We start from the raw sequence: 57,671 nt of genomic DNA on the forward strand, positions 1-57,671 counted from the left end.
TTTTTTTGCTGTCATAAAGACTCTTGTATCCGCGCCGTCACTGTATTTCCTGCGGAATTGCAGAGAATCGAAAATTGTACACTTCGGCAATACAGCTATTCGCAAACTCTATTCTATTCAGCCTGGCTCTTCCCGTGGCAAGATGGCTTCAGCGACGACGCCGCACACCAATCGATACAAAGGACGGAGGAGATCCTAACGTGGCCAACCGGCTGTACAAGGAATGGAAGCTGATAATTAAAAATCGGGAGCTGCTAGCACTCTCCTTGCCCGGCATTCTATATAAGCTCGTAATCGCTTATATCCCGATGGTCGGACTCATTCTCGCCTTCAAGTACTTCAGGTACGACCAAGGCATCTTTGGAAGCAAGTGGGTCGGACTAGACAACTTCGAGTTTCTGTTCAAAGCCCAGGACGCCTTCCGCATTATTCGCAACACCTTGCTGTATAACGTGACGTATATCATTCTCGGAACCGTTGCCGCCTTGCTGCTGGCCTTGCTCCTGAACGAGTTGCACGGGAAGCTGGTCAAAATTTATCAAACTGCGTTGTTTCTGCCCTACTTCATCTCGTTCGTACTCGTCGGATATATTACCTCCGCATTCCTCGATCATAAGGCAGGCTACCTTAACACCATACTTGCCTGGTTCGGGATGGATCCGCACAAGTGGTATCTGGAGACGACGCCATGGATATTTATCCTGCCGATCGTCGCCTTATGGAAGGGAATCGGCTTTTCGACTCTCGTGTATTATGCCGGCATTACCGGCATCAGCACCGAATATTACGAAGCCGCGAGGCTTGACGGCGCTTCCCGCATTCAGATGATGTGGCGCATCACCCTGCCGCTTCTAAAGCCGCTTATCATTATTTTGTTTATCCTGGGGCTCGGCAACATCTTTAGAGGCGACTTTGGCTTGCATTACTTCGTGCCGAACAACGTCGGGCCGAACTTCCCGACTACGGATATTATCGACACCTACGTCTATCGGGCGCTCACGAAGCTCGGAGACATTAACTCCGCGGCAGCCGTCGGCTTCCTGCAATCGGTTGTCGGATTCGTTACCGTCATCACGGCCAACTTCATCGTGCGCCGGATCGACCGGGACAGCGCACTATTCTAAGAAAGGAGCTACACAGCGATGCCTACCGACAAACGATTCAACATCATGAACGGCTGCATCAATCTATTTTTGACGATTCTGTGCTTGATGGTCGCCCTGCCGTTCGTCCTGGTCGTTGTCATCTCCTTGACCTCGGAGAACAGCCTTGTGCAAAACGGCTACCAGTTCATTCCTAAGGAATGGTCGCTGGAAGCGTATCGCATCACGTTCGCACAGCCAGATCTGCTGATCCGCGGTTACCTGGTCACCATTATGATAACCGTCATCGGAACGGTTACTTCGCTCCTGCTGACGGCGATGACCGCCTATCCCATCTCGCGCCGCGACTTCCGTTACAACCGGCCGATTACGTTTTATATCTTTTTTACGATGCTGTTCAACGGCGGCCTGATTCCATTCTACATTTTAATGACGCAATATCTGCATCTAAAGAACTCGCTTATGGCCCTTATTATCCCGGCCCTTCTAAGTCCGTTCAATATCATGATCATGAAGGGGTTCCTCGACAAGATCGGCAAGGAGATCATCGAATCCGCCAAAGTGGACGGCGCCAGGGAAATCCGGATCTTCTTTACGATCATTCTTCCCTTGTCCACGCCGGCTCTGGCCACATTAGGGCTATTCATTTCCTTCGGCTATTGGAATGAATGGTACAACGCGCTGCTGTTCATCGACAATGACCGGTTCGTGCCGTTGCAGCTTCTGCTCGTTCGCATCCTGACGCAGATCGAGTTTCTTGCGAACTCGCCGCTGGCCCAGGTGGCCGACAAGCTGGCCTTCGCGAACTTCCCGACCATGTCCGTCCGAATGGCTATGGCTATTCTCGCCGGCGGTCCCATGCTTGTCATCTTTCCTTTCTTCCAGAAATATTTCGTGAAGGGTATTACAGTAGGTTCCTTGAAAGGATAAGGGACGACTATTGTGCCAAATATAGAAAACATACATTGGAGGGTTCAACGTGAAAAAAGAAAAAACGACCGTCTGGAGCAAATGGGTTCCTCTCGTCCTCAGCTTAGGCTTGCTGGCCGCCTGCTCCAATACGAACAACGCTCCCGCAGCAACGAATGCGCCAAGCGCCGGCACCGATCCCACCTCAGCTGCTTCGGAGATTCCGTCCCTGCCTGATGCGAAGCTGACTTTCATCTATCCCGTAGCCTCGAATCCGGGTCCGGATCAGAAGCTGGTCAATGATGAAATCAACAAATATTTGAAAGAAAAAATCAACGCCACCGTCGACTTGAGACCGCTTACGTTCGACGAGTACGAGCCGAAGCTCAACGCCATGCTCGCCGCGGGCGAAAACTTCGACATCGCTTGGAGTTCCAAGGGCTGGCTCGGCAACTATCAACCATACATCGACCGCGGCGCCTATCTCGAGATTACCGAAGATATGATCAACACGTTTGCCAAGGAAGCCCGCGCCAATATACCCGACAAATTCTGGCCGGACATGAACGCCGTCGACGGCAAGGTATACGGCTTCCCGATCTATCAGGTCGCCGCCAAAACCAAAAGCTTGGTCATTCAGAAACGTTTCGTCGACAAATACAGCCTGGACCTGGCTTCCATTCAAACCTACAAGGATATCGAGCCGTTCCTGAAGCAGCTCAAGGAGAACGAACCGGACATTATCCCGCTTGGTCTTGCACAGAACTCGTGGGGACTGTACGCTAACCGCGACGAGGTTGGCGAGGGCATGTCCGTGACGTACAAAAAAGACGATCCAATGTTAAAGATGGTGAGCGGTCTGGAAGCGCTTGACAGCAAAACGGATTATTATAATACGATGCGCGCCTGGTATCAAGCGGGTTATATTAATGAAGATGCGCCTATCATCCAGAACATTAACGATCTCAAGGCTAAAGGCAACGTAGCCGTCGGCCTTGAATTCACCTCCAAGCCAGGCGGCGAGGTTGGCGAAATGGCCGTAAATGGCGGCAACGAAGTCGTCTACGCGCCGATCGCGGACAGCTACTTCACGGGAATAGCCAGCGCCATGCATGTCATTAACAAAGGTTCCAAAAACGCGGAACGCGCCCTTATGCTCATTAACCTGCTCAACACGGATCCCTACTTGTACAATCTGATCTGCAACGGCATCGAAGGCAAACATTATACGAAAATCGACGACAAGTTCATCGAGCCGATCAAGGATTCCGGTTATGCGCCTAACGGCGACTGGGTATTCGGCAACCAGTTCAATGCTTACTTAAAGCCGGGTCAAGCACCCGACACTTGGGAAAAAACGATCGAGCTCAACGATAGCGCCATCGTCCCTGCATCCAGCGGCTTCGGCGTCAACGAAGAAAACATGAAGGCGGAAGTGGCCAATATTACGGCCATCAACAACGAATATCGTGTCGCGCTGGAATCCGGATCCGTCGATCCAGCCAAAGTATTGCCGGAATATCGGGCCAAGCTGGTCGCATCCGGTCAAGAGAAGTTCGACAACGAAATCAATGCGCAATGGGAGCAATTCAAAAAGGATAAAGGGATCGGACAATAATGTTTTAAGCCTTCCCGCCCGCTCATGGAAAACCGTCGATCAGCCTGGGCTGACGGCGGTTTTCTTTCATGAAACGGGTCAAATATGAACAATGTTTGACAAATTAAAAAACCTTATTCCCTGGCTGTGTATAGTCCGTGCTGCTTCTTGAAAAAATAGCTAATAAGTGCTAGAATCTGAATTTAGGTGAGCCTGTCAGGGAAGGAGGTTATGGGGCATGCATAAGTGGATTATGGCAACATTGCTCGGAGTAGCTGGCCTGTTGGCCGTATACCTGCTCACGTTTAATCTCCCGGAGAAAGAGGAGCACGTAGCTGAGGAGCAGTTTACCGTTCCCGATACGCCTGTGGATGCTGCAACTGCCGAAGCGTTTTACAAGAGCAACTGCATGGGATGTCACGGCGATCAGTACCAAGGCGCTATGGGTCCTGCGCTTGCGAATATCGGCAGCTTGAGAAGCAAAGAAGAGATCTACAAGACCGTACTAAAAGGCAAAAGCGGCGGAATGCCATCTTTCGAAGGCAAGATTACGGAAGAAGAACTGATTAATCTTACGAATTGGCTGGCGGAGATGAAGTAACAACCTCCACGGCCGTAAGCCCCGCCCGGCGTTAGCGCCAGGCGGGGCTTATTATATTTCACAGATCGTCTAGGATGGCGCCTTGCTATGATCCTCTCAGAGGCTCCAAGCTTTGTAGAGCTGCTTCATATAGGTTGTCATCCAGTCGTTCACTTCCTGCAGATCGGCGACGGGAGCGCCCGTTTCATGATGGATCGGCATATAACCCGGAGGACCGAACTCCGCGGTAAATGTCGCGAATGCTTCCCCCCGCTCTTTGCGTAGCAGCAGCATACGGCGCCACCAGCCGGTAAACAGCTCCAGCTCCCCCTGGAACGCGTCTGCTGCAGGATGTGGCACCTGCGGGCCTTGTGGGTATCCGATCCTTCCGTGGATATGAACCGTTCTCTCAATCGCGAGAGACAGATTCTCCTCCTGATCCTGCAGATGCGACTCGCAGACGTTTACCCAATGGCTGAAATCCGCTGTAATTTTCAGCTCGGGGAATTGGCGGAGCAACCTGGCCGTCGTCCATGGAGTGAACAAAGGTCTGCTGCGATGCGTCTCATGACCGACCGGTATGCCGAATTGCTTCTCGATCCTTAACGCGCCTTCGTAAAAGGCATCTTGCCCGGACTCGCTCATGCTGTCTCTTGCGCTTTGGGCGTTGATGAGAACGGGACGGAAATCAGCTGCCCGCTCTACCAGCTCGCCGAAACTAGCGAGATGATCGCCGATTGTATGGATTTGCGCTATAAACCGCAGATCGAGCCGTTCCAGCGTTTCTTTAAATAGCGTTGCCTCGTCCGCGGACGGCAGCACCGTCTCGACGCCGTCATGACCGGCTGCTTTGGCCGCTTCCAGCTTCTCCGTCAGCGTTCCTTCCATACCCCACAGCGATTGATAAGTGAGCAATCTCACTGTAAGTCCTCCTTGTTCGCAACCGTACGATTAGTGCGGATAAGCTTTGTCGAATTCCACGCCGCAAGGTCCGCCGTCTTCGTTTAACTCAAGATCGACGGAAGTGCCGTCCTCGCGGAACAACGGACGGTAAAAGCCGCTTATACGGGACGCGGATGCATTGGCGTAATGGCAGATAAACGCTCTGCGGAATCTGTCCTTCGTCTTGTTCCGGTAGGAACCGTGTATCAAGTTGCCATTAAAAAATAGAACATCGCCCGGATCCATGACCGCCGGCACGACAGCCCGGTCCTTGGGCGGCTTTACATAATGGGTTGTAAACGACTCCGCAGAATCCGCGAGCTCCGGACAGCTGATCTCGTGCTCCCCCGTACGCGGCACAACCAGCAGTCCGCCGTTCTCCATATCCGCAGCGTCCACTGCGGTCCATGCGGCTATGCAATTGCCCGGCTCCACTTGCAGGTAGAAGTTGTCTTGATGCAGCGCCTGACCTCTCGAACCTGGCGGCTTGTAGTAGAACATGCTTTGCGCGGCTAACGCTTCCTCGCCGTATAGCTCTCGCAGCACCGCCATAACAGGCGCATGAAGCATATACTTCTTCGCGGTATCGTTGAACCGGTGCGGTTGCATGACGCGCGGGTATCGCTTCAGCGGATCTTCCGTCCCTGCCTCCATATCGGGTTCAAAGAATCCAGGCACTGGATTCTGGCCGATTCTCTCAAATGTATCCGATATTTCGGCGAGCTCTTCCGGCTGGAACAGCCCTTTCACAATAATAAAACCTTCCTCTACAAATTGCTTCATTTGCTCTTCGCTTAATATACGAACCTGCTTCTCCATATCTCTTCCCCTCCGTTTGCGGATCCATGATTGTCAATTCAATATTGCTTTCTTCATGGTTTCATTATAGAATTTCGAACCAAGAGGGGGAATAACGATAATGGCCGATAACCATAACAATCCTGCTGCAACGACTTTCACTCCTCCGCCCGGCGTCCTGGTCTCCGGCCACTTCCAAGAGACGTATGGATACGAGGTCATCCGTCCGGAAGGGACTCGCGATTGGCTGCTGACGTTGACGTTAGACGGCGTGGGCGAATACCGGCTGGGAGATGAGGTCATTATGCCTGCGGATGGAGATATTATACTGATTCCGCCGGGAACGCCCCATCATTACTACGCGCCTGAGCATGGTTATTGGGATTTTGTTTGGGTTCATTTTATCCCGGAGCTTCGCTGGCTTGAGCTTCTGCGCATGCCGCAGAACGGGAGTCGCATCATGACTTTCTCCTTGGGCACATCTTCAACCTTCATGCGAATGAAAAACGCTTTTCTTCGACTGGTTCGCGAAAACCGGCATACGGGACGCCATGCCGAGCTGCTTTCCCTTAACGCGCTGGAGGAAGTGCTTATTCATCTGGCCCAGCACGCGGTTACGACGGATCAACGGCTGGATGAACGGATCGCCGATACGCTGAATTATATGATCGACAACCTGAACGTTGCTCACACCATTCCGGCTTTAGCCAGCCGCGTGGCGCTTTCGCCGTCCCGCTTCTCGCATTTGTTCAAGGAACAGACGGGGGACTCCGTTTTGGAGACGCTGCTTAAGCTGCGGCTCAAGCATGCCGCTAGGCTGCTGAAGCATACCCCTTCGCTAGTGTCCGAGATTGCCGGCCAGGTCGGCTTTCAGAGCCCTTTCTATTTCACGAAGCAATTTACCGCGATGTTTGGCCTTAGTCCTTCCGATTATCGGCGGAAGGAGTAGTTTCATCATTACCTATAAAACGAAAAAACCTCTCTTTCGCAGTTTCGCGTAAGAGAGGTTTGACAATAAATAGTATGCGTTAGACGTCGCGGACGACCCTGAAGCCGCAATTGCCCGTCGAGCTGTCGGGCGTATTGGAGCTTCGAGCTGCCAACCTGTAGCGGTTGCAGTAAGAACGATGGCAGAGATAGGAGCCGCCGCGCATGGATCGGCTGGCGGTCTGCTTGCTGTATAGCGGATTAACGGCTGATGTCGTCCTGTGATAATCCGGAGAGAACCAATCCGCGCACCATTCCCATACGTTGCCGGACATCTGGTACAGACCATACCCATTGGGCTTGTACGCATTGACTGGTGCAGTACCGACATAACCGTCGCTTGCGTTGTTTTTTACAGGAAACTTCCCCTGCCAAATGTTGCATTGATGCTGATCGTCCTGCTTCAGCAGATCGCCCCAAGGATACGTCTTTCCCTCGAGACCGCCTCTTGCCGCATATTCCCATTCCGCCTCGCTGGGCAGACGGACTCCGGCAAAGCGGCAATAGGCATTGGCATCGTTCCATGAGATATGAACGACGGGATGATCCATCCGGTCCGCGATCGACGAATCAGGACCTTCAGGCGCCGCCCAGTATGCTCCCTCCACAACAAGCCACCACGGCACTCCTTGCGGCACCGTCTTCACCTTCCTGCCTGTCTCCTCAGACACCAGTAGATGGAACACGAATGACCAGCCGAAAACCTCGGCTTCCGTGCGATACCCCGTAGCTTCTACGAATTGGCTGAACTGGGCATTTGTAACGGCATACGGCGACATGCGGAACGATTTTACCTCCACCTGTCGTACCGGGCCCTCCCCGTCATTAGGGAAACCCTCCCTTGTGTCCGTTCCCATCAGAAAGCTGCCTTCCGGAATGAGGACCAGATCGTCATGCAGCAGGACGGGGTTATCCGACTCCTTTTTCCACCGTTCCAGCTTGATGAGACCGCTTGCTGCCGACGGCTTCGTCTCTATATGGATCCCATCGCGCGAAGCCGCGCAGCAGGATGGCAGTTTGTCTTCATTCAAGATTCTAATCCCCCTTGCTTGCTTCAAGATTTAGCTATATAACGCAATACCGATTAATCCGGATATAATAAGAATCGTTAACGGATGCTTGCGAAGCAGCAGCAACGCCGCAAGCGAACCCGCGAAGATCAGGAGCTGGCTAAGCGTAAACCATGATACCGACGTCACAAGCTCGTTACGCACCGCAAATACAACCGCTGCATATAGAATAAGTCCTGTAATAACGGAACGCAACCCGTATAGCGACGATTGGACCCACTTGTTCTGATGAATCCGGAAAAATATCGTTCCTACCGCCACGATAATGACCAAAGATGGCAGCACCATACCAATTGCGGCAACGATCGCTCCAACAATACCCGCCTGCTGCATGCCGACGAATATGGCAATATTTGTAGCGATCGGTCCAGGCGACATCCCCGCCACTCCGATCATATCGGTAAACTCTGTCACGTTCATCCAGCCATGCCGTTCGACGACTTCTTGCTGGATAATCGGAATCATGGCATATCCGCCACCGAAAGCTATGAAACCGACCAGTAAGAACGTCAGAAACAGCTCCAGCAGAATCATCCTCATCGCCTCTCCCATGTTAGTGCATGTTCCTAACCTATATTGCCTAGATCATATAATCAAATATTTGCTCCTGCACTTTGCCGCTTCGCTCCTGCCGCAACTCTTTGCTTCGCTCTTGTCCCAGCTTCGCTTTAATGGCCTGAATCACGATTCCCGCGGCAGCACCGCCAGCTATGATCAGAAGCGGATGGATCAAGGAACCACCTACGAACAGCAGCAGCACGGTGACCCCGATAAGTACGGCCGATGCTTTGTCGACGAGCGCCTTTTTACCGTATTTGATGGCTGCATACGCGATTAGCGCCACGATCGTCGCCCTGATCGACAGAAATGCCGCTTCAATCTTGGGATTGTCTTTCACCTGCAGAAATACATAAGACAGCACAACGATAATACAGAACGTTGGCAGCAGCATCCCTATCATAGCGGCTAACGCTCCACGAATACCGGCGATCCGGTATCCGATAAAAGTAGCGGAATTAATCGCAACCGCGCCTGGTATGGATTGCGCAACAGCGAATACATCTCCAATATCCTCGCTGTCCATCCATTTGCGTTTCTCCACAACTTCCTTCTCCATCGCCGGCATGACCGCAAAGCCGCCTCCGAAGGTCGCCGGAGCTATTCTCAGAAACGTTGTGAACAGCTGCCAGATTGTTTTCCCGGTCTCCGTCATCTTCTCCCGTCCCCCCATGATGTCATCTGAAAATCAATGCCGTTTATGCAATCAAGCTTTCCGTTCCAAACTCTATAGAACTAGTATAGCATCTTTTTTTCATTTTGGAATTAAGTTTTTATGAAAAGGGCTATAAGTATTTGTGATATGGTCAAATATATGAAAAATCGTTGATTTCTCGTCATTATCCAGAGAGGAATACTGAGGATTCGTTGGAGTTTTTATCATTTTGCAAATAAGTGGATATACTTGTAGAGATTCTAGCAACCACCCTTCTTTTAAGCTATGATGAATATTAAAGGTGTATAAAGGAATAGGAGAAGTTGGGATGAGGACAGATGGACAAACCGCAAAACAATCCGTGAAACAAACGGTGTATCAACATATTGCGCATCAGGGCATCGTCTCCAAAGCCGATTTGCTTCCAAGCTATTCGTTGACTTCGAGCACGATGAATCGTCTGCTGGAAGAGCTGCTGGGCGACGGTTTGATCGCGGAATCCGGATTCGGCCCTTCCAGCGGCGGAAGGAAGCCCATACTCTATAAAATTAACGAAACCTACGGTTACGTTTTTGGACTGGAAATTTCGCGTTTTTACTCCACGCTTGGTTTGTTCGACATGGACATGAATCCCAAGTCTTTCGTCCGCTGGCGAATGGATGAGGATATGACGCCGGAACAATTCGTAAAGTATGTCGCGGGGCGAATCCGGGTGCTGCTGGCCGATCATGGCTTGACGGAGTCCCGGATCATCGGTATCGGCATCGGCGCCGTCGGACCGTTGAACCGCGAGGAAGGCATCATACTGAACCCGCTGTACTTCCCTGCAAAGGGCTGGAGCAACGTGCCCATCTGCAGCTTGATCGAACAAGCGACTGGGATTGCCGCCATGCTGGATAACGGAGCGAACACCGCGCTGATCGGCGAGCACTGGGCGCTGCGGCACGAAGGCATCGAGCACATGGTCTATGTGCATGCAGGAATAAGTATGCGCTCCGCGATGATGTCCTACGGCCGCATCGTCTACGGCTCCGTGGATATGGAGGGCTCCATCGGACAGATGATTATTCAGACCGACGGGCCGCGCCTTAACGAAGAAGGCAACTACGGGGCGCTGGAGGCATTTGTCTCCGTCCAGGCGCTGGAGAAGCAGGCACGCTCGGATGCCAAGATGGGCCGCGGCGACCTGACGAATATGTACCATCTCCCTGCCGAGCGTATCGGCTACGATACGCTGCTCAGGGAGCTGGCGAGAGACAGCGCCTACGTATCGGAGCTGTTCCTTCGCTCGGCGAGATATTTTGGGATCGGCTTGTCCAATGTGATCAACCTGTTCCACCCTCAGACGATTGTCCTCGGCGGCACGCTGGTAACCTCGCATGAGCGCTTCTTCCAGACAGCGACGGAGGTTGCCCGAAGCAACGCCTATCATAATCCGGAATACGTGCCCGTGTTTTCCAAGGGCGTGCTCAAGGAAGACGCCGTCGCGACCGGCGCGGCTCTGATGGTCTGGAAGGCGATGCCGGTATAATAACCCGGCCTTTCGGTTCAAACGACGATCGGCTGTCCTATCAGGATAAAAGAAAAATCACGTTGTATGCTCCCGTCTACCTGGTGCAGGAGAGCAACAACGTGATTTTTTAATGTATAGGAATCGAAGCGCTCCGATAGCCGTTTTTCGCTACTTCAAATAAACGAATCGCTCGCCCGGCGCGAACATATGGAAGCTCGAACTTGGATAATGTTTGTACATATAATCGACGAAATAAGCCGGATTCTCGTCATTATGAGCGAACAATCCGTAATGCATCGGCACGGTCAGCCTTGCGCCGATCGCGACGCTGAGCTCGGCAGCCTCCCTGTAGTTCATGTTGCCGACGATGCCTTTGCGGGCCCGGACATAATCGCGACCGTTGATCGGCAGCAGCGCGACGTCGATCTCTTGCGGCTTCAGCCAATCCTCCAGCTCCGTAAAGCCAATGGTATCCCCGGCATGCAGCAGCTTGATCTCCCCCAGCGTAGCGACATAACTTAAGTAGAAATGCTCACCTGCCCCATCCGTTTCAAAATCCTCGTGTTTCGCTGCGTGTGCGGCAATTGATACGCCCTCCGCCAGTTGCAGGTTATCTCCATGCGAAATCCCGATCAACTGCTCCTCGGCGACTCCCCATTCCATCATTAGGCCCAGGTGAGCTTTGGGGACGATGAACTTCGTTTTGTTCGATCGGGCTATTTCTTGCAAGGTAAGCTTGTCCATATGATCCTCATGGTGATGCGAGCAGACGACATAGTCCACGTCTAGACACTCCGAGGGCAACAACGGCGTCCTGAAAGCTCTCTGCCAAGGGTCGCCGGCAAGTTCGTAAACCCAATCGGATAGGTACGGATCAAAGAGGACGGTGGTTTCCTTCCATTTGACCAGAAATCCTTCCTGTCCCAATGACCAGATGGCAATCGCTTCTTGCGGAAGTGTCGTGGAATGCATTTGATTGAATACGGTTGCAGAATACTTGTTTGGTTTCATATGCTCGCTCTCCTCAAATGAAATGATATAATAGATGTAGTTCAAAAAGTCCAATTTTGATTACGAGGTAACTCGGGAAGTATATCGACATCGAATCTTGCATTCAGCCGGACCTTCCGGTGCTCACGTAGCTTCCACTACGCTCCGCTCCTCAGTCCCTACTCTTCATACAACCTTCTCGGTACTGAAAATCGGACTTTTTAAACTCGAACTAATAGGGTAGAATCTATGAAACGATCGGAAGGATGGATCACACGATGACTACAAAACAGCAACGCCAGCAGCAGCTTAGAAAGCTGATAGCGGATCGTGCCTGTGCCACGCCCCTGCTTCCCAGCGGACTGTGGTTCCATGGAGACATCCGCGACAACTTCTATTATGCTTCTTATCTGTACACTGCTGCAAGCGAAGGCCAAGCCCTCGCGCTCGAGCAATCGTCTGCCCTTGATCTGGCTACTTCCGTACTGACGAAAGTCTTGCGTCTGCAAGACCGCGATCCGGACAGCGCTACTTACGGACATTGGCCGCTGAACCTAGGAGACAATCCTGCGCAAGCGCCGATCAACAAGCTGCCTGTCGAGATCATGTGTTGTCTCCTTACTTTCTTCCACGAAAAGCATAAAATGGATTTGACGCCGGAGCTTCGCTCCGAGCTTTCGTTATCCACCCAGCATATGTATCGTTCTCGTTACTATGCCGCGCCGCTAAGAACGTATAACCATCATGAAGCGAAACATACTGCTGCTGCTCTTCTACTAGGCACCGTACTTGAGGATTCGGAATTGCTTCGAGAAGGAGCGGCCCGCGTACGATCCACTTTGACGCAGCTGAAGACCTACGGCATGTCGGAATACGGCATCCTGCCATGGTTCTGGCACTGGACGCAAGCTTATGCGGCCGCTTGGGAGATAGTCCGTGACGATGTTGTCAAAGCTGACATCCAGTCTCTGCTGGAATGGCTGTGGCAGGAACGTGCCGATTATTATTTCCACGGGGCATGGGCGGGACCGCATTCGCGTTCGTTGCCGCCTGACGCGCCTGCTGACCGCTGCGCTGCGTTCGATTATGTGCAATTCGGCGATTTCCCGCTGCCGGAAACGGTTCATCGTCCGGAATATGCCGGGCTGCTGGGTTACGAGATCCCGGATTACATCAGGCAATCCGCGTTGAAGCGTTCCTATCCCTATCAATTGCGACGCGACTATCCCGCTTCCGCGCTTGAACCGTCCGGCGAACGCCGACATAGCATCCTCTATATGGACGAAACGTTTGCGCTTGGCGGTATGCTGGAGCGAGCGGTCGAATTCGACAACGAGCAGCATCGCTGGGATGTGACGTTTCCTGTGACCGATGGTACCGTCAACCAAGCTTACTTCGTCCTGCCTGCTGCCAAAGCTGGCGACAAGCTGCGCCATAGCGGCGAAGCAGAGGAGATCGCGCTGGACCGCAATGTGCTTATTGCCTTGTACCAGCCTACCTCTCCGGAAGAAGCCCGTCAATCTCTAGTAGGCGTGTTGCCGCCGGGAGAATGGATTGCGGATGCTCGCGCCGTGTATGGCATCGTCGGACAAGCGATGCTCGCCATTCACTTGATGAAGCCGTTCCGCCTGACGTCCAGACCTGATCGCTGCGAGATCGAGTCGATCGAAAGCGGCAGCAATGGCGTCGTCGTCGAAGCGATCTCCATCCGGGAAGCCGGGGCGAACGGCTTGACGACGCTTAGCGCATTTGTAGAGAACAGGCAAGCGAATGCTCCCGTATTTTCCGAGCAACCACTGTCCGCCTCATATGTAAGCGTGACCGGCGCAACGCTGACACTTAAGCATAGCCGGTAAGATGCGAAGGTTGGAGCTAACGGCCTAGCCGCACAAGTGGCATTCGCGAAGGGTCGGCCAACAAGCCGCCCCTTTACGCTAGCGTCGGCTTCCGCCTCCTGATCGCGACTATTTTTGCAGCGGCAGCTCCTTCGCGAACCGTTCCTGGTACATGCGGGGGAGATGCTTAATTTTGTAATTGATCGTCTTCAGACTGTTCTGGAGCTCCACCAGCTGCGATTCGACCATCTCCCTGTGCTTAAGCAAAATTTCCATCCCCTTCTCGAGCACTGCGTCATTGTCGGTGCAATGCTGGATCAGGCTGCGCAAATCCTTGATAGGCATACGCGTCTGCTTAAGGCAACAGATGAGATCGATCCAGTCGATGTCCTGCTCGCTGAAAATGCGTGTCCCATTGCGGCGGTCGATGAATGGCAGCAGACCTTCTTTGTCATAATATCGAATGGTATGGATGGACAGCCCCGTTTTTTCGGCCGCCTGAGATATCGAATACGTCATGATTCATACCTGCTTTCCAAGGCAATACATATATACTAAATGTCTAGAGGTTACGCCAACCTCCGCGGATTGTCAATGCTTGCAAGGAACAAACATCAGATTGCGGCTCTGCATAACAGCGCCAGTTTTTTTGTCCAATATATTCTGGACGTATTGACCTAGAGTCCACTCTATCTTGTATGTTGTTGTAGAACCTATTCTCGAGAGGAGCCAACCTTACTATGAAAATGATTCCAATAGCAGGCACGGATCTAACCGCCTCCAATATTGTCCTCGGCTGCATGCGCATTAAGGGCATGTCCCTGCAAGACACCGAAACGCTAATTCGCACCTCGATGGAAGAGGGCGTCAATTTCTTCGACCATGCGGATATCTATGGCGGCGGCGAATGCGAGACACATTTCTCCAAGGCGATTGGCATGAACGCAAACCTTCGCGAAAAGATGATCATCCAGAGCAAATGCGGCATTCGCGGCGGATATTTCGACTTCTCCAAGGAGCATATCCTCGCTTCCGTCGATGGTATTCTTGGGCGTCTAAACACGGATTATTTGGATATTTTGCTGCTGCACCGTCCCGACGCGCTCGTGGAGCCGGAAGAAGTCGCCGAAGCCTTCGACAGCCTGCAAGCGAGCGGCAAGGTCCGTCATTTCGGCGTCTCCAACCATTCGCCGTTGCAGATCGAGCTGCTCAAAAAATTCGTAAAACAGCCGATCGTCGCCAACCAGCTGCAATTCAGCATCGCGCATACGCCGCTTGTCGATTCCGGCATTGCGCTGAACATGAATATCGACCAGTCCGTCAACCGCGATGGAGGCATTCTCGACTACAGCCGTCTTCACGATATTACGGTCCAAGCCTGGTCGCCATTCCAGCAAGGATTCTTTAAAGGTCCGTTCCTCGGCGATTTGGAGAACTACAAGGAGCTTAACGAGTATATCGACACGCTCGCGGCCAAATACGATGTCACCAACACGGCGATTGCCGTGGCTTGGATTACCCGTCATCCGGCGAATATCCAGGTCGTGCTGGGCACGACGAACGTCGGCCGTCTCAAGGATTCCTGCAAAGGCTCCGACATTCCGCTGACGCGCCAGGAATGGTACGGCATCTACAAAGCTGCAGGTAATATGGTGCCTTAACGGGCAGTAAGCTGCTCGTATTTCATTTGGGACACTGCTTATAAAATGAAGCTGACGACATATAAACTGCTTGGAAATCTTGCAGCTGACATTCGTCCTTTAATAGGGTTTGCCTTCGGCGAAGAACGCTTGAATCCACCTGACTGCCAGGTTGATTTGCGCGTTCTTTTTTTTGAGTGAATGCAACATGCGCGTAGCACATCGCGCGGCGTTTGTTGACGGCTTCATGATGTTTTTGCAGAAACTTGCATTACCGTAAAAATGAGAGGAGATGATCACGATGACGTTTGAGAAGGAACACGAAGCGTTTATCCAGTGACATTTGGAAAGACGGGCCGGGGAACGAAAAGGAAGACTGGTGCGTGGACATCTGGAAGCGGAAACGCTGTTTTGCAAGCAGGTATGGTGGCCGCTCCGGGGTAACTTTCTTGGGCTCCATCCGGAGTACGAGGTGCTGGATTGGCGCGGTTACTCGTACTTTTGCGATTTTGTGTATATGACGGGCATGGAGAAGATTGTCATAGAAATAAAAGGCTTCGGCCCCCACGTCAAAAACATGGACCGACAAAAGTATTGTAACGAGCTCAATCGGGAAACGTTCCTTACCTCTATCGGCTATCACGTTATTTCCTTCGCTTACGACGATGTGGCGCAACGCCCGGAGCTGTGCGTAACATTGCTTCGCATGGTATTAAGCCGATTCGAGGCATCGGCTACACCTGTGACAATCTGCTCGCTGGCCGAACGCGAGACGATTCGGCTCGCCTATACGCTCGCTCGACCCCTGCGGGTTGCCGATGTTGCCAAGCACGTCGGAATCGACCGGCGTACAGCCGTCAAGGCACTGCGTTCATTATGCGATCACGGCTTGTTTACTTCCGTCACGGTCCCAAATGGCAAATACGTGGTGAAGTACGTGATGAAGCCTCATGCATTATTTGCAATCAGATAAGAGTCGCTGGATAGTTGGTGGCATCGTTTTGTACATTTAAATACCAATTTCAAGGCAATACTTGTACAAAACTGTGCATGTTGCAATTCAGCTTCGTGCCTAAGGGATACAGTAGATTCGGGAGGTATTCAGGAGGCTTTCAGTTGGATTTCAGTTGACTTTCAGCAGGCTTTCAGTAGGCAACAGAGGAAAATTGTACAAATATACACAATTTTCATGGGTAGACCAGGGGTAAACAGTAAAATTGTACAAATATACATAAATTTCAATAGTAGCAAGCTAAAACGCCTCTTCAGCAGGCCAAAATTGTGTATTTTGGTACAATTCTTTCACGATCAGCTGAAATCGGGAGAAAAATTGAGCATATTTGCACAATCATCGAGTAGCTTTCCTCGTACGAAGTGATAAGTGTAGGTGTAGGTGTAGGTGTAGGTGTAGGTGTAGGTGTAGGTGTAGCTGTAGCTGTAGCTGCGGGTGCGGGTGCGGGTACAGGTATGGGAGGAGTGCCGGCCACACAGCGGCAGCGGCCAGCACCTCCAATAACTCTATTCGTCGAATTTGTTCACATACGCAGACAGCGCAAGCAACGGCCAACTGACATTGTTACTTGGATAATGGGCATACATGCTGCCTGGCAGCATCGCTCCCGTCGGGTAGACAGATGTCCAGTCTCCCGCTCGCAAAACTCGCAGCAACGCCTCCACTCCCCGCTCCATCTCCGAAGTCGGCTTGTCGTGGGCTGCTATCAGTCCGTTCAGCGCCCATGCCGTCTGCGACGGTGTGCTGGCGTTTAGAGGCACATACCGTTTCCGTTCGTCGCTGACACAGCTTTCTCCCCAGCCACCGTCGCTATTCTGTATGTCGAACAGCCAGCGAACGCCTTTCGTAACGGCCGGATGGTCCTTCGCCAGCCCTACGGCCAGCAGCCCTTGCAGCGCCATGCCCGTTCCGTGAACATAAGCTATTCCCCATCTGCCATACCAGCTTCCGTCACGCTCTTGGCGCGACAACACCCACTTCACGGAATCGTCCACCCAACTGTGGCCGATTGTCATATCCAGCTCCTCGCCTAGAAACTCCAGCACCCTGCAGCTGAGATCCACTGTAGAAGGATCCGATGCAATATCGGATTTGCCGTCGAAGGTAAAGAACAAGTCCGTTATCGAGCTTCCCCTTCTTTCGAAAGCTGGCCATCCCCCATCGTCGTTACGCATGGCTAACACGAAGTTCAACCCCCTCTGCCAGCTGGCGCGTCCATCCGGCAGCCGGCTCAAGTAGGGTCGGATCGTTCTCAATGCAGCTACGCTGTCGTCCACATCGGGGTAGAAGGTGTTCACGTCCGAAAAGCCCCATCCTCCCGGCTCCGTATGCGGGCTTCTGCGAATCCAATCTCCGACACGAAATTGCTGCCTGCTGGCAAGGTACAATGCGGCGTTCTCCAGCGATGTAGAGGTTTCAGAAGTCGGAAGACCGGCTTCTCTTAGTGCGTAACTAATCATGGCGGTGTCCCATATCTCGGACGAAGCTGTCTGAATGCCGGCACGATTCCAGCATTGCAGAGAAAGGACGCCGTGCAGGAGTCGATCCATCAGAGGAGATGCGACAGGCTCTTGCATCGCCATAAGCGCAAATGCCATCAGAATGGTCGAAGTCGAGTATGTGAGCAGCGTCCCGTTCGGCTCCAGCCTCTCCAGCATAAATTGCCGAGCTTGCTCCAGCGCGTTCGGCGAACCGATGACAGGCAAGCTGTCAAACGGAATTGCCGATAAAAACACATTTAGCGCCGAGATCCATGTATGGTCGTTGGCAAAAGTTCGTTCTCCGTGAACAAACAGGTCTCCCATATCCGGCATCCATTCGTTGCGCGCCGAGAACTGCAGATTCGACATGACTAACGTCGGAATGAGATGGACGCGAGCATGCCCCGATAACGAAAAGAGATCGAGCCCTGCCTGCGAAAAAAACAACTCCAACGGCAGCCGCAACTGCTTCGGCCACTCTGCTTGCCCTGTCGCGGAGAAAATAACTTGCGTCAGCAAGCTTTTTGCCTGAGATAGTCCTCCCTTCGAGCGAATATATTGCTTAGCCCTTTCGATCGCACCATCCGTCTCCAAATAGAACCCTGCGCATAACAGCGCGTAACAGGCTTCCGCCGTCGCCTCCAAGCTGCCTTCCTCGTCGGGATACAGCTTCCACGCTCCATTTGGCTGCTGCAAAGAGGCTATCCGCGCGGCCAGCGGTCGGATAAAGGCGTCATCCCTTCGTCTGAGCGCTGTCAACAATACGATCCAATAACAATCCGTCGAGATCCCGGTGTCCAGGCATAAACGCCACGATCCATCCGATGACTGAGCAGACATTGCCCCCATCGCCAGCGCACGAATTCCGTCCTTTATTTCATTCATGTTCATTGCATGCCCATCCTTTTCCCGTTTCTTTGCTACATATATATGCGTGTTCGGAGTAGGATAGGAATTGCATGAACAATAGAACTATTGACCTATACACAGGTCAATCGGCATGATATATTCAACTAGAAGGTTCTGGAATTATATCCAGCATTCGTACCAGGCGAATCTCACCCTATCTCTGACTAAGGAGTACATCTCAATGGAACAAGAACTAGTACAAGAACCAGCCCCCCTCGCGCCCCAACAACCGACAAAACCCTGGATTCGCTTCTGGGCGAGATACTTCGATTATTTAAGTCATGCGATTTTAATTTCCATTTTGTGGATATTAATTGATTTTGATAGCTTTCTCCAAATCAACGACAATCTTCTAGGTTTCATCCTATTGGTTGCCTTCGTTTTTCTGGATGCCCTGTACATGTACTTTTGGGGGACAACGCCAGGCAAAAAACTATTGAACATTAAAGTTCTGGATGCCGACGGAACAAGAATGCCCAAATCACTGGCCTTTAAGAGAGCCCGACTTGTCTGGTTGAGGGGAATGGGACTGGGCGTTGGCATACTGGAAATCATCGCGAACATTGTTGGTTATCGACGATTAAAAAAAGAAGGAATAACATCGTGGGATCAGGAGTTAGGGCTTCAAGTCATACATGGAAAAATCGGCATTTTCCGAATGCTACTAACCCCTTTTATCGTCGTTCTGCTGCTAGGCATTGCGGTTTACGGCATGATATAAGAAATAACAGTATATCAGTAGGAAGAACTAGGGCGTGTCTGAATACTCCGAGGGGAGCAGATTTTGCCGAATTTTCGTTCCATGCAAGGAACTTTTGTGAAGGTGTACCGGGGGTACATCAAGCAAAAGTGACGAAGCAGGGGGCGGAAAGACGGTGAAAGATGCCCCTGAGCGGGTTTTCAGACACGACCTAAACTTTCTATAACAAAAGCCATAGTTTCTAAGGGTTCATGCGGCTTTCTTTTCGGATAAACTGGAAGGAGCATTCACTCAACGCTCAAGGAGGAACTATGATGGCTAAACGCAACGAACCCTTGGTGACTCATATCTATACAGCGGACCCTTCCGCGCATGTCTTTGAAGGCAAACTGTATATCTACCCTTCGCACGACCTCGATCATGAGAAAACCTCCAACGACAACGGCGATCAATACGATATGGAAGACTACCATGTTCTCTCCATGGAAGATCCGGATGCACCTTGCGTCGATCATGGGGAAGCGCTCCATCTGCGCGATATTCCATGGGCCAAGCAGCAGCTATGGGCGCCGGACGCCGCCTTCAAAAACGATACGTATTATTTGTTTTTCCCGGCGCGTGACGGGCAGGGCATCTTCCGTATCGGCGTTGCTACCGGCAAGTCGCCGACTGGTCCGTTCAAGCCCGAAGCGGACTACATCCCGGGCAGCTTCAGCATCGATCCCGCCGTTCTTGTGGACGAAGACGATAAAGCTTATATGTATTTCGGCGGATTGTGGGGAGGACAGTTGGAAAAGTGGCAGACCGGCGAGTTCCTGCCAGACGCCGAAGGCCCCGATCCGACGGAACCGGCACTGGGTCCACGCGTGGCAAGGCTGTCAGACGATATGCTGGGTTTCGCCAGTGCTCCCAAGGAAATTGCCATCGTGGACGAGAACGGACGGCCTATTCTTGCGGGAGACGAGGAGCGGCGCTACTTCGAAGGGCCATGGGTGCACAAGTACAATGGACTTTATTACTTATCCTATTCGACGGGCTCTACCCATTACATTGTCTACGCGACCAGCACGAATCCCGAAGGCCCCTACCATTATAGAGGCCGGATACTGACGCCGGTTATCGGCTGGACGACCCATCATTCCATCGTGCAGTTCAAGGAACGTTGGTATCTGTTCTACCACGACAGCTCGCTCTCAGGCGGCGCGGATAACAAACGAAGCGTCAAATTTACCGAGCTCCATTACAACGAAGACGGCACGATTCGAACGATCGACCCTTACGAGGTTTAACTATTACGGTGACGTCTGGCTCTGCCGAAGGGGCTATCCCAAAAGCCAATTTGCGACTTTTTTGGGACAGCCCCAATCGACAGATCATCATGGCTTGGGTAACGATACGACCATTCATTCAAGCAACCAGCACTACCCGCTTTGCTCCGCTCCCTCCCGCCATGCCTGTTCCCGGTATTGCCCCGGCGTCTGCCCCGTCCATCGTTTAAAGGCGCTTTGGAACGCGCTTGGCTCCGAGAAGTGCAAGGCATAAGCGATATCGCCGACCGAAACACCTCGCTTCTCCAGATAACCTTTGGCCAGCTCTTTGCGAACCCCGATGGACAAATCATTGTACGACGTCCCCTCCAGTTGGAGCTTATGCTGGAGCGTTCGCACGCTAACGCCAAGCGCCTCCGCCGTCTGCACGACGGTTGGAAACTCGGCGGGCAGACATGCCTTCATCCAAGCTGTCACCCGTTCCCCCATCCCGTGACTCTCCGTCTGTGCTAGCTGCTCAAGCGTCTGCCGTGCCATATTGTCGAACAGCTCCAACAGCTTGGAGTCGGAATACATCACTGGATAGCCGAGTACCTCAGCAGAAAAACGAAGATATGTCTCATGTTGTTCGAACATCGGCGATACACCAAACACACTCAGGTAGGGATCGACGTCAGCCGGTGGGGCATGCTGGAACGATACCTCTTGAAGGGCTATGGAACGATTGCTTAATTTGCCCATCATTTTAAATATGGAGCAAGTCATATCCTCCACGCAATGGCGGGACATCTTGTCTTTATCGGGATGCTGAAGCCGTATGACGATTCTGACCTCGTCACCATACGGCTCCACGTCCATTAGAAAGCCGCTGCACAATATATCGTTATACCGCCTATACGCGGCGAGCGCTTCGCCGACCGTGCGGGAGTGCATCATTACGTAACCGAGAATGCCCATATCCGCAAAATCCGTAATCTCGCCCTGGCGCAAGCCAAAATGATCGTCATCCGTATAAATAGCGGCGGCAATCATAAGCCGTTCCAGCTCGGCTGCAGGAATACGCGCCTCCGGATCCCGCAGCAATTCGTCGTCAAGCGATACCGATGCGCAGAATTGCTCGCGATCGTATCCTTTGTGCACAATGGTCTTTAAAATGGGAAATACCATCGTGATCGCTACCTTTTCGCTGCTCAAGCGCCTCTCCCCTCCTTTCTCTTGCGTAAATTCACAATCCGGGTTGCGCCATCCATCATCCACATGCTCTTCCAAATGGCGTATGCTGAATCTGGCATTACGAATCCCATGATCGATGGAGGTAACTTCCCATGACCCTAACGAACAAATCCAACATTCTTATTATTAACGGCCATCCCGATTCTGCCAGCTTTAATGCCGCGCTAGCCGACGCTTACGCAACCGGCGCCCTTGGCAGCGGCGCGCAGGTACGCAGGCTAAATCTTGCCGAGCTTGCTTTCAACCCTATTTTGTCCTTCGGCTACCGTAAGCGCACCGAGCTCGAGCCAGACTTAATTCGCGCTCAGGAGCTGATCCGGTGGGCTCATCACCTGGTATTCGTCTACCCAACCTGGTGGGGAGCCATGCCAGCCTTGCTGAAGGGCTTCATCGATCGTGTTTTCCTGCCCGGCTTCGCCTTCAAATACCGCGAGAACTCCGCTCTCTGGGATAAGCTGCTTGTCGGCCGCACCGCGCATTTGCTCGTTACGATGGATACGCCATCCTGGTACAATCGGCTCGTATATCGCAATGCGGGACATATTGTGATGAAAAAAAACATATTGAAGTTTTGCGGGATCAATCCTGTCCGCATTACAGAACTTACGCCGATCAAACCATCCACTCCCGAGCAGCGCGCCAAGTGGCTTAAGAAGGCAAAAACTCTCGGCGAAAAAATGTCTTAAGCAGGTTTTGAACCGCTTCCTAACCACAATTAATTGGCCACGGCGAGCGATAGCTCGCCTTGTAGATGAAAAGGTGTTCGGGAAACAGCCGACAGCTAAACAGACCGTTACTGATTTCCGTTGTTTAACGGAGGCACATGGCCAAGCTTGTCGGGGTTGCAAATGCAATAAATATGATCGATAACCCCGTCCCGGAAGCCGAAAGAATAGATGTATCGGTTCCCGTCGTCGAAATCGAAACGGAGTCCCGGCGTGCCGTTCATCCAAACATAATCGAATTGGTACGTAGCGTCATACATGACAAGCAGATTTTGCAGCAAGGACAGAACGGCCTTTGCGCCGCGCACAGGCACTTGAGCCGCCCGCACCTTGCCGCCGCCATCTGACAGAAAGACGATGTTGTCGCTGACCAGTTCCAGAATTCGCGACTGATCGCCCTTAAAAACGGACTGCACGAACGACTTGACAAGAGATTCCGCAACTTCTGCAGTTGGATGCTCACCCTTGCTGTCGCGAATGCTCTTATGCGCCCGATGATAAATTTGCCGACAATTCGCTGCATGCTTGCCGACGATCTCCGAAATGTCCTCATAAGAATATTGATACAGCTCCCGGAGCAAAAATATGGCTCGCTCTACCGCGTTCAGCTGCTGCAGCAGCATGAGATACGCCGTGGACATCGATTCGCTACGCTCGTAAGCCAGCGCGGGATCTTCGCCGCCTGTTGCACCGCCGTTGAAGTCTCCGAGCAGCGGCTCCGGCAGCCATGGCCCGACATAGAGCTCCCGCTTCTTCGCCGAGGACCGAAACAAATCCAGGCAGCGATTCGTCGCGATTCGATATAGATAAGCCCGTACGTTCCGAACCGGCTCGACGCTTAAAGATTGTCCGTACGCAATAAAGGTTTCCTGTACGATATCCTCCGCATCCATAACGCTCCCCAACATGCGGTACGACAACGCGAACAGCTCCGCTCGATGTTCCTTATATAACGACTCGATGTCCATTTCTTGAGTTGCCCTCCCCGATGCCGCTCCCCAGCATATGCCGGACGGCCCTTTTCGCGCTGGCCGTGGCGGCGTCTACCAATAATTCGCCATGGGACGCCCATTCGCCTGCCACATATAATCCGCTGATCTCCGGTACGTTCGGACCCGGATGCACTCGACCGCGAACATGGAGGAAATCATGGCACACTGTTATTTTCGGCAAATATTGTTTCGCGACCAGCTCCCCTCGCCATCCCGGCTGCACGAGATCAAGCGTCTCCTCCAGCTCCTTCAGATCCTTCTCCGGATTCGAACCCGCCCCTTGATACTTAATGAGACATACGACTTGGGCGCCATCATCGCTTAGTCTGGCCGCACGGGACTGATTCGTCAGGAAAATCGGCCTATCAATGCCATAGACGAATTGCTGGTTAGGCATCGGGAGCTTCCTCAGCGCAACATCCAGGCAAGCGGACGTGATTTCGATGGATTGTTCCTTCCATACGCGCAGTGCGGTAGCGTCGGCTTGAGGAACAAGCTTATATGCAACGGCTGGCGACGACGCGACAATGACATGTTCTGCGCTAATGGATGAGCCATCGTCCAGCACGACGCCAGTAACGGCACCTAGCTCATGCAAAACGCTTGCCGCGTTTGTACCGGTCAAGAACGAGGCTCCCTCTCGGGAAGCTTTCTCCTGCAGCTCCCGAACAAGCGCCCCCCAGCCTTCATCCAGATAAATAACGCCTTGCATGGCGCTGGCAAGCCCTCGCAGCACCGGACCCGCCGCTTGCAGATCGGGCGCCATCCCATAACTCGCCGTACGCAGAAGCGAATAGAACACATGCCGCACCATAGGATCTTTGATATTTCCTTCAATCCAATCTCTTAAGCTGATTCCATCGTAATTCCGGGTATCCATCTTCGGAAATTTCATCAGCCAACTCGCGAACTCCAGCTTGCCCCTCCAAGACAACAGCGGCGACGCCAGCAGCGAAGAAACGCTGGTAGGCAGCACGCTGAGCTTCCCGTTCCAAATGCCGAAAGCGTCAATGGACGGCTCCCCTCCCTGCAACGAACATCCGAACTCCCGGAACGTCTCGTAGGCATCGCCTTTGTATAAAGCATGGCCTCCCAGGTTGAAATAAGCTCCTTCCTTCCGATTCGTCATCGCCCTGCCGCCAAGCCGGTTCTGCTTCTCGATGACAACAACTCGTTTGCCAGCCTTGCTGGCCAGAACCGCGGCCGTTAATCCCGCAATACCTCCGCCCACGATCGCCACGTCATACCTTTCCATCCCCATCACCCTTTCGCGTATTTGCCAATATGACGGGGAGGTCGATTGATTTGTGACATCTCTATCCGAAAAAAATAAACCAGCATGTTCGTATTTCCATATCCTTCCCCAGTCCTGCTGTGCTATAGTGAACCTAATTATGCCAAATGGGAGGAGAATAATGGACTATATTCGGGATTATGCCATGTACGCAGCCATTTTCGGCATGTTCAGCTTCAGTTGGTTCGGCTGGGCACAGGAAAGACCTCGCAATTCATGGCGTCTTTATTTGGGAATCGCTTCGGGACTGGCACTCCTCGTTTGTTTACTAGGCGTTTATCTCAGCATTACGAACTGGGATGAGGCATCCGCATTAAACGAAGCAAGCTCGTTCCGTGTTTATCTCATAACCGTGTACGCCGAGTTTATTATCGCGGGCATAGGGGCTTTCATTCTCATTCGCAAGAAGCTGTCCGATTTCGTGGCGCCGTTAATCGCCTTTATCGTCGGTATTCATTTTATCGGGCTTGCTCCGGTGTTCGAGGATGCCAGCCTTTACGTGCTTGCCGCCTTGCTGACGGCTGCATCCATTTTATCGGTATTCGTCGCACCCAAGCTGGGAGTCGCCCGCAGCGCGATTGCTGGCATTTGCAGCGGAACTGTGCTGTTTGCTTTCGCAGTTCTCGGTATTATTCGTTTTTTCTCGATATAAATCCAAGTAAAAGCAGCCCCTTGTTGATCAACGGAATGATTTGCTAGTCGATCACTCGCTGTTCGGTCAAGATTCAGGGCTGCTTTTCTTTTTACGATGTGATTGTTTATTAAATCAACTTATGCTTGTACCACTTGTCTCCCTTGTAACGCCAATAGAACACAGCTCCGCGCACGCCCCATTCGGCAACCATCGCGACCCATACGCCCATTAATCCGAACCCGAGCGTAATGCCAAGCACATAGCCCAAAATAATGCGGAGCAGCCACATCGTCAGCAGCGACGATATGGACGTAAACTTCGAATCGCCCGCGGCCCGAAGCGCCGAAGGCAAGATGAAGCTAATCGACCACAGCAACGGCTGCGAGACGGAAATTAAGACGATAAGTGCGAATATATCCGGCACAATCTCCTCCGGCGGTGCGTACAGATGAACGAGAAGCGGGAAGATCGCCAGCAGGATGATCGTAATCACCACGAAAAATACGTTGGACAAGCCAAGAAAAGAGGAAATAAACTTTCTTGCGTCGTCCATATTTTTGCGTCCAATGGATTGTCCGACGACGGTAACGATAGCCGCTCCGAGCGCCATGCCCCCAATCTGGAACAGCATGGACAGCGAATTCGCAATCGCGTTGACCGTAATGGCCAGCGTGCCGAGCTGGACGATAAACGTCTGCGTCAGCAGCTTGCCGCCATTAAAGAACATCTGCTCCAGCGCAAAGGGCACGCCGATGTACATAATCTTGCGAAGAAGCGACCAGTTCGTTTGCAACAGATGTTTCAGTTTGAAGCGCAATGTCTGGTTATAACGAAGCAGGTAGATAATCGAGACGACCATCCCCAACACACGTGCGGCAATGAGCGAGATGGAAAGCCCGACTACGCCCAGATCAAACCCTTTAACCAGCACGAGATTGAGCAGGAAATAAGAGAGATTCATGATTACCGATAACATCAGGCATGCTTTCGTCTCCGCGACACCGCGCAGGGCGCCGGTCACCGCCTGATAAATGGCGAGGAACGGATACGAGATGCAGCTCCCTATCAGAAAGATCTTCGCATTATGCAGGACGTCTGCCTCTGCGCTCCCGAAGAGCATTTCAATCACCGAGCCATGAAAGACGATCATGACCACGCAGAGCAAGATCGACAGCAAGGCCACGGTCGATACCGATTGGGAGGCTGCCTTCGACACCATCGCGTCATTGCCGCTGCCCTTGTATTGCGCGACTATGACCGTCCCTCCCGTCGCAACGGCCACGAACAGATTGATAATGAACATGTTAATGGAGTCGACCATGCTGACGGCGCTCACCGCCGCAACCCCCGAGGAACTGATCATGGCCGTATTCATAATCGCCATCAATACGATAAACGCGGAATCCACGAAGATGGGAATAATAATGGCGAAAATTTGTTTGTAATCCATAGAACTTCCGGTAAAATAACGATTCAATAGCGCCACGCTTCGATTGCGCAGTCTCGTTGTCAAGCCGTGCACGGCATCATCACTTCTTTTCTGTTACGATAGCGGGAGTAACGACATCGTCGCCTCCAGCCTTCCCAGTATAACAAATAAAGCAGACTTTCGGCCGCTTTTCGAAATAAAATTTCAGTTCTTGAGCGCTCCAAGATCCGGCTTGCCAATCGGCGTATATGGCAGCTCATCCATCATGACGATGGACCTGGGCAACTGGTATCTGGCCATACGCGGCCGAAGCCATATCATCAGCGACTCTTCCGACAGAACCGCTTGCTTTTTCAGCTCTACATATGCGGCAAGCCGTTGACCGAACGTATGATCATCTACCCCGATAACGATTACGTCTTCCACATCGGGATGCTGCCGCAAAATCCCTTCAACTTCAGCGGGAAAGACGTTTTCTCCTCCGGATACGATCATGTCGTCGCTTCTGCCCAACAGCCGGTACAAACCGCTGCTTTCCCTGACGCCGACATCCCCCGTCTCGATCCAGGAGGCGCGTTGTCCCGGCAATCCTTTCCGTCTTCTTATGCACAGCCGTCCGACTTCGCCAGCCCGAGCCAAGCGTCCTGACTCGCTCAGCACATACAGCGGGACGTCTCTAATGGCTTTGCCTATGGTTTCCGGTATCCTTCGCATATCCCGCGGCGTCGCAATTGTAGTGAGTCCTCCCTCTGTTGTTCCGTAAAGGTTAAATAACACCTCGCCTAGCGTGTTCATAGTCTCCAATGCCAGATTGCCGCTCAGCGCAGCTCCTCCTGATACGATGCAGCGTAGCGAAGCCAAAGCTCCGGAATCATGCCCGAGCATCCGCTTCACCATCAAGGGAACGACGATCGTTACCTCTACTCCATGCTCGCGGATCAGGGCGCAAGCATCTTCGGCTTTGAATCGAGGCGTCAGAATCAGCTTATAACCAAGCGCGACAAACAGGAACAAATTTGCGATCCCATAACCGTGGGCCATAGGTGTCGCAATATAGACGGTACGGCAACCAAGCAGGGGCAGTCTGTTAAGAAGCGCGGCAAACGGGGGCAAATAATGCAACAGCGAAGGTTTATGCGCCACGCCCTTCGGCCGCCCGGTCGTACCGCCGGTCAGCAGCATGATGCGTCCGGATGAGGAGCGAGGAAGGTTTGACGTCTCGCCTGCCGTCAACAATTGCCAATCCAATGACGCCAAGCTGACGATCGCCCAGCCTTTATGCTCCGGCGTCTCTATGTCGAGCGCCCTTATGTCGTCATATATAATAAGATCCAGTTCGTTGTTAGCCGCCAATTCCTTTAATTGGCTCGGGCTCAGCTCTGCATTCATCATATACAGATCCGCTCCGGTTGCCGAGACGGCAAAAATAGAGCGCACTAATGCCAGCTTATTCCTCCCTATGAGTCCAATCTTCATGCCACGCTTTACTCCATGACGGGAAGTTAGCAGCGAAGCAAGCCGATTTGCCTGCGAAAGCAGCTCGCGATAGGAGACACTGCCTCGGTCATCCACGATGGCTGGAGAGTCTCCATGCGTTCGCTCCGCAATTCTAAGCAGGGCCATCACATTTATGCCGTGTCTGCCAATCGCCGACAACAGACGCCACAGGCCAGCTGGCGTAAGCAGCCGAAGCTTGTACATCACCTCGAGCAGAAGCAGAAATCGCATTACCGCCTCTCCCTTCTCCGCAATAGGAGAGGAGCCGCTCGCTCCCATGCCCCTCTGCCCCATAAGGAAGCAAGCTCACCGAAAGGAAGCCACCATGGCCTGATTCTTCTTTGTCGCGTGTAAATGGCTCTTGCGATAAGCTGCGCGGCATGTTCGGCGCTCATCGCCGGACTGCTCTCATAAGCTTTGGTCGGCGCGATCATGGGCGTGCGAACAAGCGGAAGATAGACCGACGTCGTGGCGATCCCAGCCGCATTCAGCTCCGGCGCGGCAGAGCGGAACCAGGTGTCGAAGGCGGCTTTGGACGCTTGGTACGCAGACCAGTGGGGGAATGGAATTAAGGACATATTAATCGTGGAGATGTTGATGATTTGACCGCCATTACTTCGCAGACCGGGAATAAGCCCAAGCAGAAGCCTAAGCGGCGCCGTATAATTAATCGCGATCGTACGATCGAAGTCATGAGCGCGATCGAGCGAGTCGAAGATGGCTCTGCGGATCGATAAGCCCGCGTTGCTCACGACGATATCCGGCTGGTTCGGAAGTTCCCGAATAAAAGCATGCAGCGCCTCCAGTTGCGCCGCATCCCGAAGATCCGCGCTAAAAATCGACACTTTCGCTCCCTCCGCCTCCTCTTCGATCGACCTCTTGACCGCCAGCAGTTTCTCCTCTCGTCTTGCCGTAAGAATGAGACTTCCTCCACTTCTGCCTGCCAGATAAGCAAGCTGTTCCCCTATGCCGGAGCTGGCGCCGGTAATTAGAACCGTTTTGCCACTCAGCGCCTCCTTTAGTTTCATCTCGCTCAATCGAGTACGGGGGAACAAAATTCGCTCCAGTATGCTGTAGCTCTTCATGTTGTTCGTCCCCCCTTCCGTCTTCGTACAATCCGAATCATTGACCGTCGAATAGATTTTTATAGTCGCTTCGAGCCGTCTTCACCTTTGACTATCGAGTAAACCTTTAAGTCGCAATGAACGCCCTTGTTCAACACAACCTTGCGCAACGTTCCTTCGTAAGTCATGCCCGTCTTCTCCATCACCCTGGCCGAGCCAATGTTAGGTACGAGACATCTTGCTTCGAGACGGATAAGGTCCATCTCCGTAAAGCCGAATTGAATGATTGCGGCCGCGACCTCTGTCATGTATCCCTTACCCCAATAGCGCCGGGACAACGCATATCCCAGTTCCGCTCTACGGTGAACGGGGTCCCAATGCACGAAGCCGCAAGTACCGATTAATCGGTCTTCTTCCTTGTCCACGACACCCCACGGCGCAACTTCGCCGCTATCGTATTTGCGCTCCAGATGGCGGATAAAGCCAAGCGTGTCATCGAGCGTCCCATGGGGATACCAGCTCGTATATTCGGCGACGGCTTCGTCCGAGCAATAGCGGTACATATCTTCAACATCCTGTAAAGTGACAGGACGAAGCTTCGTCCGCTCCGTCTCCAGTAAGGGAAGCTTTCCAAATACGTCTTTTATTTGCATAGCCGCAGCCTCCTTAGTATTCGATTCAATAGGTTGATGTATAAAGAGTCCGTATAGTCCGAAGCTTGAATAAGGTGTATCATTAAATTTACATCAAGTGCAGGGTGAAGGAGAGTGGACGTAATGTCTCGTTATATAGATCAATTTGTGCGCAATGAAGAAGAACGTTTACGTGTGGAGAAAGTCGAGCGTTTGGCTGCGAAATTCGTGGAACGTGCGGCCCGGCATGATGAGGAGGCCTCTTTCCCATTCGACAATTTCGCCGACCTGCGGGAAGCCGGTTATCTAAAGCTGACTGTCCCTGCGGAATACGGCGGCGACGGCATCGACTTGCATGGTCTTGTCCTGCTGCAGGAGCGCCTGGCTTACGGCGATGGCTCCACGGCTCTCGCCGTAGGCTGGCATGTCGGGCAAGTGTTTCACTACCGGGAATCGGGCAAGTGGCAGCAAAAATTGTTCGCGGAATTATGCCGCTCCGTCGTTCGGGACGGCACGATGATCAACACGTTCGCAAGCGAAGCCTCGACGGGAAGCCCCAGCCGCGGCGGCAGGCCGGAGACAATCGCCGTCCGTTCGGATGGCGGCTGGCGGTTGACGGGCCGCAAGACGTTTAGCACTTTGTCGCCGATTCTGGACCGATTCGTCGTATCCGCCTATATTCCGGAAGAAGCTGCCGTCAGCGAATTTCTAGTCATGAAGTCGGAAAACGTAACGCTGGTAGAGACCTGGAATTCGTTAGGGATGCGGGCGACAGGCAGTCACGATGTCATATTGGACGGCGCGTTCGTTCCATCGGAGCATCGCATCGCGGGCGGCGGCATCGACGACGGGTCCGGCTGGCTGCTGCATATACCGGCATGTTATATGGGCATTGCGCTTGCCGCCAGAGACTACGCGCTGGAATTCGCCCGCACCTATCAACCGAACTATACGGACAAGCCGATCGCTTCATTCCCCGCCGTTCAAGCTTCTATCGGCGAGATGGAGTTGGCGCTGCGATCTGCTCGCACCGTTTTGTTCGCTGCAGCGGACCGATGGGACAAGGAACCGGACAATCGTCCCGCTTTGAAGCCCGAGCTTGGTCTCGCGAAACATGTCACGACCAACAACGCGATTCGCGTCGTGGATCTTGCCATGCGGATTGTCGGAGGCTCCAGTCTATCTCGCAGCCTGCCGTTGGAACGTTACTACAGGGACGTGCGGGCGGGACTGCATAATCCGCCCATGGACGGCACGGTCATTCAGAATCTGGCATCCTCCGCCCTTTCCGACGGCGTTTCATCGTAAATATACCGCTCCAAAAATCCGTTCCGGAATTTCCGCTCGGGATCGAACTTCTGCACCAGCTCCCTAAAGGCCGGCAGCTTCGGATAGAGCTCTTGCAGCTTGGCCGGCTCCATGGCGAAGAGCTTGCCCCAATGCGGACGCGCGCCGAACGGCTCAAGACTGGCTTCAATGATCGGCAACGCCGCGCTGACTCTCTCCCAATCCGGCTTCCATGTAAAGTGGATGCCAACGGAGTCTTGTCCGAAGCATGGACTTAACCACAGGTTGTCGCTTGCAATCGTTCGCACCTCCGTTACGAACAGAAGCGGAGAGATGAGATCGCGCAGGCCATCCAGCGCCTCGAGAGCAGCGTAGGCATCCTTGCGCGCCACAAAATATTCGCTCTGCAGCTCCTCGCCCGCGCTTGGCGTAAAGTCCATGCGGAAGTGGGCCAGCCTCTCATGCCAAGGTCCCGCGATGCCGCGTTGATCGCTGCAATTGTCCGCCGCATAACCCGGCACGGGATGAAGATTATCATCGGATAACACGGCGCCGTAACAGCTAGTGGGATCTCCCCCTATTGACTCGTCGCCAGGCTTTACAACGGACTTCCTCCACACCTGGTGGAAGGACGAAGACTTCCAATCCGTAAACAAGCTGACGCTGTATCCGGAAGCGAATAGGTCCTCAAAGCAGTCCGCAAGCTTGGAGAGCGGCAAACCTTGGTAAACATGTTGCTTTATTTCGAAGGCTGGCACGAGATCCAGCGTCAGCTTTGTCACGACACCCAGCGCTCCAAGACCAACGATTGCTCCCGCGAGCAGACCATCCTCATCATCCCTGGTTAGAGTGATCAGTTTCCCATCACCTGTAGCCAGCTCGATGCCATAGACCACTGTAGCCAGATTGCCGTTGAGATCCCCCGAGCCGTGCGTCGCCGTCGCGCAAGCTCCCGCAATCGTAATATGCGGCAGAGAAGCCAAATTGTGAAGCGCATAACCGTTCTCATGCAAATAACCGCACAGTTCGCCGTAGCGGATGCCGCCCTCGACGGTTACTCGATGTTGGACACGATCCAGCTCAACGACGCCATTTAACCTCTCCAGTGACACATGTGCCGCGTCCGTATCCGCGATGGCGTTAAAGGAATGTCTGGAGCCAAGCACCTTTATTTGATCCAGTCGGCTCACTAACTCGCGCACCTCTTCGGCCGTCCCCGGCACATGACATTCCTTGGCTTGGTACATGTAATTGCCTGCCCAATTCCGTTCGTATCTCAAGCTGTTCCTCTCCCTTGGCGTCTATATTTTTATGCGATAAAGTTCTGTTTCCAGTTTATCGCAGAAACAAGGACTTGTCTTTAAAGAGTTGCCGCCAACCCTTGGAGCTGCTTCAGGCGAATGTCGCCGCACACAAATAAAGCCGGGTCCTGCGCGGACCGGGCTTTATTTTGCAGCTTTATTTCGGCTATTGCTTAACAAACTCTACATGATCGACATAATACCACGCATTGGCCGGGGAGTTGGAATAAAATCCGATCATGCTTTGACCATTCGTTACATTGATATTTGGGATGCTAATCTGCGTCCAGGTCGATGTTGTCGGAATATTGGCGGTTACGCTTGAGCCACCGTAATCCTTGGCCTGCATATACGCGGTTCCCAAACCGCCGTAATCGCTTTTCACCCATGCCTTGAGCGTATACAGTCCATTGCTTAATCCTGTTATCGTCTGATAAGTATACGATTGATAATTGCTGTTTTTCCAATGAACAAGCTTGTAGGAGCCGCTATAGGCGCTTCCTTCCGTATAGTCCGAATCCAGATTTTTGCCCGTTGTATACCAACCGGAGGGTGATTGCACCGGCGCCGTATTGTCTTCAAATCCCGGATTGACCACGTAGTTGTGCACATAATTTAGACTGACCTTGCTTAATTGCGGATTGTAGCTTAACGCTCCGCCGGTCGGAAATTCGACCTTTAGATAACCGGTTCCCGCCGGAGCCGCAGCCATCGTATATAACCGCCTGGTCCAGTCCCCACCGTTAATCGGCGTATCCGTCTTCGACCAGCCTGTCTGCTGCGTCCAGGTTGTTCCGTTCGGCGATGTATAAAATTTGAAGTCATTGATCGCCTCGGCATGTGTAGCGTACAAACCGGTTACGCTAAAGTCGCGGATGTCCGAATATTGATAAACGATATTTTCCGTCGGAGAAGCGTTTGTATTGTTGCGCGACGCCCGGCTCGAATCTCCAAGCTGAGTTGCATTGGCCGTATCGAAAATAAGACCGGAGCTATGAGAATAGGTTTTGCTCCAATTGTTCAGGTCATCGACCATCGGTGTCGTTGTTGCCGTGTTGGTGGCATTCGAAATCTCATAGAACACAACGCCGTGGTGCGCCAGAGGCGGGGTCAGCACAAGCTTGTTGCCCGTCACCGTTGCCGTTGTTGTGGTCGGAGTCAGGGTCGCTGCCGTTTTGTACGCCGACTCGCGGGAGTACCAGTAAGCAATATCCGCCGCGTTCACGAGATGTTTGGGCACCTCAAGCGAATATTTGGACCAGCTGAATGCGGAGTTTGTCAAACCTCTTGCCAACAAGTCCGCTCTCCATGCCGGCCAGAAATTGCCGTGCAAATCATCGACAAGCCATTGCTTTACCGTCACGGTGCTGCCCGAAGCAGGTTTGATATTGTTAATCGTAATCGTCGGAGTTTCGCCCGTTATCGCATTCATATTGTTATTATGATTATAAGCCATCACATGTACAGTATTGGTCGAGCGGTTAAAGCCGGCTATGCCGTCGATTTCATTGCCGGGGTCCCCGGTCGATCCGGTAACGGCAAAGCCGACCCGATTGTCCCCTGTCATCTTGTAAGCCAGATTGGCGATATGGGTGCCCACGGCGGGCACGCCGCCCCAGAAAGCTTCGGTCGTCAGTCCCCAGGTGGAAAGCCAGTCGATTTGCGCATCATTCATAATTCTGAACAGCTTGGCGTCATAGGTGCCCTGATAAGTGTGCGGCATAATTCTGGAGAACAATGCTCTTCCGTCATCGCTTGGACCGTTCAGAATGCGTCCTTCGTCGATGCCGAATTTCAGATTGGTCAGCCCGACAGAATTGGCTTTGTCACGCAGCAGATTGATCGTATCCGCAAACGAAAGGCCGGAGCTGCCTTGACCGGGAGCCATATCATAATACGACGCCGCCAAATAATCGATTTGTGTGCCGACAGTACCCGTCTTATAGTTTGTTCCCGTCGCTACATGCTGGATAAAATCCCTTTCATCCCATAACGCATTTACAACGGACATGCTATGTGCGCCGACATTCAGGTTGCCCGCGCCTATAGCCGCCTCTAACGCCGCAACAGTATAGTCGTACAGCTTGAAATACGCAATTTTGGTTGTGTTCGGAGAACCGTCTGAGGCAATAAACCAATCCGAATTTTCATATTCGGTCAGCACGCCCCATGTCCAGGTTTTGACCTCGTTGATGCCAAACTCTGCCACAATCGCATCGGCCATCGCCTTAATGTAATTGTAGTAAACATCGTAGTCGGCCGGTGGTCGGACATTGACGCCAAATGCGGATGAAATATGCGGACTGTTCGACAATTTGAGCGGAACCGCTCCCGTTTTGATAAACGGCTTTAATCCCTGATCCACCACATTATGCAAGGCATCGATCAACTCATCGAATTTGTAGTCCGTCTTGGTCGCATTATTGTACGGATCAACGAACAAATCGCGAGTATCATTACCTCCCGTCGCGGTCATAAATTGCACATTTTTGACAAACGGATAATTGGCGGCAAAATAATTGGACGGCCTCCCCTCCGCCTCCGATGTCCAATGAATTCTGAAGTCCCACACATTGATCATCGAATGTTTGTTTTCCATAATCGGGCCTTGGGCGGCCAGATTGACATTGATGTGTACATTGCCTGCAGCCGCCGCGCTTCGGGGCAGCACAGTCGTCAATACGAAGGCTGAAAGAAGTCCAAACAACGCGCACCATTGGGCTAATTTCTCAGCTTTTCCCGAAACCTTCATCCATCATCATCTCCTCACAATCTGACTCCTCATTCCTTCACGCTGCCCATCACCATTCCTTTGACAAAATACTTTTGCAGAAACGGATATACCAACAGGATGGGCAACGCGCCCAGCAGCGTCTGCGCCGCCTTCAGCGTCCGGTCGGATACCTCGGCCAGCATGCTTATATCCGTCGAATTGACTAAAGACAAATCGCGATTGATAACGACGGTTTGCAAATAGCTTTGCAGCGGGTATTTGTCCGGAGAATTCATCAAAATAAGACCGTCGAACCAGGCGTTCCAATGGCCAACAATCGTAAACAAGCCGATCGTAGCAAGAGCCGGAAGGGACAACGGGATAAATATTTTCCACAAAATAGTCCAATGGCCCGCTCCGTCCACAAACGCCGATTCCTCAAGTTCCTTGGGGAGCGTGCGGAAAAAATTCAGCAGCAACACGACATTAAACACAGGGACCGCTCCCGGCAACACCAGAGCGCCAAGCGAATTCAGCAAGCCCGCTTCCTTGATCACCAGATACCAGGGAATAAATCCGCCGTTAATAAAGATCGTCAAGACAAAAAACCAGGCATACCAGGTCCTTCCGAAAAAACTGCGCGACTCCTTGGATAAAGCGTAACCGAGCATGACGGTTAATGACATATTAACCGCAGTCCCCAACAGAACCCGTTGCAAGCTCACTTCCATCGAACGCAAAAATTCCTTTTTTTGCAACACAAATTGATAGGATTTCCATGTAAAGTCCACCGGCCATAAATTCACATTGCCAGCTCCCGCCGCCGTACTCGAGCTGAACGAAACCGCACCGACATGGATCAGGGGTAGAATGCACAGAAGACCAAGCGCAATCAAAAGTATATAATTCGCAACAGTAAAAAGCTTCCCGCCGAAGGATGTATAAACCATCTGTCTCTCTCCTATCCTTCTAGAAAATACGATAATTCGCCAGACGATACGCTAAGTAATAAGATACGGACACAAACAATACGGATACGGCGGATTTAAACATGCCCATCGCGGTTGCGACCGCATATTGCGCGTCTACAAGTCCGAGACGATAAACAAACGTATCAATAATATCGCCGCTTTCATAAACCTGCGGACTATACAGATTGAACACCTGATCAAATCCGGCATTAAGCACATTGCCCAGACTTAACGTCGACATCAGTATAATGATAGGCAACATGCCGGGCAGCGTGACATGCAGCGTCTGCTTCCATCTTCCCGCTCCGTCAACAACCGCCGCTTCGTATAATGTCGGGTTGATGCTTGTAAGCGCAGCCAAATAAACGATGGTGCTAAAACCAAACTCCTTCCACACATCCGACAGGACAAGCAGATAGGGAAACCATTGATTGTCTCCGAGGAAAAATATCGGCTTGATGCCAATTAAACCCAACATTTGGTTGACGATGCCGCTTGAAGGCGAAAGAATGTCGATCAGAATGCTGCCGAGAATGATCCAGGACAGAAAATGCGGTAAATAAATGAGCGTTTGCACCCCGCGCTTAATGGATTCTATCCGGATTTCATTGAGCAAAAGCGCGGTTGCAATCGGCGCGATCAGACCGGCCACAATTTTCATAAAGGCAATAAGCACGGTATTTCCGATAACATCCAGCGTTCCCGGCAAGGAAAAAACGTAACGGAAATTGTCGAACCCGATCCACTCCGAACCAAAAATGCCCTTGACGATGGAATATTTCTGAAAAGCAATTACAAGTCCCGCAATCGGGCCGTAACTGAATACGAGAACAAGCAACAGAGCCGGCATCACCATCAGATGAAGCGGCAATTGCCGCGACCAGTTTTTCTCAACCATTTGTTATGCCACCTTTTCGGAGACATCCACGGGGGCTGCAGCGCCCCCGTCTCTGCTTGCCGATTATTTCGTTGCCAGCCACTCGTTCACTTCGGCCGTTATTTGATCGCCGCCGAGCTTTTTCCAATCGGCCACAAACTTATCAAACTCCTCCATGGGCGCGCCCAAAATGATTTTAGTGAAGGTCTCCAGCTCAAGCTTCTCCAAAGTCGCCTTTCGGTCGCCCATCGTTTCGGTAGGCGCGCCGAAATATTCATTGACCGTCAGTCGTTTATCCTGATGATAATATTGGCCGATAACCGAATAAGAGCTAAGCTTGCCGAATACACGATCCGTGCCCCAGCCCGAGTTGTCTCCGGCTTCATGCGCGACGATCTTGTCGTAATAGCCTTTTTCCTCTCCCGTCAATTTCGACGCGTCTCCCGATGCAAAGGCGTCCGCGATATGCTTCTGCACGCCGATCAGACCTTCGCCGGTGCCGGTATTGCCGAGCAGCGAATACTTGTGGAACTCGACGCCGTCTTTGCTATGGTACACTTCCGGCTCCTCGCTATCGCCGAAAATTTTATTGTTCAAATTAAACATCTTGATAACGGCTTCCGGATGCTCATAGCCTTTGCGTACAACCCAGAACTGGTTGTAGTCGAGGCTGCTTTGCGCATTGGCCTGCTTGTCGTCGATCGATGGGATCGGATACGGCTTCCAGTCCGCTTGCGGCTCCTTGTCCTTGTTTCCTTGCAGCGGGAACAGCGGGTTCCACATCGCGCCGAAATGCAAGCCGATTTTTCCGTCCACTTCAAGCTCGGAAGCTTTGCTGCCGTCTTTGACGCCAAACTCTTTATCGATCTGTCCGGCTTTAAACATTTCTTGCAGCTTGGCAAGAGCGGCTTTGGCTTCAGGCTGAATGCTGCCGTAAACCAGTTTGCCGGAATCGTCTTTGATCCAGATTTTCGGATAGGCGTGAAAGCCGTTCATAAATCCCGTCACATCGGGATAGCCGCCGAACAGCTCTTTCGACAACGCCAACCCCAAAGTGTCAGCCTTTCCGTTATCATCGGGGTCCTGATTGGTAAATGCCTCGGCAATGGCAAATACGTCCTGCATCGTCTCCGGCTCGGGTAAGCCGAGCTTGGTCAGCCAGTCCGTGCGCACCCACAGCAACGGCGCGCCGCCGTAATAATCCTGCGCTTGCGGCAGAGCCAGCAATTGGCCGCCGATTGTTGCGGCAGCTTTGGCCACCTGCCCGTTCTCGATCAGCTCCCGGCTTAGCGGGGATGCGTATTTCTCATACGCCTCGCTCAAATCTTCCAGCTGGCCCGCATCGGCAAGCTGCTTGAATTGCACCGCGTTTACCCGGAATATGTCCGGCAAATCCCCTGCGGCAATCGATGCATTCATTTTTTGATCGTATTGATCGCTTTGCACAATCCACTTGTTCACAATTTCGATGCCTAGCTGATCGCTATAAGCGCTATTCCAGGCATTGTTGTCAAACGATTCTCCTTCTTTGAACTTAAATGTCGAATCCGTATTTCTGACGACGTTTAATTTGACCGGCGGATCAAATTTGCCGAACGGATCGATTGTTTCTTCCGGAGCAGCGCTTTCGGTTGCCGCCGGGTTTTCCGTTGCCGCGGGAGAACTGCCTGGATTTTCGTTTGCTTTGTTGCCATTGTTCGCGGTACTGCATGCGGCGGTCATCACCATCATCAATGCCGCCAGCGTTATACCGGCTGATTTTGCCATACGTTTCATGCTAAGCCCCCTCGAGTCGATGTTGTCTTGTCTTACATTTTTTATTATAGGAGCTGGGGCATGGGGACGAAATCGCACGTTTTTGACATTGTTCATTCATTTCTTTACCGCTTCCTGTCGCGGTACTCCTGCGGCGTCATTCCGGTCTCTTTCTTGAAGAAACGTCCAAAATAATTGGCCGAATCAAAGCCGACGCGCGCCGCAATCTCATGAATTTTAAGCACAGAATGGCTTAGCAAATCCTGTGCTTTCAACATGCGCATACTGGTCGTATATTCCAGCAGGCCGACACCTGTATGCTGTTTGAACAGGCGGGACAAATACGAAGGGTTGAGATAAACGATTTCAGACAATCGGCTGAGCGATAAATCCTGATCCAGATGATCGGCTATATGCGTTTTCAACTGACCGATAATGGAATGCGTATTTTCCTCGCGGTTTCCCTCCCGCAGATAAATCCACCGTTCCAATCGATTGTCCAGATAAGCCAGCGTCTGCTCCCAGGTGGAATGATCGCCAAGGCTTGGCCATTTGTAATCGCTGGAGTCGCGCGCCGCCTGTCCGTTGCGGTTGCGATTCGTCAAGGAAATTAGCAAAAATCCGACGCCGTAATAGATTTCGGACAATACCTCCATTTCGTTGCGGCAATGCAAAGAAAGCTCCTTGAGCTGCAAATACGTCACTGTGAAAGCTTGCCTCGCTTCCTTCGATCCTTCCGGCTCCAGCGCAAGCAATTGCTGCAGCTTGCTTCTGGCCAGCAGCTCGTAAATGCTTTTGTCCGCTTTGCCCGTTGCAGCCAGATAGCGGTCTGTCAGCAGCATTTCGACCCCTTCGCCAAGCCCGTGGAACAGAACATCGTTAAGCTCGGCATATTTGGCCGGAAGCGCCCCCCATTCCGACGGATCGGAAGCGGTGGCAAACGAAATCGTAACTTTCAGCCAGGTTTTGCAAGCCGCCTGGATGGACTCCAAGGTTCCTTGCACGAAGCGTGCAAGCGCGTCCGGCTTTTCCGGAACGGCGCCGGCCGCCAACTCTGTCCCGGATTGCAGCAGCCATACAAAACGCGAAGGCTCCGGCATTAGCGAATAAAGATGCTTCCGCCGGAAAAGCTCCTCCGCCATATTCTGGACGGCGTATGAAAGCAACGTTCTATCCGTCAAGCTTATATCGTCGCGCCAGCAATCTACCCGCCCGACGACCATAAGCACTTTTTGCTCCGTCAGGAGCGGGATGCCAAGCTCGTCCAGGCGCGCTTGCGATGCCTTGTTTTCGCCGCGCAGCAGCGCGGTAATATACTCTTTGCGCAGCATCGGCAACGATTCCTGGAATTGCTCCGCCGCACTCTTAACCCAACGTTCCGTTTCCAGTTGCTTCGACAAATCATCGGCCGCTCTCTCAACAGCATGGATAATCGCCTCATCGCCGTCGGTTTTCAGAATATAGTCCACGCCGCCTTGACGCAGCGCCGCCTGGGCATAACGGAAATCATCGTAGCCCGAAAGAAAGATGACACGGCATCGCGGCCAACGAAGCATAACCTGGCGATGAAGTTCCAGACCGTCCATACCCGGCATCCGGATGTCGGACAAAATAATGTCGATTTTGATCCGCTCCAGACATTCCAAAGCCTCATGGGCGGAAAAAGCCCGGTATACTTCCAGCTCCAGCAGTCCTTGCTCCTCTTCAAACAGCTGCTGCAACCCCTTGACGATTTTTGGTTCGTTATCGACAATCAACAATCTGTACATTTTATTCGTCTCCCCCCATGTCCGCAGGCAGCAGCAGCTCGATGCGAAGTCCGCCGTCCGATCCTCTGGCCGCTTCCATCGTACCTGCCTCTCCGAAAAACAACTGCAATCTCCTTTTGACGTTGTACAGTCCGGCATTTTCCTCCGGAGACTGCCTTCGCTCCAGCAATCCCTTTATTTTCGCCAATTGATCGTCCGTCAGGTCGCCGTTGTCTTCCACAAATATCGTTAAAGCTTGTTCGGCATCCATAAACCCGACATGGATGACGCCCGGCTCTCCCCGGTCTTCCAATCCATGCTGGTAAGCGTTTTCGAGCAAGGGCTGCAAAATGAGCTTCGGAATTTTACGATTCCGCCAACGGTCGGGGATATCTTCGAAACGAACGCGAATTTGATCTTCGAAACGGATTTCCTGAATGTCGGCATAAGCTTTGGCATGCCTCACTTCTTCTTCAAGCCGGATATGATCGCTACCGCGCGTAATAAATCGGAAATATTCTCCCAGACTTTGCGTTACGCGGATCACTTGCTCGATTTCGTGCATTTTGGCCATTCGGTACAGGTTAAAAAAGCAATTAAACAAAAAATGGGGATTGATCTGCGATTGCAGTTGCTTCAGCTCTGCCACCTTCGCCTGATATTGTTGAACGTACACCTCATCGATTAACTCCTTTAAGCGGTAAACCGTCTTATTGAACCGTTCGAACAAATAGGTAAACTCTCCCGAACCTTTTATTTGCATGGCGGCGTCAAGATGGCCCCGCTCCAGCTTGCGAAACGAATCCACAAGCTGCGCCAGCGGCCGATGGATCAATCTGTAAATCCAGTACGAAAACACCACAACAATGATCAAAGAGAACAGGGAAAGCCACCAGACCCTATCGTTGTATTGTTTTAACGGGCCAATAATTTTGCTTTCCTTGACGAATACGGACAGCGTCAATCCGAGCTTGTCCGATTTGTCGAAAAACAAATAATACGAATCCCCGTCCGCCCTTATTGTTTCATACTCTTGGCCGGCCGCGCCGAAATTGCCGGAGCGAAGCTTCTGTTCGACTGCTTCCATAACGGTCGGAACGCCCTCTCCGCTCTGGATCGACCATTCCAATGATTCATCAACAAGGAGACCGCCACCGTCCTGAAGCTCCGTAAATCCCTTCAAGTAAGACGCCAGACTTTCGTTGGATATTTCCAGTCCCAGGGTAAATACCGGTGTGCGGTTCAACGTACCAGGATACGGCAATGTAATCCAAAGCTTGCCCTGATGGGCAATAAACGGCGATTCGAAGCGATTGGCAGTTTGGTTCAGAACAGCGCGGTCGGCAGCTGGTATTTCATTGTAGGTGTCCGTGGAAATTCGCCTGTCCATAAGCCCGATATCGACAAAGCTGTCATGCACGAAGCTCGCCGCATTTTTCATCAGTCGCAGCCTGTCCTGCAGTCTGGAGACCGCTGCCGTAAACTCAATATGCGACAGATCCCCCCGCGTGCTCAAAATATCAATATCGTCATCGTTGACATATTCGGTTTGCAGTCTCATCACCCGGTCAAAATCCAGCTCCAGCGTACTGATAAAAGCGTCCATGCGCTGTTTCACGGTCTGGGTAATTTCTTTGCGAACCAGCTCTTTGCTCTGATCGTTCATACGGATGCTCAATGCGTACAATGGCAGCAATACAATTAAAAAAGCCATAATCAGCTTGGGAAAAATGGACATTTGATTACCCCGGCGCATTTTCATGGTTTCCCCCACTGTACTTGTCTGTACTTCAAAGGCGACAGACCGGTCATTTTCTTAAATGTTCTGCTAAATACGGCCATGTCCGGATAACCCGAGTCCAGACCAATCTGCTGAACGGAGTTGCTCGTATGGACGAGCAGTTGCTTGGCTTTGTTTATCCGATAAAGCGCAATCAGACTAGCCGGGGTAGCACCCGCTATTTTCTTGATTTGCCGGGTCAAATAATCAGGGGAAAAATGAAACCGCGCAGCCAGATCCGACACAGTCAAAGGCTCCGAGAAGTGCTGCCGTATATAGGCAAGCGCTGGTTGAATGGAAGCATGGCTTCCTTCCTTAATAGACTCCGGTTCGATCATTCGTTCCAGCAATTCCAGAAAGCAGGCCTGTTTATGGAGAACCCCCTTGCCCGGCGCCACATCCTGTTGCAGCTTATGAAACAGCTCAAACCAGTCGGAATGAAGCCCATAGGTTCCCCGCATCGGCAGCTTCATAACATATTGGGGGAGCCGCACCCCTTCCCCGCTGTCAAGTTGCATGGTGCGAGACAGAACGGATTCCCGCTTCATCTCATCATTTTCAATATGCCAATCGGCTTGAGGCAAGAAATGGACAAAATGAAACACGGTCCGGATGCCCGCGGCCCGATGACCGTAATGCCGAATCCCCGGCGTCTGTATAAACCATTGACCGGGCATCAAGGTAAACGTCTGCTCGCCTTCCGTAAAATACAGAATTCCTTCTTCGATAAACATTGCAACAAACGTCGAAAAGATACGTTCAGGATGCTTCTGATCAGGTCCATAAACGACCCTGCCGGAAAAAATATAACCGGGAAAAGGATTGCAATAAAAATTCAATAGCGGATGATGCTCCATCTTCGCTCTCCATTCAAGTCGGATTTGATCAAAATTATATCTGAAATAGCTATGTAATTAAAGATATTTATATAATACTATCATTATAAAATGATCAAATTAAAAAATGAGATGAGGGTAACGGCCAATGAATGTATCCGATTTTTTGACTCCTTATAAGCACGCGCAACCTGTCCTCACCGGATCCGGGATAGCAGGTGCTTTCGACGAGACAGCGGTAGATTCTCCTTTTGTGTTCAAACATCAAGACCTGTATTACATGATGTATGTAGGCTTTGACGGCACAGGTTATCAGACTGGGCTTGCAACAAGCGATAACCTGCTTGATTGGCTGCCGATCGGCGTTATTCTTCGCCGCGGGGAAGGCAATGGCTGGGATTCGATGAACGCAGCGGGCACCTGGATTTTGCGCGAAAATGACTTGAACGGAATTCCCGTTCTAAAGAAGTGGAACAACAAATATTGGCTTGTATACCATGCCTATCCCGATGAAGGCTACGAGAACGGCCCCGGCCGCATCGGCATCGCTTGGACAGAGGATCCTGCATTGCTTGTCTGGCACCGGATGCCCGAACCAATCCTTGTGCCGGAAAACGGCGGCTTGTGGGAGCAGGGCGGATTATACAAAGAATGTCTGGTCGAGCATAAAGGTCTTTTTTATTTGTTCTACAACGCCAAGAACATCACTGACATCCCGAATGACTGGCTTGAACAAATCGGCTTGGCAACCTCGACGGATCTCGTTCAATGGACCAGACACAGCGGCAATCCTCTGCTGCGGGTGGCCCCAAATTCCTGGGAAAGCCGGTTTGTCAGCGATCCATGCGTATTAAAGCACCAGGACAAATGGGTCATGTTTTATTTTGGTTTTGACGGCAATCAGGCGCAAGAAGGAATCGCTTTTTCCGACGACCTCTTGACCTGGACCAAACATCCCGATCCTATTATTGAGCCAGGTCCGGAAGGCAGCCTGGATAGCCTTTACGCGCATAAACCGTCCGTTATTGGCCACGAAAGGATTCTGTATCACTTTTATTGCGCATGCCGTCCAAGCCGTCCAGGCGATATTACTGCCAACTTCGGCCAATACAGAACGATTGCGGTTGCCACATCGAAGCCTTTGAGGCAGTAGCGAGTTTCCCCTCAATATCGAACTCGATCGGTCTTCAGAACGGAGGGCAACTTCGTTGGGTTGCTATGTTTTCGGAAACTTATAAATTCTTATTTGGTAACATAGGTTTAATCTTATATCATTCATCTACAAGGGGGATTATCGCATGGGATTGTTCGACGGTTTAATGGGCAACGCCTCGGAGCTAAAGATGGAAGAGGTTCAGAAGGAATTTGTTCATATTCTGAGCAAGTCGGAGAGGTTCGAAAAAGCCTATAAGCTCATTCGGGATTTGTTCGTCTTTACGGATAAGCGGCTCATCCTGGTCGATAAGCAAGGACTCTCAGGCAAGAACGCACTTTAGCATCGAGACCGCGGGCACGTTCGACATGGACGCCGAGCTGAAAATCTGGATTTCCGGCTCGGCGATGCCCGTTCAGAAAAAGTTTAACAAAAATTTGAATATCTACGAGTTGCAAAGCGTGCTTGCGGAGTACGTATTAAAATAAAGGCTAAGCGACAAGGGTTATAGACTTCATTAATCCATCTTCTTTGGACAACGAGTACGTAATGAGAATATTTCCGTTAGGAAACGGAACGTCCATTCGGAATACGTCGACTGCTTCGTTGCTGGATTCGAAATCTTGCAGCTCGGCGTATCCGAATTGTTCTCCCGCCTTCGTCAGGTATTGAAGCAGCGTCCCCACTTCAGCTCCTTTATAGAGGTCTCGCAATTGCGCCGTCCACTCCTCCGCGTCCCAATCAGGGCTTTTCACCTGTATCTCATGTTTTTGCAGCATGTCGAGCAGATCGACAACCATCCTTCCGTCCCCTTCCTGCAGGGCAACCGCAAGCGCGATTTGACTTCTGTTCAACGTCGGCATATAACTTTCCAGGTTTTTCGCTGCCAGCATGTCGAATATGGCATCCGGTTCATGATGTTTGGCGAACCAATAGGAATGAACGTCCATCGGATTCAACGGACTAGTGCCCGGTATGAGGAACCTGCCGTCCGCCGATACACGGTTTAATGCAGATGATTCCAGACGGGCCGAATATTTCAAGACGAAAACGTTTTCGCCGTTTCCGTCAACGAAAATTCGTACGAATAGCGGTTCGCGTGGCTTCTCGTCTCCTGGAAGAATCGCAGCATAACCGTTATCGCTGGAATAATAAACGCTCCCGTCGTTCGAGCCATGACGGACAAGCCGATACAAGATCCGACTCTTGCGCTTCATCGGCTCTACCCAGATACTCGTAGTATTTCCGCTCGTCGTTCGTACCTCTTCATCTATTTCCCATACGATGTCGGCAATACCCCGAAGCTCGTCTGGCTGTCTTCCATTCCCTAGTTCCGGCAGCTTCATATCCAATTTGTAATCTTCTGAACGCCATTCGTATGCGGTGTAGCGTTGTTCGGAAGCATAGAAGACATCCGAGAAGTTCGAACGGCTCATGATGCCTTCATAAGTCGGCTTCCGTACCGAATCGAACAGAGTCAGATGTTTCCCCGACGAGGCATACACGCCTCCTGCAACCAATGTCGGAATAAGGAGGACATGGATAATGGCGATGAGCCGGTTATGCGAAGTGACAACGGGCTGCAGTTTGGGGATTGAGTCGCCGTCTTTCTTGAGATTGGATGCCAAGGTAAACATGAGAGCCACGATTAGCAGCGTGCCTATGCTGGAATGGAGAAGCAGCGGGACGGCGTAACCATACGGAGCCGGCATCATTCTCGTCAAACTGATCGCGAACGTGCACAACATGGCGATCAAAGCTAGCGGGAGCATCGCGCCGAAATAACGGCGGAACATGCCGGGCGCTTTCGCAAGAGCGTCGCCTAACGTCACGTCTTGCAGTACCATGAAGTAGGGCGTTATGGAATAAATCATCATGACCACGAGTAAAAGAAGTCCTAGCGGGAAAAATACCGCCGATAAAAAGAGCATAAGGACTCCCGCCAAAAACTGAATAATCGACCACGCCAGCATTTCGCTAAAATAGCGGCGTCCGTTTGCCCAAAACGGCGCAACCCTTCGATCGACAACCCATCCTCTCACTCCTCCCAGAAACATGCCCCTTACAAAGCTCTGAAGGACCAATACCGCTGCCGAAACGAGCACGCTTGCCGCTCCCCACAGTGGCTCACCTCTCTGAAGCGATGTATATCCCGCCTTCAAGTCCTGCAGCGACGGCATATATAGCGGCAGTTTAGCATGGAAACTTTCCGTCCGGGTTTCCCAGCCTGCCGCTCCGGCTTCAATGAGGCTAACCGATGAAGACGAGGAAACATAGGGATAAACAGAAAAGCCGTAATAATAACCCGCCACGATCAAAGCCGTAATAAACACTTCAAACAACAACACGAGCACGATTAAACGGCTATATGCCACTGTCCCTCCCACTAAAAGGAACCTCCGCACATAAGCCGATTCCACTCCTCGAGCTCCGGAAGCTCGCTTTGCTGGACGCCCGGCGGGGTAATCGCGCACAACTGTTTTGGCTTGCCCCTGTTTCCGAATGTTAGGATAACCTCCGTCCGAATCGGACGGCTGTCAATCTCGAACGTTAACTCCGCATGTCCGGTGCTGTAGCTGCCATCGTCGAATTCGGCTCTTATCCCATCGAATGTCAGCAGCTTGAAATCTTGTTTTTCGAATAATTCCCGCATGTCATTCGGCCAACTGTTGTTGGCGGTGGAATCCTCGAACCGTTTCATCGCCTCATTAAAATCTTGCTTGCGAATCTGCTCTAAAAAAGCTTCTGTGTTATTTTTCAGGAGTGGCGGATTCCAAAACCAGCCTATCGTCTGGAAGAAAAAGTAGGCAGCTGTACCGATGCCAATCGCGAAAATGACAATTTTAATCCCTAAACTTGTTCGTTTGCTCACGTTATACCTCCGCTATGCTTACATATTACCCTATAATTAGAAACGCATGTTGAGCAGAAAAGTTGCCTTTCTATAGGCGATTTCTGAATTATGGCTATCTGGGAAAATAGATCACTTTATAAATAGAAATGGCGGTGCTAGGGTTGAACTTTCCCCGCACCGCCATTTCCGGCTTTTTCGCAGAAACCTGTTTCAGCGACGTTATCGTCAGTTTTCCGAAAGCTGATCGGACAATCCCCCATGTGGCTCAAAAGTCCTTCGGATTGCTTCGCAATTCGCTGCCGTTATCTCGTCTTAAGGGCCGAAAGTTTCCAGCGGAATGGACATGACGTTAATACGCGAGCCGTCCTTCGCGCTGTATTCGAACAACTCCAGCGTCAGCGTGCCGTTAACGGGCTGCCCAGATTCCGGAATTTCGAGTTCGATCGCGAACGGTGACCATGCCGGAGCCCCTTCCGCAAGAGTATGGAATTGTTCCAGCAAATAATTATGCCCGTCTTCGACGGCATAATTCATGACTGCTTCGAATACCCGTGCAGTTCCCGATACGATATATCTGCCATTAGAACCGTTGACGCTGACATTGCAAAATGCATTGTTGCATGGGCGCATATCCTCGCTTGCAGTGATATGGACTCGCCTTAAAGCATCATCCCAAGCAACCGATGCCCCCAACAGATCGCCTACGGACCGAAGGGGCACATACGTACTTCCCTGATAATTCAGCATGGGCAATTTTCCATCCGTATAAGCCACATTATTTACGAATACCGGATACGATGCTTCCGTCAAAGAATACGTCGTCTTCTGCGTCGCCGCCATCGAAGGCAGCGCCGTCATGAGCAATCCTCCCATGACCAAGCCTATTATGAATCCTTTCGCATTTTTAAACAAACTTGCACCTCTCTTCTCCTCAATTCCCTCAGCGGGATTTATTCCATCTTATGCAGAAGAATAGTGAATCCATGAATGACGAATCTTCGGCGATAGAGAAGGCGCTGGGCAAAATCGCATACAAACAAAGCAAATACTCGCCCTTGCAACTCGATTGCGCGCACGATACGCTTGTATGACTACTAACAACAGAATGGAGCGTGCGCCTGCTATGTTTGTTAATCGCCTTTCAATAAGCAGCTGGAGTCTTCATCGCTGCCTTGGTCCACTTCGCTGGACCGTCTGGGATCAGACTTCCCGGACTCAGTCCACCAACATTCAGGAGCAGCCGGAGCTTTTTTCGCTCCTTGATCTGCCATCCGACGCCGCTTCCCGAGGATTGTCGTATCTGGAGCTCTGCCATTTTCATTTCCCATCCCGAGAGGACGATTATTTAAAGAAACTCCGTTCCTCGTTTGCCGATGCCGGCATCGCCTTTCATACTTTGTTAATTGACTATGGCGACATCTCCTCTCCGGATCCCGTACGCCGGGAATCCGATATCGCTTATTTGAAGGGCTGGATGGAGACCGCTGCCCTGGCGGGCGCCGCTGCCGTCCGAATCGTCGCCGGCGAACAGCCGGCCGGAGACTCGGAGGCGATCCGGCGAAGCGCGATTGCTCTGCTTGAACTGAGCCATTACGGGACGCCGCTAGGCGTTAAAGTCGTCACGGAAAATTTCCGCGATCTGACATCCACCGTAGACAGTTGGAGAAATCTGCTTGCCGAGACGGGCAATGAGGTGTCCACTATCGTCGATTTCGGCAATCTGGCTAAGAAGGAGAAGGAAGCGGGCATCGTCTTTGGAACGCCTCTCGCGCACTCCTTCCATGCCAAGCCGGAGTACGGCGACGATGGTTCCATTAACGCCGAATCGCTGCGGCAGCTGCTCCGACTAGCCGGAGCGGGCAATGCCGATGCGCCGGTGTCCCTTATCTTCGACCGGGACGGGGATATGTGGGAAGGCATCGAGAGGATCAAGAATGTCGTTCTGAGCGTAGAAGAATAGCCCCGCGAAAAAACAAAGACGCCCTGCCATCCAGTAAAATCACTTGGATGCGAGCGTCTTTATTGTTCGGCATAAATGTTGCCGCTTATGACATTTTTACGAGGCTGTAGTTCTTTTTGCCTTTGCGGATAATGATAAAGCGGCCGCCGATGGCTTGATCTTCGGACACCTCAAGCGTGAGGTCGGTTACGCGTTCGCCGTTCATGGAGATGGCGCCGTTCGTAATATCTTCGCGCGCTTGGCGTTTGGATGGTTCGATGCCGAGATCCACGAGCCAGTCGACGATGTTTTTCGCCTCGCGGCCCGATTCGAACGTCGGCATTTCCTTGAAGCCCTGCTCGATATCGTCCGCCGTCAAGGAGCCGATATCGCCCGTGAACAGAGCCGCCGTAATACGCTTCGCCTGCTCCAGCAGTTCCTCGCCGTGCACAAATCTCGTCATCTCTTCGGCAAGCTTTTTCTGAGCTTCGCGTTTATGCGGCTCTGACTGCACCTTTTCCGCGAGCGACTCGATCTCTTCCATCGACAAGAAGGTAAAGTACTTCAAGTATTTGACGACATCGCGGTCGTCCGTATTTGCCCAGAACTGGTAGAATTCGAACGGCGTCGTTTTGTTCGGATCGAGCCAGATCGCGCCGCCCGCCGTCTTGCCGAACTTCGTCCCGTCCGCTTTGAGCATGAGCGGAATCGTTAGTCCAAATGCCTTGGCTTCGCTGCCTTCCTTCTTTCGGATCAGGTCCAGGCCGCTTGTAATGTTGCCCCATTGATCGGAGCCGCCGATTTGCAATTGCACATCCTCGTTCTGGAAAAGGTGAAGGTAGTCGAGCGATTGCAGAATCTGGTACGAAAACTCAGTGAAAGAGATTCCGCTGTCGAGACGACTGGACACGACGTCCTTCGCCAGCATCGTGTTGATGCTGAAGTTTTTGCCGTAGTCGCGCAGAAATTCGATAACGTTGATCTTGTGCGTCCAGTCGTAGTTGTTGACCATCCGGATGTTGTTGTCGCCATCCGTGACGAACAGCTTGCGCAGCTGCGCCGTTAGCGCTTCAACATTGTCCTGGATCTGCTCCAGCGTCTGCAGGGATCTCTCCGACGTACGGCCGCTTGGATCACCAATAGTACCCGTTGCGCCGCCGATCAGGATAACAGGACGATGGCCGGCCAGCTGGAATCGCTTAAGCACCATAAAGGGGATCAAATGTCCGATATGCATGCTGTCGCCCGTAGGATCCACGCCGCAGTATAGCGACACGGCTTTCTCGTTCGTCAAGGCGCGGAGTCCCTCCGCGTCGGTCTGCTGATTAATGGCGTCGCGCCATTCCAATTCGTCGATAATGTTCATTTGTTAAGCACTCCTTCGATTATTCGTGAAATAAGGAAAACGGTTGCGCCAACCCTTTAAATGCCTGGAAACTAGGCAAAACGGCTACGCCGTCCAGTGGAGGCGGGGCGCGTTTCGTTTCGAGAATTATTGAGAAAGCACGGCGAAATCCTATACTTTCTTAACAATTAAAAAAACGCCCCTAGTCTATGGAAGACATAGGGACGATTATTAACCGTGTTACCACCCAAATTGCATCAACTAAGCAGCGCCCGCGGACGTGTCGTTGATACCACTCTAGGCGAGATATCGTTCGCCAATCCGCCCGGCATTACCCGAGATGCTCCAGAGTGTATTTCGCAGGCTTAATGTGTGCCGGGTTCCATCGCCCCCCGGCTTTCTGGGACAGGGACTAAGCCGCTACTGCGCTCTTTCGACGCAAGTCGCTTATAAGATTAAAGCAAGTATAGAGAATGACGCATGGATTGTCAACCGTCTCTATCGATGTCTGTGTCGATGCCTGTGTCGACGTCTCTCCCGGCTAAGTCTCTGTCCGTTCTATTGGCCCGTTTCTCTCTCGCATCCGAAGGGGGGTACCCGTAATATCGTTTAAACAGCTTGCTAAACGTATAAATATCGGCATACGCCAACGCATCCGCTACTTCCGTTACGGTCATGGCCGTCTCCTCCAGCAAGTGGACCGCGCGCTCCATGCGCAGCTTCGAAATCGTTTCTTTAAGCGTCAGCCCGGTATGACGTTTCATGAGCGAGCTAACGTAACGAGCGGTGAGACCCGAGGGGGCTGCTACAGCTTCGTAATCGATCTCCTCCGACAGCCGAAACCGTATCTCGTTATGCACTTGCTGGATCATCTGTTCAACATAATAGTTGCGCTGCGGCATAAGCTGCCTTTCCTTTGCCTTGCGCCAACGGGTCAGAATCAACTTAAGCAGCAGGTCGAACTCGGCTTCCTCCCCCGTCTCCGCCAAAGAAGCCAAATCGACAAGCTGGTGAAGCAACGGCTCCATCCGGTAAGTATCCCCAATATGGACGCAGCGCTGCTCGGTCAAGGGATCGGGCAGCTCTCTCCCGTGCTTCGTTTTTTTATTCACGATTGTAAAATGGCAATAGAGTACAGTAAGCGGATTGTTCGGGCGATGGCTGGCTTTGATCTCGTCGCCAGGATGCAATATAAAGCATGAGCCAGGCCGAATGTTATACTTGTCTCCGTTGATCCACATATCCCCTTGTCCTTTGACGGCATACCAGAGGTCGTAATCCGGCAGCGGAAGCGGCTGCCAGGACCAGTTCGGCTCACATCTGGCTTTGCCGCTCGAGCCGCTTCTCGCAAAAAAACGCTCTTCCCAAGGCCATGCTGCCGACTCTTCGCCAAACGTGATTCCCATCATCGCCAACCCCCTCTATTAGCATCTTTGTCCAAATTCATGCGATTGGATTCCATTTCTATATCGTATGCTCCCTGATACTCTATTGGCAAGGGATATTTATTAATATTAAGGAGGAATAGACAATGAAAGGAACCACGTTAACTCCGGAGCAAATCAATTCCATGTTATACCAATACGATAAGGTGCATGTAAGTCTAAACGGAATCAAAGAGCTGCAAGAGGTACATTATGCGCAATACAAACAAACGGGATTCCTTTCCGTCGATGGCGTGCTGAATGAGAATGAAGTTGGGCAAAGCATTCAAGCGATTATGGATTTGCTCCATGTCGATCGTAAAAAGTCGCGTCTGCAATTCACGAAACCCGAGCAAGAGTTGAATACACCGGAAGAACGCGAACTGTCCATTCGGAAAATTCACGAATTCGTGGATTCCGAGGACCGATTACGCAAAATCGCCTATCACCCCGACATCATCGGCACGATTCGACGCCTATTCGGCGAAGAGCCGAAGCTGATTCAGGATATGGCGCTGCTCAAGCCACCGCACGGCGGCGGCGAGAAACCTTGGCATCAGGATATGGCCTATGGCAACCTGACCTATACGAAGTCGGCTATCGGAGTATGGATCGCCCTTGACGAGGCTACGGCAGACAACGGCTGCATGCACGTCATTCCCGGCTCCCATCAAGAGGGCGCCACGCCTCATTACGCTGTACGCGACTGGCAGCTATGCGACACGCAAGTACCGGTAAACAAAGACGTTATCGTTCCCTTAAAGCCAGGCGGCGTATTGTTTTTCCATGGATTGCTGTACCACGGAACCCCGTCCAACTTCTCCACGCTTCGCAGGCGAGCCTTGCAATTCCATTACGTGCCAGCCTCTGCCGAAAAGATAAATGCTAAAGAGTACAAACGGATGTTCACGAACGAAATGACCGACGCGGAATGTTGAATCGAGCGGTGTAACTGGCAAGGGGGGGCTCAATGTCTATTGTGACTTTGAGCAGCCCCTTCTACACGTGGTTATATGAAATATCAAAGACATAAGGCGTATTGGGCTCGCACCTGGGCAAACGTATATGAAATTTCATACTCAGACGGCCCATTAGGCCCGAGTCTGGCCAAACGTGTATGAAATTTCATACTCATACGGCCCATTAGGGTAGCGCCTAGCCAAACGTATATGAAATTTCATACTCAGACGGCCTATTGGGCCCGCGCATGGCCAAACGTATATGAAATTTCATACTCAGACGGCCTATTGGGCCCGCGACTGGCCTAACGTGTATGAAATTTCATACTCATACGGCCCATTGGGCCCACGACTAGCCAAACGTGTATGAAATTTCATACTCATAAGGCCTATTGGGCTCGAGACTGGCCAATCGTGTATGAAATTTCATACTCAATTGGCCCCCCATTAGACCCGCGACTGGCCAAACGCGTATGAAATTTCATACTCACACAGCTCATTGGGCTCGCGACTGGCTAAACGCTGCAAAAGGCTTGTGAGTTACTAAGAATCCACTTAGTGACTTCGCTCGGAATGCCCCATCATCCCCACCGCTCCGCACTATTCTTCCTCACTCAGCGCTTCGCCGATCAGTTCCAAGCAAATGATGCCCATTAATCGACCATTGCGAAGCCGTGTTCGTCAACATTCAAGTAACGAATCGGTCCAGTCCCGCGACTTGAAGCCCAGGCAGAACCCCTAGGAACATACCCAGCGCGATATGCTAGTATTCGATCGATCCTCGTACCGCCCCTGGCATGTGGACTATTTTGCCGCAGTCTCTCATTTGGCGAGCCTGTCCCCATTACGACTTGCAAGCAGCACAGAACACAAAAAAATCGCCCTCGGTCCGTAACAGAACCGAGGGCGATTTAAACTTATAAATCCGTCATACCATCGGCTGGGTAATGGAGTTCTTATAACCCAACCGTTTGAGCCAATTGCCGCAAAGCTCCGTCCAACGCGCCGTATCAGGCAGATGATGCGCCAGCCCGACGCCGTGCTCGCCCTTCTCGAAAATATGCAGCTCGAACGGCACCTGATGCCGGCTCAGAGCCATAGCGAACATCATGCTGTTCTCGACCGGTACAGGGCGATCCTCGGCGGTATGCCAAAGAAAGGTCGGCGGCGTGTCTGCACTCACCTGCATATCGTTGGATAACGAACGGAGCAGCTCCTCGTCCGGATTCGCGCCAAGCTGCGCTTCCACCGAACCTCCATGAGTGAAGGGTTCCATAAAAGAGATAACAGGATAACACAAGATTAGCGCGTCCGGTCTACAGCTATGCCGTTCTACCGGATCCTCGCTCTCAACGTCGCCTCCGTCAAAATGCGTGCCTACCGTCGATACGAGATGCCCTCCGGCCGAAAAGCCTAGCAGCGCTATCCGATCCGGATTAACACCCCACTCCGCCGCATGCTGCCGAGCGAATCGGACCGCCCTCTGGGCATCCACCATGGGAACCGGATATTGATAAGGGTTGACGCGGTAATGCAAGACTGCAGCAGAGATGCCAATGGAATTCAGCCAATCCGTGATGGGATAAGCCTCATGAGCCGCTCTCCCTCCATAGCCGCCGCCGGGACAAACGATGACGAGGCCTTCGCGTTCTTGTTCCGGCACGAGGAACAGCTCCAGCCTCGGGACATCTTCGTTAGACGTCCCTTTCGCCAGCGGAGCATCTCCTTCCCATAATCGGTAAAGCATGTCGTTCTACCTTCCCTTCTACCTCCGGATAAAATGATGATCGCAATCGTCCTCGATCATCTCATAGTTGAGCCGCAACCGTCAATTGCTTCGCCGGCTCGACAGCATCGAACCACCAGTGGTATCCGTCCCGCGCCAGCAGTTCGTCGGCTTCGGCCGGTCCGTACGTGCCTGCCGCGTAAGTATGCAGCGGAACGCTATTTTCCTCGTAAGCTTCCAGGATCGGTTGCACCCAAGCCCATGAAGCTTCCACTTCGTCCCAATGAGCGAAGTACGTTCCGTCGCCCAAAAGGGCGTCATGAATAAGATTCTCGTATGCTTCGGGAAGATCGCCTTGGCCGGGATCGATGTCGATGCAGATTGGCTTGGAGGCTTCCTTGACGCTAGCGCCCATCGTGTTGAGCTGCAACGAGATGCTTTCGCCGGGACTCATCTCAATGACGAGCAGATTCGGTTCCGCCGCGCCGTCTTCGGATACCGAGGATTGTTTGAGCGGCTCCTTGAATTCGATGACGATGCGCGTCGACTTCTCCTTAAGGCGTTTGCCCGTACGGATATAGAACGGAACGCCGCGCCAGAAGGAATCGTCGATGCTCAGTTTGGCCGCAATGAACGTATCGTTCATCGAGCCTTCCGCGATTCCGGGTTCGGAGGTATAGCCGTTAACCGGCTGACCCTGGAGGTAACCTGAACCGTATTGGCCGCGCACGATGGAATTGGCGACATCGGCCTTCTGCAGAGGCTCGAGCGCCTCCATGATATGTTTTTTCTTAAAACGCACCACTTCCGCATCGCTTCCGGTAGAAGTGCGGATCGCCGTCATCATAAGCAGCTGCAGCATATGGTTCTGGAACATGTCGCGCAGCGCGCCGACATGGTCGTAATAACCGGCCCGCTCCTCTACGCCAACCGTTTCGTTTGCCGTAATCTGTACGTTGGCGATGCTGCGGTTCGTCCATAAAGTCTGGATGATAGGATTGCTTTGCTGTAAAACCTTGAAGCGTTGAAGCATCGGCTTGCCAAGATAATGGTCGATGCGGAAAATCTCCTCTTCCGCAAACGCTTTGCCCAGCATCGCGTTCAGTCCTCTTGCCGTCTGCAGATCGTGGCCGAACGGCTTTTCGATGACGAGACGTTTCCAGCCGTTCGCGGAGCCAAGACCGCTTTCCTGAATATTCTCGGCAATCGTCTCGAAGTACTCCGGTCCGACCGACAGGTAGAACAATCGATTCGGCGCAAGACCCAGCTTTTGTTCGCGGGACTCGATGCGGCCTAGCAGTTTGGCATAATCCTCAAGATTGCCGATGTCCAGCACGCTGTAGCTGAATGCTTGCAAAAACGCCGCCAGCTTGGATTCGTTCACCGCCTTGCGCCTGGAGAAATCGCGGATGGATTGTTCGATATTCCCTCGAAATTTGTCGTCCGACCAGTCCCTGCGGCCCAGGCCGATCAGGGCAAACGATGCTGGCAATTTATCATCAATAAATAAATTAAACAGGGCAGGGTAAATTTTGCGTTTGGCCAAATCGCCGGTTGCCCCGAACAATACGAATGTAGTTGGTTCCATGTTCCTACTCCTCCTAATAAAGGATGATCTATGTTTAGCTTAGCTTTACTATAATACGAAGTTAAGCCATACAAGTAATTAATATATTTCAGAGTAGCTATAAACACAGTGTATACCCGGAGTCACTATCGTTTTGCCAACGTTTTCACCTGGGTAACCTACATTAGTTCCGATTGGCAATTTTAAATCAGATATTCCAGAAAAGCCGTCGCTATACCAAAGTAAATAAGGAGGGACAATATGTCGTTAAGCGTTGTAATGAGCGGACCCGATGCTACGGCCGGATCCACCTTAAGCCTGTATAGAAGGATTGGAATTACCGTTCCGGCAAGCGTGCCGATAACGAGCGTCACGACAAGCGAACTTCCCACCACCAGCCCCAAGACCGGACTTCCTTGCCAAACGTAGGCGATAACGGAAATGAGCGTGCCGCAAATGCCCCCAATCATCAATCCCACCAGTAATTCTCGCCAAATGAGCCGTTTAATGAGGCCGCTAGTCGCTTCCCTGGTGGTCAGCCCCCGTACAACGACCGCCAGGGATTGCGTACCCGTATTACCGGTCATGCCGGCAATCATGGGCATAAAAAATGCCAAAGCCACTACTTTGTCCAACGTTTCCTCGAATCGGCTAATAATCGTTCCGGATATAATGCCAATCAACAGCAGCAAGATTAACCATGGTAATCGCCGCCAAGCGGCAACTATCGCCTTCGTATCGAAGTCGATCGACTTGCCCGACGCGGACAGCTTTGCGATATCCTCGGAAGCCTCGCGAATGACAACGTCGATGATATCGTCGACAGTGACGATTCCGACCAATATTCCGCCATCCTCCACGACGGGTACAGCAATAAAATCATATCTTTCGATCATGCGCGCTACAACCTCTTGGTCCATGTCGGAAGGTACAGATATAACTCTCTCGAACATAATGTCGGCAATCCGCTCTTCCGCATCCGCCAAAATAAGATCGCGATACGACACGACGCCGAGCAGCCTTTTCTCGTCGTCAACAACATACAAATAACTGATCGACTCGGCGATTTCAGCGAATTCCTTCAGTTTCTCCACGGCATTGCGCACCGTAAAATGCAAAGGAATCCAGACATACCTGTTCGTCATGATCCGCCCCGCCGTTTCGGGCGCATAGGTCATGAGATGCCGAACGGCCTGAGACTCCTCTTCTTTCATATAATCCAGAAAGGACTGCTTTCTCTCCTCTGACAACCCGCCTAACAGCCCAGCCAAATCGTCCTTGTCCATTCGGTCCATAAGTTGAGCCGTCCGCTCCACGCCGAGCAGCTCGAACACCTCGATTTGCGGTTCCCGCTCCATCTCTCCGACCATGGCGGTCAGAAGCTCCATG

Annotated in this window: 48 protein-coding genes, 1 pseudogene and 1 other annotated feature (1 of these 50 cut by a window edge); of the genes and pseudogenes, 18 read left to right on the top strand and 31 right to left on the bottom strand. The window is 52.0% G+C overall.

Translation table 11 applies throughout. The annotated features are described in order from the left end of the window. Positions 1 to 200 precede the first annotated feature (200 nt). The 4 genes from PAT3040_RS35965 (at position 201) to PAT3040_RS35980 (ending at position 4,210) form a co-directional block, all read left to right on the top strand. Positions 201 to 1,124, top strand: coding sequence for an ABC transporter permease subunit (locus PAT3040_RS35965; protein WP_258235320.1), 924 nt, complete (start codon positions 201 to 203; stop codon positions 1,122 to 1,124). Positions 1,125 to 1,142: 18 nt separating this feature from the next. Beyond that, positions 1,143 to 2,033, top strand: a complete 891-nt coding sequence (locus PAT3040_RS35970; protein WP_108996359.1) for a carbohydrate ABC transporter permease — start codon at positions 1,143 to 1,145, stop codon at positions 2,031 to 2,033. A gap of 49 nt (positions 2,034 to 2,082) precedes the next feature. Next, a complete protein-coding gene (locus PAT3040_RS35975; protein WP_108996360.1) occupies positions 2,083 to 3,630 on the top strand; it encodes an ABC transporter substrate-binding protein in 1,548 nt (515 codons plus the stop codon). 217 nt (positions 3,631 to 3,847) lie between these two features. Continuing rightward, the gene (locus PAT3040_RS35980; protein ID WP_087570219.1) at positions 3,848 to 4,210 is read left to right on the top strand and encodes a c-type cytochrome; all 363 of its coding nucleotides are present in this window, start codon (positions 3,848 to 3,850) and stop codon (positions 4,208 to 4,210) included. 96 nt (positions 4,211 to 4,306) lie between these two features. Here the strand turns inward: PAT3040_RS35980 and PAT3040_RS35985 are convergent, their stop codons facing one another. Together PAT3040_RS35985 and PAT3040_RS35990 are read right to left on the bottom strand one after the other, a co-directional pair. Further along, positions 4,307 to 5,110 carry a sugar phosphate isomerase/epimerase family protein gene (locus tag PAT3040_RS35985; RefSeq protein WP_108996361.1) on the bottom strand — a complete coding sequence of 268 codons (804 nt, stop codon included), beginning with the start codon at positions 5,108 to 5,110 and terminating at the stop codon, positions 4,307 to 4,309. A 30-nt stretch (positions 5,111 to 5,140) separates the two neighbouring features. Then, positions 5,141 to 5,950, bottom strand: a complete 810-nt coding sequence (locus tag PAT3040_RS35990; RefSeq protein ID WP_108996362.1) for a phytanoyl-CoA dioxygenase family protein — start codon at positions 5,948 to 5,950, stop codon at positions 5,141 to 5,143. 100 nt (positions 5,951 to 6,050) lie between these two features. On the opposite strand from PAT3040_RS35990, the gene PAT3040_RS35995 reads away from it, so the two are divergent. After that, positions 6,051 to 6,878, top strand: a complete 828-nt coding sequence (locus PAT3040_RS35995) for a helix-turn-helix domain-containing protein (protein WP_108996363.1) — start codon at positions 6,051 to 6,053, stop codon at positions 6,876 to 6,878. A 79-nt stretch (positions 6,879 to 6,957) separates the two neighbouring features. On the opposite strand, the gene PAT3040_RS36000 is transcribed toward PAT3040_RS35995, so the two are convergent. The 3 genes from PAT3040_RS36000 to PAT3040_RS36010 form a co-directional block, all read right to left on the bottom strand. After that, a complete protein-coding gene (locus PAT3040_RS36000; RefSeq protein ID WP_444980836.1) occupies positions 6,958 to 7,818 on the bottom strand; it encodes a formylglycine-generating enzyme family protein in 861 nt (286 codons plus the stop codon). Positions 7,819 to 7,977: 159 nt separating this feature from the next. After that, complete coding sequence (locus PAT3040_RS36005) at positions 7,978 to 8,538, bottom strand: chromate transporter (protein WP_258235321.1); 561 nt, start codon at positions 8,536 to 8,538, stop codon at positions 7,978 to 7,980. 28 nt (positions 8,539 to 8,566) lie between these two features. Then, positions 8,567 to 9,199: a chromate transporter gene (locus PAT3040_RS36010; RefSeq protein ID WP_108996365.1), complete on the bottom strand. Its 633-nt coding sequence runs from the start codon at positions 9,197 to 9,199 to the stop codon at positions 8,567 to 8,569. A 328-nt stretch (positions 9,200 to 9,527) separates the two neighbouring features. On the opposite strand from PAT3040_RS36010, the gene PAT3040_RS36015 reads away from it, so the two are divergent. Then, positions 9,528 to 10,730 (top strand): ROK family protein, encoded by a 1,203-nt coding sequence (locus PAT3040_RS36015; protein ID WP_108996366.1) that lies wholly within the window; start codon positions 9,528 to 9,530, stop codon positions 10,728 to 10,730. A gap of 150 nt (positions 10,731 to 10,880) precedes the next feature. Here the strand turns inward: PAT3040_RS36015 and PAT3040_RS36020 are convergent, their stop codons facing one another. Continuing rightward, complete coding sequence (locus PAT3040_RS36020; RefSeq protein WP_108996367.1) at positions 10,881 to 11,723, bottom strand: MBL fold metallo-hydrolase; 843 nt, start codon at positions 11,721 to 11,723, stop codon at positions 10,881 to 10,883. 257 nt (positions 11,724 to 11,980) lie between these two features. Between PAT3040_RS36020 and PAT3040_RS36025 the strand changes: the two genes are divergently transcribed. Further along, a complete protein-coding gene (locus PAT3040_RS36025; RefSeq protein ID WP_108996368.1) occupies positions 11,981 to 13,558 on the top strand; it encodes a hypothetical protein in 1,578 nt (525 codons plus the stop codon). 108 nt (positions 13,559 to 13,666) lie between these two features. On the opposite strand, the gene PAT3040_RS36030 is transcribed toward PAT3040_RS36025, so the two are convergent. Beyond that, a complete protein-coding gene (locus PAT3040_RS36030) occupies positions 13,667 to 14,056 on the bottom strand; it encodes a MerR family transcriptional regulator (protein WP_087570209.1) in 390 nt (129 codons plus the stop codon). 221 nt (positions 14,057 to 14,277) lie between these two features. Here PAT3040_RS36030 and PAT3040_RS36035 point away from each other — a divergent pair, with 221 nt between their 5' ends. Both PAT3040_RS36035 and PAT3040_RS36040 read left to right on the top strand, forming a co-directional pair. Continuing rightward, complete coding sequence (locus PAT3040_RS36035; RefSeq protein WP_087570208.1) at positions 14,278 to 15,198, top strand: aldo/keto reductase; 921 nt, start codon at positions 14,278 to 14,280, stop codon at positions 15,196 to 15,198. A 358-nt stretch (positions 15,199 to 15,556) separates the two neighbouring features. Continuing rightward, entirely contained in the window at positions 15,557 to 16,150 is a 594-nt protein-coding gene (locus PAT3040_RS36040; protein WP_307719192.1) for a DUF559 domain-containing protein, read from the top strand. Positions 16,151 to 16,695: 545 nt separating this feature from the next. On the opposite strand, the gene PAT3040_RS36050 is transcribed toward PAT3040_RS36040, so the two are convergent. After that, positions 16,696 to 18,561: a prenyltransferase/squalene oxidase repeat-containing protein gene (locus tag PAT3040_RS36050; protein WP_258235323.1), complete on the bottom strand. Its 1,866-nt coding sequence runs from the start codon at positions 18,559 to 18,561 to the stop codon at positions 16,696 to 16,698. A gap of 199 nt (positions 18,562 to 18,760) precedes the next feature. Here PAT3040_RS36050 and PAT3040_RS36055 point away from each other — a divergent pair, with 199 nt between their 5' ends. Both PAT3040_RS36055 and PAT3040_RS36060 read left to right on the top strand, forming a co-directional pair. Next, positions 18,761 to 19,300 (top strand): RDD family protein, encoded by a 540-nt coding sequence (locus tag PAT3040_RS36055; protein WP_181377029.1) that lies wholly within the window; start codon positions 18,761 to 18,763, stop codon positions 19,298 to 19,300. A gap of 293 nt (positions 19,301 to 19,593) precedes the next feature. Then, positions 19,594 to 20,568, top strand: coding sequence for a glycoside hydrolase family 43 protein (locus PAT3040_RS36060; RefSeq protein ID WP_373864002.1), 975 nt, complete (start codon positions 19,594 to 19,596; stop codon positions 20,566 to 20,568). A 132-nt stretch (positions 20,569 to 20,700) separates the two neighbouring features. On the opposite strand, the gene PAT3040_RS36065 is transcribed toward PAT3040_RS36060, so the two are convergent. Beyond that, positions 20,701 to 21,741, bottom strand: coding sequence for an AraC family transcriptional regulator (locus PAT3040_RS36065; RefSeq protein ID WP_087570204.1), 1,041 nt, complete (start codon positions 21,739 to 21,741; stop codon positions 20,701 to 20,703). Between the two features lie 131 nt (positions 21,742 to 21,872). On the opposite strand from PAT3040_RS36065, the gene PAT3040_RS36070 reads away from it, so the two are divergent. After that, complete coding sequence (locus PAT3040_RS36070) at positions 21,873 to 22,466, top strand: NAD(P)H-dependent oxidoreductase (RefSeq protein WP_108996372.1); 594 nt, start codon at positions 21,873 to 21,875, stop codon at positions 22,464 to 22,466. A gap of 107 nt (positions 22,467 to 22,573) precedes the next feature. Here the strand turns inward: PAT3040_RS36070 and sigJ are convergent, their stop codons facing one another. Further along, positions 22,574 to 23,473: an RNA polymerase sigma factor SigJ gene (sigJ, locus tag PAT3040_RS36075; RefSeq protein WP_108996373.1), complete on the bottom strand. Its 900-nt coding sequence runs from the start codon at positions 23,471 to 23,473 to the stop codon at positions 22,574 to 22,576. Next, complete coding sequence (locus tag PAT3040_RS36080) at positions 23,451 to 24,752, bottom strand: phytoene desaturase family protein (protein ID WP_108996374.1); 1,302 nt, start codon at positions 24,750 to 24,752, stop codon at positions 23,451 to 23,453. Before PAT3040_RS36080 ends, sigJ begins: the two co-directional genes overlap by 23 nt. A gap of 160 nt (positions 24,753 to 24,912) precedes the next feature. On the opposite strand from PAT3040_RS36080, the gene PAT3040_RS36085 reads away from it, so the two are divergent. Further along, on the top strand, positions 24,913 to 25,443 hold the full coding sequence (locus PAT3040_RS36085) for a hypothetical protein (protein ID WP_108996375.1): 531 nt from the start codon (positions 24,913 to 24,915) through the stop codon (positions 25,441 to 25,443). A gap of 109 nt (positions 25,444 to 25,552) precedes the next feature. Here PAT3040_RS36085 and PAT3040_RS36090 read toward each other — a convergent pair whose 3' ends face one another. From PAT3040_RS36090 to PAT3040_RS36105, 4 genes are all read right to left on the bottom strand, one after another. After that, entirely contained in the window at positions 25,553 to 26,947 is a 1,395-nt protein-coding gene (locus PAT3040_RS36090) for an MATE family efflux transporter (RefSeq protein ID WP_373864003.1), read from the bottom strand. A 111-nt stretch (positions 26,948 to 27,058) separates the two neighbouring features. After that, a complete protein-coding gene (locus tag PAT3040_RS36095) occupies positions 27,059 to 28,582 on the bottom strand; it encodes an AMP-binding protein (RefSeq protein WP_108996376.1) in 1,524 nt (507 codons plus the stop codon). Then, positions 28,582 to 29,436 carry an SDR family NAD(P)-dependent oxidoreductase gene (locus PAT3040_RS36100; RefSeq protein ID WP_108996377.1) on the bottom strand — a complete coding sequence of 285 codons (855 nt, stop codon included), beginning with the start codon at positions 29,434 to 29,436 and terminating at the stop codon, positions 28,582 to 28,584. Before PAT3040_RS36100 ends, PAT3040_RS36095 begins: the two co-directional genes overlap by 1 nt. A 59-nt stretch (positions 29,437 to 29,495) precedes the next feature. Beyond that, entirely contained in the window at positions 29,496 to 30,068 is a 573-nt protein-coding gene (locus PAT3040_RS36105; protein WP_108996378.1) for a GNAT family N-acetyltransferase, read from the bottom strand. A gap of 123 nt (positions 30,069 to 30,191) precedes the next feature. Here PAT3040_RS36105 and PAT3040_RS36110 point away from each other — a divergent pair, with 123 nt between their 5' ends. Continuing rightward, positions 30,192 to 31,355, top strand: coding sequence for an acyl-CoA dehydrogenase family protein (locus PAT3040_RS36110; protein WP_108996379.1), 1,164 nt, complete (start codon positions 30,192 to 30,194; stop codon positions 31,353 to 31,355). Here the strand turns inward: PAT3040_RS36110 and PAT3040_RS36115 are convergent. From PAT3040_RS36115 to PAT3040_RS36150, 8 genes are all read right to left on the bottom strand, one after another. Beyond that, on the bottom strand, positions 31,310 to 32,614 hold the full coding sequence (locus tag PAT3040_RS36115; RefSeq protein ID WP_108996380.1) for an FAD-binding protein: 1,305 nt from the start codon (positions 32,612 to 32,614) through the stop codon (positions 31,310 to 31,312). The two genes, PAT3040_RS36110 and PAT3040_RS36115, sit on opposite strands and share 46 nt — an antisense overlap. 187 nt (positions 32,615 to 32,801) lie before the next feature. Further along, positions 32,802 to 35,387, bottom strand: a complete 2,586-nt coding sequence (locus tag PAT3040_RS36120) for a GH39 family glycosyl hydrolase (protein WP_108996381.1) — start codon at positions 35,385 to 35,387, stop codon at positions 32,802 to 32,804. Positions 35,388 to 35,416: 29 nt separating this feature from the next. Beyond that, positions 35,417 to 36,298 carry a carbohydrate ABC transporter permease gene (locus PAT3040_RS36125; protein WP_108996382.1) on the bottom strand — a complete coding sequence of 294 codons (882 nt, stop codon included), beginning with the start codon at positions 36,296 to 36,298 and terminating at the stop codon, positions 35,417 to 35,419. Positions 36,299 to 36,317: 19 nt separating this feature from the next. Then, positions 36,318 to 37,217, bottom strand: coding sequence for an ABC transporter permease (locus PAT3040_RS36130; protein ID WP_108996383.1), 900 nt, complete (start codon positions 37,215 to 37,217; stop codon positions 36,318 to 36,320). A 63-nt stretch (positions 37,218 to 37,280) separates the two neighbouring features. Then, the gene (locus tag PAT3040_RS36135; protein WP_181377030.1) at positions 37,281 to 38,972 is read right to left on the bottom strand and encodes an extracellular solute-binding protein; all 1,692 of its coding nucleotides are present in this window, start codon (positions 38,970 to 38,972) and stop codon (positions 37,281 to 37,283) included. A gap of 104 nt (positions 38,973 to 39,076) precedes the next feature. Next, positions 39,077 to 40,720, bottom strand: coding sequence for a helix-turn-helix domain-containing protein (locus PAT3040_RS36140; RefSeq protein WP_181377031.1), 1,644 nt, complete (start codon positions 40,718 to 40,720; stop codon positions 39,077 to 39,079). A 1-nt stretch (position 40,721) separates the two neighbouring features. Further along, on the bottom strand, positions 40,722 to 42,461 hold the full coding sequence (locus tag PAT3040_RS36145; RefSeq protein ID WP_108996386.1) for a sensor histidine kinase: 1,740 nt from the start codon (positions 42,459 to 42,461) through the stop codon (positions 40,722 to 40,724). Beyond that, positions 42,458 to 43,336, bottom strand: coding sequence for an AraC family transcriptional regulator (locus PAT3040_RS36150; protein ID WP_108996387.1), 879 nt, complete (start codon positions 43,334 to 43,336; stop codon positions 42,458 to 42,460). The genes PAT3040_RS36145 and PAT3040_RS36150 overlap by 4 nt, the downstream gene beginning before the upstream one ends. 127 nt (positions 43,337 to 43,463) lie before the next feature. On the opposite strand from PAT3040_RS36150, the gene PAT3040_RS36155 reads away from it, so the two are divergent. Both PAT3040_RS36155 and PAT3040_RS36160 read left to right on the top strand, forming a co-directional pair. Next, on the top strand, positions 43,464 to 44,468 hold the full coding sequence (locus PAT3040_RS36155; protein WP_108996388.1) for a glycoside hydrolase family protein: 1,005 nt from the start codon (positions 43,464 to 43,466) through the stop codon (positions 44,466 to 44,468). A gap of 145 nt (positions 44,469 to 44,613) precedes the next feature. Further along, positions 44,614 to 44,956 (top strand): annotated as a pseudogene (locus tag PAT3040_RS36160) (PH domain-containing protein). 3 nt (positions 44,957 to 44,959) lie between these two features. On the opposite strand, the gene PAT3040_RS36165 reads toward PAT3040_RS36160, so the two are convergent. The 3 genes from PAT3040_RS36165 to PAT3040_RS36175 form a co-directional block, all read right to left on the bottom strand. Next, positions 44,960 to 46,855 (bottom strand): hypothetical protein, encoded by a 1,896-nt coding sequence (locus PAT3040_RS36165; protein WP_108996389.1) that lies wholly within the window; start codon positions 46,853 to 46,855, stop codon positions 44,960 to 44,962. Beyond that, the gene (locus tag PAT3040_RS36170; RefSeq protein WP_108996390.1) at positions 46,855 to 47,340 is read right to left on the bottom strand and encodes a hypothetical protein; all 486 of its coding nucleotides are present in this window, start codon (positions 47,338 to 47,340) and stop codon (positions 46,855 to 46,857) included. The genes PAT3040_RS36165 and PAT3040_RS36170 overlap by 1 nt, the downstream gene beginning before the upstream one ends. A gap of 294 nt (positions 47,341 to 47,634) precedes the next feature. Further along, positions 47,635 to 48,180, bottom strand: a complete 546-nt coding sequence (locus PAT3040_RS36175) for a Gmad2 immunoglobulin-like domain-containing protein (protein WP_258235324.1) — start codon at positions 48,178 to 48,180, stop codon at positions 47,635 to 47,637. A 265-nt stretch (positions 48,181 to 48,445) separates the two neighbouring features. On the opposite strand from PAT3040_RS36175, the gene PAT3040_RS36180 reads away from it, so the two are divergent. Next, a complete protein-coding gene (locus PAT3040_RS36180) occupies positions 48,446 to 49,282 on the top strand; it encodes a sugar phosphate isomerase/epimerase family protein (RefSeq protein ID WP_108996392.1) in 837 nt (278 codons plus the stop codon). A gap of 85 nt (positions 49,283 to 49,367) precedes the next feature. Here the strand turns inward: PAT3040_RS36180 and tyrS are convergent, their stop codons facing one another. Together tyrS and PAT3040_RS36190 are read right to left on the bottom strand one after the other, a co-directional pair. Next, positions 49,368 to 50,627 carry a tyrosine--tRNA ligase gene (gene tyrS, locus PAT3040_RS36185; protein WP_108996393.1) on the bottom strand — a complete coding sequence of 420 codons (1,260 nt, stop codon included), beginning with the start codon at positions 50,625 to 50,627 and terminating at the stop codon, positions 49,368 to 49,370. 196 nt (positions 50,628 to 50,823) lie between these two features. Further along, positions 50,824 to 51,052 (bottom strand) — a binding site (T-box leader). 42 nt (positions 51,053 to 51,094) lie between these two features. Next, entirely contained in the window at positions 51,095 to 52,015 is a 921-nt protein-coding gene (locus PAT3040_RS36190) for an AraC family transcriptional regulator (RefSeq protein ID WP_108996394.1), read from the bottom strand. Between the two features lie 122 nt (positions 52,016 to 52,137). On the opposite strand from PAT3040_RS36190, the gene PAT3040_RS36195 reads away from it, so the two are divergent. Further along, positions 52,138 to 52,968, top strand: coding sequence for a phytanoyl-CoA dioxygenase family protein (locus tag PAT3040_RS36195; protein WP_087570188.1), 831 nt, complete (start codon positions 52,138 to 52,140; stop codon positions 52,966 to 52,968). Between the two features lie 949 nt (positions 52,969 to 53,917). On the opposite strand, the gene PAT3040_RS36200 is transcribed toward PAT3040_RS36195, so the two are convergent. The 3 genes from PAT3040_RS36200 to mgtE all read right to left on the bottom strand — a co-directional run. Then, positions 53,918 to 54,736 (bottom strand): alpha/beta hydrolase, encoded by an 819-nt coding sequence (locus PAT3040_RS36200; RefSeq protein ID WP_108996395.1) that lies wholly within the window; start codon positions 54,734 to 54,736, stop codon positions 53,918 to 53,920. Between the two features lie 61 nt (positions 54,737 to 54,797). Then, the gene (zwf, locus tag PAT3040_RS36205) at positions 54,798 to 56,303 is read right to left on the bottom strand and encodes a glucose-6-phosphate dehydrogenase (RefSeq protein WP_108996396.1); all 1,506 of its coding nucleotides are present in this window, start codon (positions 56,301 to 56,303) and stop codon (positions 54,798 to 54,800) included. 182 nt (positions 56,304 to 56,485) lie between these two features. After that, positions 56,486 to 57,671, bottom strand: partial view of a magnesium transporter gene (gene mgtE / locus PAT3040_RS36210; protein WP_108996397.1) — the 3' portion only. 167 nt of this gene lie beyond the right edge of the window; the window shows 1,186 of its 1,353 coding nt (coding positions 168–1,353); its start codon lies beyond the right edge, outside the window; it ends in the stop codon at positions 56,486 to 56,488.

It is taken from the genome of Paenibacillus agaridevorans (genome assembly GCF_003112455.1).
Lineage (GTDB): Bacteria > Bacillota > Bacilli > Paenibacillales > Paenibacillaceae > Pristimantibacillus > Pristimantibacillus agaridevorans.

Excerpts from the sequence above, each read along its gene's own strand:
- PAT3040_RS35970 (WP_108996359.1), top strand. The coding sequence starts at position 1,143 with ATGCCTACCGACAAACGATTCAACATCATGAACGGCTGCATCAATCTA.
- PAT3040_RS35980 (WP_087570219.1), top strand. The coding sequence starts at position 3,848 with ATGCATAAGTGGATTATGGCAACATTGCTCGGAGTAGCTGGCCTGTTG.
- PAT3040_RS35990 (WP_108996362.1), bottom strand. The coding sequence starts at position 5,950 with ATGGAGAAGCAGGTTCGTATATTAAGCGAAGAGCAAATGAAGCAATTT.
- PAT3040_RS35995 (WP_108996363.1), top strand. The coding sequence starts at position 6,051 with ATGGCCGATAACCATAACAATCCTGCTGCAACGACTTTCACTCCTCCG.
- PAT3040_RS36005 (WP_258235321.1), bottom strand. The coding sequence starts at position 8,538 with ATGGGAGAGGCGATGAGGATGATTCTGCTGGAGCTGTTTCTGACGTTC.
- PAT3040_RS36010 (WP_108996365.1), bottom strand. The coding sequence starts at position 9,199 with ATGACGGAGACCGGGAAAACAATCTGGCAGCTGTTCACAACGTTTCTG.
- PAT3040_RS36015 (WP_108996366.1), top strand. The coding sequence starts at position 9,528 with ATGAGGACAGATGGACAAACCGCAAAACAATCCGTGAAACAAACGGTG.
- PAT3040_RS36020 (WP_108996367.1), bottom strand. The coding sequence starts at position 11,723 with ATGAAACCAAACAAGTATTCTGCAACCGTATTCAATCAAATGCATTCC.
- PAT3040_RS36025 (WP_108996368.1), top strand. The coding sequence starts at position 11,981 with ATGACTACAAAACAGCAACGCCAGCAGCAGCTTAGAAAGCTGATAGCG.
- PAT3040_RS36030 (WP_087570209.1), bottom strand. The coding sequence starts at position 14,056 with ATGACGTATTCGATATCTCAGGCGGCCGAAAAAACGGGGCTGTCCATC.
- PAT3040_RS36035 (WP_087570208.1), top strand. The coding sequence starts at position 14,278 with ATGAAAATGATTCCAATAGCAGGCACGGATCTAACCGCCTCCAATATT.
- PAT3040_RS36050 (WP_258235323.1), bottom strand. The coding sequence starts at position 18,561 with ATGAACATGAATGAAATAAAGGACGGAATTCGTGCGCTGGCGATGGGG.
- PAT3040_RS36055 (WP_181377029.1), top strand. The coding sequence starts at position 18,761 with ATGGAACAAGAACTAGTACAAGAACCAGCCCCCCTCGCGCCCCAACAA.
- PAT3040_RS36060 (WP_373864002.1), top strand. The coding sequence starts at position 19,594 with ATGGCTAAACGCAACGAACCCTTGGTGACTCATATCTATACAGCGGAC.
- PAT3040_RS36070 (WP_108996372.1), top strand. The coding sequence starts at position 21,873 with ATGACCCTAACGAACAAATCCAACATTCTTATTATTAACGGCCATCCC.
- sigJ (WP_108996373.1), bottom strand. The coding sequence starts at position 23,473 with ATGGACATCGAGTCGTTATATAAGGAACATCGAGCGGAGCTGTTCGCG.
- PAT3040_RS36080 (WP_108996374.1), bottom strand. The coding sequence starts at position 24,752 with ATGGAAAGGTATGACGTGGCGATCGTGGGCGGAGGTATTGCGGGATTA.
- PAT3040_RS36085 (WP_108996375.1), top strand. The coding sequence starts at position 24,913 with ATGGACTATATTCGGGATTATGCCATGTACGCAGCCATTTTCGGCATG.
- PAT3040_RS36095 (WP_108996376.1), bottom strand. The coding sequence starts at position 28,582 with ATGCGATTTCTGCTTCTGCTCGAGGTGATGTACAAGCTTCGGCTGCTT.
- PAT3040_RS36100 (WP_108996377.1), bottom strand. The coding sequence starts at position 29,436 with ATGAAGAGCTACAGCATACTGGAGCGAATTTTGTTCCCCCGTACTCGA.
- PAT3040_RS36105 (WP_108996378.1), bottom strand. The coding sequence starts at position 30,068 with ATGCAAATAAAAGACGTATTTGGAAAGCTTCCCTTACTGGAGACGGAG.
- PAT3040_RS36110 (WP_108996379.1), top strand. The coding sequence starts at position 30,192 with ATGTCTCGTTATATAGATCAATTTGTGCGCAATGAAGAAGAACGTTTA.
- PAT3040_RS36120 (WP_108996381.1), bottom strand. The coding sequence starts at position 35,387 with ATGAAGGTTTCGGGAAAAGCTGAGAAATTAGCCCAATGGTGCGCGTTG.
- PAT3040_RS36125 (WP_108996382.1), bottom strand. The coding sequence starts at position 36,298 with ATGGTTTATACATCCTTCGGCGGGAAGCTTTTTACTGTTGCGAATTAT.
- PAT3040_RS36130 (WP_108996383.1), bottom strand. The coding sequence starts at position 37,217 with ATGGTTGAGAAAAACTGGTCGCGGCAATTGCCGCTTCATCTGATGGTG.
- PAT3040_RS36135 (WP_181377030.1), bottom strand. The coding sequence starts at position 38,972 with ATGAAACGTATGGCAAAATCAGCCGGTATAACGCTGGCGGCATTGATG.
- PAT3040_RS36140 (WP_181377031.1), bottom strand. The coding sequence starts at position 40,720 with ATGTACAGATTGTTGATTGTCGATAACGAACCAAAAATCGTCAAGGGG.
- PAT3040_RS36145 (WP_108996386.1), bottom strand. The coding sequence starts at position 42,461 with ATGAAAATGCGCCGGGGTAATCAAATGTCCATTTTTCCCAAGCTGATT.
- PAT3040_RS36150 (WP_108996387.1), bottom strand. The coding sequence starts at position 43,336 with ATGGAGCATCATCCGCTATTGAATTTTTATTGCAATCCTTTTCCCGGT.
- PAT3040_RS36155 (WP_108996388.1), top strand. The coding sequence starts at position 43,464 with ATGAATGTATCCGATTTTTTGACTCCTTATAAGCACGCGCAACCTGTC.
- PAT3040_RS36175 (WP_258235324.1), bottom strand. The coding sequence starts at position 48,180 with ATGACGGCGCTGCCTTCGATGGCGGCGACGCAGAAGACGACGTATTCT.
- PAT3040_RS36180 (WP_108996392.1), top strand. The coding sequence starts at position 48,446 with ATGTTTGTTAATCGCCTTTCAATAAGCAGCTGGAGTCTTCATCGCTGC.
- tyrS (WP_108996393.1), bottom strand. The coding sequence starts at position 50,627 with ATGAACATTATCGACGAATTGGAATGGCGCGACGCCATTAATCAGCAG.
- PAT3040_RS36190 (WP_108996394.1), bottom strand. The coding sequence starts at position 52,015 with ATGATGGGAATCACGTTTGGCGAAGAGTCGGCAGCATGGCCTTGGGAA.
- PAT3040_RS36195 (WP_087570188.1), top strand. The coding sequence starts at position 52,138 with ATGAAAGGAACCACGTTAACTCCGGAGCAAATCAATTCCATGTTATAC.
- PAT3040_RS36200 (WP_108996395.1), bottom strand. The coding sequence starts at position 54,736 with ATGCTTTACCGATTATGGGAAGGAGATGCTCCGCTGGCGAAAGGGACG.
- zwf (WP_108996396.1), bottom strand. The coding sequence starts at position 56,303 with ATGGAACCAACTACATTCGTATTGTTCGGGGCAACCGGCGATTTGGCC.